We start from the raw sequence: 57,014 nt of genomic DNA on the forward strand, positions 1-57,014 counted from the left end.
TGCCCGTCGACGGTGTTGCGCGTCTGCTCGCTCACACCCCAACTCTAGGGCGGGGGCGTGGAGCTGGGCAGGGGGCACCGGTGTGCCGCCAGCCGGACCGGAGAGCGCGGGTCAGGGGATACGGCGGTGCACGTTCTCCTTCTGGGCGGGGCCGGGGGTGGCGTCGGCGATCCAGGGCCCCTCGGTGGACGCGTCGATCACGCCCTCTTCCAGCCAGGCGTAGGAGCCGTCCAGGACCTCTCGGACAACCTGGTTGTCGAGATCGTCGGTGTTGGTCCACAGCCGCCCGAACAACTCTTCGACGCGGATGCGGGACTGCCGGCAGAACGCGTCGGCCAGCTGATGGGCGGCCTGCCCGTCGGTCCCCTCACGCCGCAGCTTCTCCGCCCGTACGCAGGCCGCGCTCATCGCGAACAGCTCGGCGCCAATGTCCACGATGCGGCCGAGGAAGCCCTGCTTGGTCTCCATCCGGCCCTGCCACCGGGACATGGCGTAGAAGGTGGAGCGGGCCAGTTTGCGTGCCGTGCGCTCCACGTAGCGCAGATGCCCGGCGAGGACGTCGAACTCGGCGTACGTACGCGGCAGCTGGCCGGGGCCCGCGACCAGCTTGGGCAGCCACTTGGCGTAGAAGGTACCGGCGGCGACCGCGGCCTTGCGCTTGTCGGCGAGGGTCTTGTCCGGGTCGATCAGGTCGCCGGCGACCGACAGATGCGCGTCCACGGCCTCGCGGGCGATCAGCAGGTGCATGATCTCCGTCGAGCCCTCGAAGATGCGGTTGATCCGCAGATCGCGCAGCAACTGCTCGGCGGGGACACCGCGTTCGCCGCGCGCCGCGAGGGACTCGGCGGTCTCGAAACCGCGGCCACCGCGGATCTGCACCAGTTCGTCGGCCATCTTCCAGGCCATCTCGCTGCCGAAGAGCTTGGCGAGCGCGGCCTCGATCCGGATGTCGTTGCGGTCCTCGTCGGCCATCTGGGACGACAGGTCGACCACCGCCTCCAGGGCGAACGTCGTCGCCGCGATGAAGGAGATCTTGCTGCCGACGGCCTCGTGCTTCCCGACCGGCCTGCCCCACTGGACGCGCGCCTGCGACCACTCGCGGGCAATCTTCAGACACCACTTGCCGGAGCCGACGCAGGTGGCGGGCAACGACAGCCGGCCGGTGTTGAGGGTGGTCAGCGCGACCTTGAGACCGGCGCCCTCGGGCCCGATCCGGTTGGCGGCCGGGACCCGCACCCGGTGGAAGCGGGTGACGCCGTTCTCGAGGCCGCGCAGCCCCATGAAGGCGTTGCGGTTCTCCACGGTGATGCCCTCGGAGTCGGCCTCGACGACGAAGGCCGTGATGCCGCCCTTGTGACCCTCGGCCCGGCGCGGATCGTCGGCGGCGGGCTCGGGGACGCGCGCCATGACGACCAGGAGGTCGGCGACCACCCCGTTGGTGGTCCACAGCTTCACTCCATCGAGTACGTAATCTCCCCCGCTCTCCGGGACGGCTGTGGTGGCCAGCCGCGCCGGGTCGGAACCGACGTCGGGCTCGGTCAGCAGGAACGCGGAGATGTCGCTGCGCGCACAGCGGGGCAGGAAGGCGTCCTTCTGCTCCTGGCTGCCGAACAGCTTCACCGGCTGCGGAACGCCGATGGACTGGTGCGCGGACAGCAGGGCGCCGACGGCCGGGCTGGCGGAGCTGACCAGCGCGAGCGCCTTGTTGTAGTAGACCTGGGTCAGGCCGAGGCCGCCGTACTCGGTGCCGACCTTCATGCCGAGCGCGCCGAGCTCCTTGAGCCCGCTGAGCACCTCGTCCGGGATGCGGGACTCGCGTTCGATCAGCGCACCGTCGATCTTGGCCTCGGCGAACTCTTGCAACTTCGCCAGGAATTCCTCGCCGCGCGCGACGTCGTCGGCCGCCGGTTCCGGATGCGGGTGGATGAGGTCGAGGCGGAAACGCCCGAGGAAGAGCTCTTTGGCGAAGCTGGGCTTGCGCCAGTCCTTCTCCCGGGCTGCCTCGGCGACTTCGCGTGCTTCACGCTCGGAGACGGTCATCTCGCTCACCTCGAAACGGTGTGGAGGCGGATACGCGGTGCGGGACGGTGACAGCCGACTGACGGCTACCGACGGGTGCTACTCGGTCGTATGTACCCGATTCCTCCGGGGCGTACCAGACGCCGCGCACAGACGCGTTCCGCGTGGCGCCGCTGCCAGTGCGTGCCCGGCGACTCTTGTGCTTCCCTCCCCTGTGCTGAGTAGGGGGTGCCCCTGCCTGGCTCCCGCAGGCTGCGGGTTGCGTCGTGGCTGGGCGCGCAGTTCCCCGCGCCCCTTACGGGGCGCGTCCCCCTGTCCGGCCGCTGCCAGGGGTGACCAGGCCGGTCTCGTAGGCGAGCACAACGGCCTGTGCGCGGCTGCCGATGTCCAGCTTGGCCATCGTGCGGTTGAGGTGCGTCTTGACGGTCGACTCGCTGATCACCAGGGCCTCGGCGATCTCGGCGTTGGACAGCCCGCCCGCCACCAGGCGGAGCACGTCCAGCTCCCGTCCGGTGAGCACGTCGAGCGTCTCGGGCGGCGGGGTAGCGGGGTCGGGCTGCGGGGCGTACGCCTCGATGAGGCGGCGGGTGACGCTCGGCGAGAAGAGGGTGTCCCCCTCCGCGACGGCGGCGATGGCGGCCAGCAGCCGCTGCGGACCGGTGTCCTTGAGCAGGAAGCCGCAGGCCCCGGCGCGCAGCGCCGCGTAGACGTACTCGTCCAGATCGAAGGTGGTCAGCACCAGGATGCGGGGGCGAGGCTCCGGGCTCGCCTCCAGGATCCGCTCGGTCGCGGTGATACCGCTGGTGCCGGGCATCCGGATGTCCATGAGGATGACGTCGGGCCGCTGTTCGGCGGCGAGTTGGACCGCCTCGTCCCCGTCGGACGCCTCGCCGACGACCTCCATGTCCGGTGCGGCACGCAGCAGAGCGGCGACGCCCGCCCTGATGAGCACCTGATCATCGACGACGAGCACCCTGGTCGTCACCGTGTGTTCCCCTCTGCCCGTCAGGCGGGGAGGATCAGCTGCACCTCGAATCCACCGCTCGCCCGTGGCTCGGCGTGCAGCCGGCCCCCGTAGATCCTGGCGCGCTCCCGCATCCCAATCAAGCCGTGCCCGCCCGGAGGGGGCGAGCCGGCACCCGGCGGTACGGGAATCCGCGTACGAGAACCGTCGGCGCCGCCCGCGCTCCCCGCCCGTTCCTTCTCGGCGCCCTTGTCGCGGCCCTTCTCGCCGCCCGCGCCGGTCCGGCCCTCGCCGCCCCCGCTGGTACGGCCGTCGTCGGAGACCGTCACGGTCAGCTGCCGGGGCTCGTAGGCGACGGTGACGGCCGCCTGGGCGGGGTAGGCGTGCTTGAGCACATTGGTGAGCGCTTCCTGGACGACGCGGTAGGCGCACTGGCCGGCGCCGGGCGCGAGGGGGCGGGGCTCGCCGCTGACGGTGAACTGTACGGGCACGCCTGCGCCGCGTACCCGTTCGGCCAGTTCCGGCAGCTGGTCGAGCCCGGGTGCGGGACCGAACTCCGCCTGATCCTCGGTACCCTTGACGAGCTGCGGGCCGCCGTCTCCGGGCCGGTCGCCGCCCTCCACCCGCAACACGGCCAGCAGGCGGCGGAGTTCGGCCAGTGCCTCGCCGGAGGTGTCGGCTATGGTGCCGAGCGCGCCGCGGGCGGTCTGCGGATCGGTGTCGAAGACGTAGCCCGCCAGTCCCGCCTGCACGGATATCACCGACATGTGGTGCGCTACCACGTCGTGCAGCTCGCGGGCGATCCGGACCCGCTCCTCGGCGACGGCACGCCGCTCCGCCCCCGCCCGTTCGCGGCGCAGCTGGCCGGTCAGCCGGGCCAGCTCCACATTGCGCTGCGCCGACTTGCGCGCCAGATAGCCGAAGCCGCAGATGACGCTGGTGTAGAGCACGCTCTGGCCCAGCACGGTGGCCCAGGAGCTCTCCTCGCCCGTCGTCCCCGCGAAGTTCCAGACCGCCGCCAGCAGCAGCGCGCACAGCACCGCCTCACGCAGCGGTCGCATGGACGCGACGGTGTAGAGCGCGAGGAGGGGACCGAGGGTGTTGACGACGGGCCAGTAGTCGAGCGCGACATACACCGTCCATACCGCGAAGACGCCCAGGCTCAGCGCGAACGGGATGCGCCTGCGGGCGACGAGCGGCAGGTTCACCGCGCAGGTCAGCGCCACGCCCAGGCCGTCAAGACCCGACCAGCCCGCCGGGACGCGGTCGTTGCCCAACAGCAGGCTGACGGCAGTGATGGCGAGCGCGATGGCGCTGTCGTACGCCCAGGCCGGCACGCGCTCAGCTCTGTGGCGCAGTCGGGTCCAGACCGTCGTGCTCCGCATCGTCGCAGCGTAGCCATCTGCCGACGGCGCCCTCATCCACCGGACGCGCTGTGTAGCGCGCCCGCCGTCTACCGCTGTGGTACCACTCCGGCGGTCGGCTACCGCAGAAGGACAGCTTCCACTTACCGCCGTACGGTGATGACCGGCGGGCGGGGACGGCGTAACTTCAGTTCTCAGGAAGAGCGCCACGCCCGGGGGACGGGGGGCGGGCCACGGACAGGGGGAAACCGTGGCCGCAGACAACAGCCTCAGGGCGTGGTGCTGTTCGACGCTGCGGAGTGCCCACTGAGCATCAGCACCACAGTGATGAGCAAAAGCAGCAGTGCGAGAGCCGCCACGACGACGGTCAGGGCGCGGCCGATCCGTCGCCGCTGCCACTCCTCGCGAAGGCGCATGGACCCACCTCCCCCGGCCTCCGGGCCGGACCTCCGGCCGCGGATCGCACACGAGTACCTCGGAATCACGTTCCTCAAGGCACTGTAGTGCCGCCGAGCGGCGCGCAGGGGGCGGGGTCATGCCAGGGTTCAGGGGACGACGCGGAAGTGGGTCGTCAGCCTGCCCTCGTCGTCGTGGACGTGGAAGGCGAGCACCGGCGGCAGTTCGTAGTCGATGGGCCCGCCCTCCTCACCCTCCCAGGGCATCTTCAGGGTGGAGACCACGCCGGGTGCCGCCACCAGTGGCAGCCCCGCGAAGGTGGTGACCGCCGGGGTGTGGCTGTGCCCGCACAGCAGCCCCGCCACATTGCCGTACCAGCCGACGACCTCGGCAAGCCGTTCCTCGCCGAACTGCCGGATGGGGTCGACGTACTGGCCGTGCAGCGGGACCGGCGGATGGTGGAAGCACACGAAGGCGGGCTTGTCGCCCGGCGCCCCGGCCAGCGCCTGGTCGAGCCAGGTGAGGGTGGCGTCGTCGAGATAGCCGTGCCCCTTGCCGGGCACGCTGGAGTCGCACATCAGGAACGTGGCACCCAGCAACTGGTGCGCCTGGTTGACCGGCGAGACATCGGAGGCGTCGCCGTTCAGCAGCACGGAGCGGTAGGGGCCGCGTGCGTCGTGGTTGCCGGGGCAGATCAGCGGAAGCACCCCGTGGTCGGCGAAGAGCTTCGTCGCCAGGGTGTATTCGGATTCCTCGCCGTGGTCGGCGATGTCCCCGGTGAGCAGTACGGCGTCGAGTTCGCCGGGCAGACCGGCAAGGTAGGCGAGCACCCGCTCGGTGCGCTCGCGGGCGCGTGCCCCGCCGTCGCCCCGGTCCTGGCCGAGGTGAATATCGCTGAACTGCGCGAAGGCGAACATCTGCTGGTTCCTCGCTTGTCGTGTGGCTCGCTTACCGTCTTGCTCGCTTGTCGTGTGGCTCGCTTGTCGTCTCGCTTGTCGTGTGGCTCGGGCGTACTCTGTCGTCACGTCTCGGGTGGCTGTGCGGGGCCCTGTGGCGCTCCGCCGGGCTCCGCAGGTTCGGCTTCCCCGGGTCGGTTTCCAGGGCCGGCGCCGGGTCACTCCTGCGGATCCGGCGGTCGTACTCAGCTCTTCCAGTGGACGGCGAAGGCGCGTGCCGGGTTGTCCACGAAGAGCCGCCGGGCCGTCTCCGGGCCCAGCTCGCGGGTGACGCGTGGCCGCAGTACGCGGGTCACATACGGCACCCCCGTCTCGGCACGGGCCGTCGCGGTGACCGTGTCCCCGCCCAGCAGCAACTGGTCGCCATAGCCCTGCTCCAACAGGTCGGCCAGACTGTCGAAAAGGCGCCAGTCAGTGGCGTGATGGGTGCGCGAGGGTCCGTCGAAAACGAGCCACGCACCGGAACGTGCCGCCTCGCGCTGCATCCGCACATCCGGGCAGCGCCCCAGATGCCCCAACAGCACGCTGGAGGGCGGCACTTCCTGCTGCTCGCACAGGAAAGCCAGTACGTCCGCCGCGCCGGTGCCCAGTTCCAGGTGCACGGCGATCGGCGCACCGGTGGCATGGTGTGCCTCGGCCGCAGCTGCCATCGTCCGCCGCGCGTAAGGGCCGAGCCCGTGGAAGTCGCCCGCAACCTTGATCAGCCCCGCCCGGGGCTGCTCGCCGCAGACGCCACCGCGTATCCCGCGGGTCAGCTCCTGGACGAACAGCTCCGCCGGATCGGACGGCGGCTCCTCGGTGTAGTGCTGGGCCTGGTGCAGCCCGGTCGCCGCCACGAGCCGGGTGCCTGTGCGCCGGGCGAGTTCCACCAGTGCTCCGGAGTGGCGGCCCAGTCCGTAGGGCGTCCACTGCACGAGGCTTCGACCGCCGTGCTCGGCGAACCCTCGCAACTGCTGCTCGGCGGCGTCGGTGTCCGCCAGTTCTTCGCCGGGCAGCCGGGGGCTGCGCAGGAACAGATGGTCGTGGGCGTCACACACCCCCAGCTCCGGGCCGGGGAGATCGCCCTCGACGGTGCGCACGGCAGGGGCCGCTCCCCCGTCCTCCCGCGTCACGAGGGGGACCCGGGTTCGGCCGCGTGGGCGTCCAGCAGGCGCAGCAGGCCGTCGGTCGCCTCGTGGAACGGTCCGGGGTCCCCGGCGGAGCGGGCGAGCACATAGCCGCCCTGGACGACGGCGACGATCGTCGCAGCCGTACCGGCGGGGTCGAAGGCAGGACCGAACTCGCCGTTCGCCCGCCCCTCCTCGAGCACTTCGGTCAGGCGGGCGCGCAGCCAGTCGAAGGTCTCCCGCAGGTGGGCGCGCAGTGCGGGGTCCGCGATCACGTCCGGGTCCTGGGCGAGTCCGCCGATCCGGCAGCCGCGCAGCACCGAGCGCTCCCGCCCCAGATAGGCACGGACGCGCTCCCGGGCGCTCCCCTCGCGCGAGAGGTCCGCGTCGGCTGTCGCACGCATCTCCTCCGCGCTCTTGCGCACCGCGGCCCGCGCCAGGTCGGGCTTGCCGCCGAAGTGGTGGTACATACTGCCCTGGCCTGCCCCGGCCCGCTGTTGGATGGCCCGGGGGCTCGTGCCCACGTAGCCGCGCTCCCAAAGGAGCTCCTGGGTGGCCTCGATCAGCTTGTGGGCTGTGTCAGTACCGCTCATGCCCTCACTGTACATACCAGTAGGTACATAGATCCAGAAGCTGCGCCGTCCCTCGGAAACGCCGCTGCCGGGCCCCCGACAGCGTGCGCTGTGCGGGAGCCCGGCAGCAGTGTGCGCTCGGGGAAGGGCAGGCGGTGCGGCTCAGAGGTCGAGACCGGTGAGCACCATGACGCGCTCGTAGGTGTAGTCCTCCATCGCGAACCGCACACCCTCCCGGCCCACGCCGGAGTCCTTGACGCCGCCGTAGGGCATCTGGTCGGCACGGTAGGACGGTACGTCGCCGACGACGACACCGCCGACCTCCAGCCCGCGATGTGCACGGAAGGCGGCCTGTACGTCGTGGGTGAACAGACCGGCCTGCAGGCCGTACCTGGATTCGTTGACGGCCGCGAACGCCTCCTGCTCGCCGTTCACCTTCACGAACGACATGACAGGCCCGAAGACCTCCTCGCAGCCGATCTGGGTGTGGGCGGGGACGTTCTCCAGCACCGTCGGCTCCACCGTCGCGCCGTCGCGCTTGCCACCCGTGAGCACCTTGGCGCCGGCCGCGACCGCCTCGCCGATCCAGGACTCGACGCGGCGCGCCGCGTCCTCGCTCACCAGCGGGCCCACATCGGTGGCCTCGTCGGAGGGGTCACCGGTGTTGAGCGCTTCGACAGCCGCCACGACCTTGGGGACCAGCCGGTCGTAGACCGAGGCATCCGCGACGACCCGCTGCACGGAGATGCAGGACTGGCCCGCCTGGTAGTTGGAGAAGGTGGCGATCCGCTGGGCGGCCCAGTCCAGGTCGGCCTCGGAGGAGTAGTCGGCCAGCACCACAGCCGCGCCGTTGCCGCCCAGTTCCAGGGTGACGCGCTTGCGCGGCGCGGAGTCCAGGATGGACCAGCCGACCGGAGCCGAGCCGGTGAAGGAGATGATCGGCAGCCGCTCGTCCTGCACCAGTCCCGGCATCTGGTCGTTCGGCACCGGCAGCACCGACCACGAGCCCGCCGGCAGATCCGTCTCGGCCAGCAGTTCGCCCAGGATCAGCCCGGACAGCGGGGTGGCGGGCGCGGGCTTGAGGATGATCGGGGTGCCGACCGCGAGCGCCGGGGCGACCTTGTGGGCGCACAGGTTGAGGGGGAAGTTGAACGGAGCGATACCCAGGACCGGGCCGTAGGGGAAGCGGCGGGTGAAGGCGAGCCTGCCGGTGCCGCCCGCGTCCGAGTCGAGGCGCTGGGCCTCGCCCCCGTTGAACCGGCGGGCCTCCTCGGTCGCCCAGCGGAAGACGGAGACGCAGCGGCCGACCTCACCGCGCGCCCACTTCATGGGCTTGCCGTTCTCCGCCGAGATCAGCTGGGCGATCTCCTCCGTACGCTCCACGAGGCGGCGCGTGACGTGGTCGAGCGCCGCGGCGCGGACGTGCGCGGGGGTGGCGGAGAACTCGTCGGCGACCGCGGCGGCAGCGGCCACGGCCTCCTCCACCTGCTCGGACGTGGGAATGCTGACGGTGCCGACGTGCCTGCCGTCCCAGGGCGAGGTGACGTCGAGCGTGCTGTCGCCGGTGGCCTCACGGCCGGCGAGCCAGAATGCGTGAGGAGAAGTCGCTGTCGTCACTGCGGATCGCCTTCCGGATGCGGGAGAGTGGCTCGGTTCCAGCGTCCACGTTAGGGCGTCGAGGCCCGCCCGCTTCTTTGCCGGGATGTAGCACTTGCGCGGCGCCGTGTTACGAATTGTCGCTGTACGGCTTGTCCCCGTACGCCCGGGACGCGATTCCTCCGCGGCGTGCTGTCCGCTGCCGCGCCGTGCGTGCCGGGACCTGCCCCGTACTGCCTTGTCCTTCGCGGTCTCAGCTGGTGGCCTTGAGAGCCAGCCACAGCTCCATGCGCACGTCCGGGTCGTCGAGGGAGCGGCCCAGGATCTCCTCCACCCGGCGCATGCGGTATCGCAGCGTGTGACGGTGCACACCGAGCTCGGCGGCGGCAGCGTCCCACTGGCCGTGCCGGGACAGCCAGGCCCGCAGCGAGGCCACCAGGTCGCCCCTGCCGTTCGCGTCGTGCTCCCGCAGGGCACGCAGCAGTCCGTCGGCGAACGCGCGGACGGCGTCGTCGGCCAGCAGCGGCAGTACCGACCCGGCCGCGACATCCTCGTGCTCCACGAGGGCCACTCCGCGCCGTCTGGCGACGGCCAGCGCCTGGTCGGCCTGCTTGAAGGCGACGGCAGCTGCGGACAGCCCCACGGGCGCGGAGACGCCTATCGCCAGCCCCTCCTCGCCGCCCCCACCGGCGCGTCGGCCGGGCTGCGCGGCGGAAGCCGTCGAGCCGAACTCGGCGCACGCGGCCACCGCTGCGCCGCCGTCCGAGGCGAGCACCACCAGCCGCGCCCCGTCGGGCACCACGAGCACCGCCTCACCGTTGCGCGCGGCGGCGGTCTCTATCGCGTCGGCCAGTTCTTCCAACGGCCAGACGATCCGGCCCAGCCGCCCCGTGTCGGAGCCCTCGGCCTGCGGACCGCGGCCCGCGCCGACCACCACACCGGAGGTCGCCGATGCCCCGGAGGTGACAGCTGAGACGGAGGGGACGGTGGCGGACGACTGCGGTGCGGCGGTCTGCGTGGCCGACGACTTCGTGCCCGACGACTGCGGCGACTGCGGCCCGGAGGGCTTCGCAGCGGGCTGCTTCACCGACGACTTGGCGGACGGCTTCCCGGCGGACGGTTTGCCGGACAGCCTCGTCCCGGCGGGCGTCCCGGCCTCCAAGGAAGCCGTGACGGTTGCCGGCCCGCCGTTCGTCGCGGCGAGGTCGGCCAGCCCGCACGGCTCGCCCGCACGGGCCAGATAGCCGCTGCGCGGCTGCGGCGAGGGGCGCGCACCGGCCGCGGCAGGCACCGAGGGCGCCCCGGACGCCTGCGCTGCCTGGGCCGTATGCACTGCCGCGATGCCCTCCTGGGCGAAGCGCGTTGCCGCGGCCGAGGCCGGTTCGGCGACGATCACCCGCATCGGGGCGTCCAGCAGTCCGCCGTAGAGCTGCCCGGCCACGGCACGCGCATGGTCGCCCTCGCCGACGAGCAGCATCTTGAGCACCGCAGCGCCCAGCCGCTGCTCTGCCTCCTGCAGCGCCCGCGAGCGCTCCATGGTGAGGGTCAGCAGGGCGATGGCCGAGTTCACGGCGTACCGCTCGGCCGTACCGAGCGGTGCTGCCGTACCGACCGCCAGCACCGCTTTGGCGCGTCTGCCGCTGCCGATCGACTGGAGTTCGACACGGTCGTCCCCGGCTTCCGCCTCGCTGACCACCGCGCTGGCGGGCGCCGGCCGGTCCCGCAGCCGCTCGGCGTCGCCGACGAAACGTGCCGCCCTGCGCACCGCCCAGGCCGGAGCCGTGGCGACGACCGAGCCGGAGGCGTCGTAGAGCGCGGCCCACCCGTCGACCTGCGAGGCCAGCCGGGCGAGCAGCGCGGAGGGACCCTCACGGGAGAGCGCGGCTCGGGTCATCTCGCGCTGCGCGTCGAACCCGGCGGTCACCGCGCGGTACTGCTCGGCGGCGATGTCCGCGGAGACCGCTTTGCTGATCGCGATGAAGGGGGTGCGTCTGGGGACCTCGAGCAGCGGGAGATCCGCTTCCCGGCAGGCGTCGACGAGGGCCTGCGGCACGCCCTCGTAGTTGACGGCTGACGCGAAACCGAGCCCGGTCACGCCCTTGCTGACCAGCTTCTCCACATAGGCGCGCATCGCCTCGGGGTCGCCCGCGTCCAGCTTGAGGCCCGTGAAGAGGATGAGCTCCCCACCGTCCATGTACGGCGTCGGGTCGGCAAGCTCGCTCGCGTGCGCCCAGCGCACGACGGCGTCCAGCCGGTCGTGCCCGGCGAGCACGGAGAGGCGGAGCGCGGAGTTCTGGACAAGCGCGGCAAGAGTCGGTGGCATAACGCACTTCACGGTACAGCCGTCGGCGCGTATTCGGTCCCTCAGATATCCGGCACCGTTCCGGCGGCCCCTGGGCACGCCGGCCCTGGTGGACCGGCCCCGGCGCACTGCCTCCCGGCACGCCGGCTCTGGGCCCAGGTCACTCCCCCAGCTTTGTCAGGATCGGCGGCGTACGCTCCCCGCGCACCGTGGTGACGGAGAGCACCGCGTGCTCCGGCTGCAGCTCATTGGCCAGATCGGAGGCCGACCAGCGCTCCCGCTGCTCGCTGCGTACGGTCACCGACTCGGCTGTCACATGCTTGCCGGTCGCCAGCCGCCGCACCGCGTGCAGGACACGGGTCACGGGCTCGTCCGAGACCAGCTGCCGGTTGGTGACCGTGCGGGTCTGCACCCACTCGGTGCCCCACACCTCGGCGAACCGCTCGGCGTCCCACGGTGTGACCCCGGCGCACACCATCCGGCAGCCCACGGCACCCAGCAGCGGACCGCGGAGCGGCTCGGGTACGTCGTCCAGCGCCCGCAGCGTCAGCAGTACGCCGGCGTGCACCGAGCGCAGCCGCTGGAGGCCGCGCAGTGCCTGCGGAGTGACGGTCTGGGCGGCGTCGTCCAGCACCAGGCAGGCGAACAGCGACTGGTCCGCGCGCGCGACCGCGCACTCGGTGAACTGCGCCAGAATCAGCCGGGCCAGAATGCGCGACGCCTCCGCGTGGCCCCGCTCCGGAAGATCGATCCGGACCCGCAGCGGATGTTCGAGCGCCCGCAGCGAGAACGGACGCCGCCCCTCCGCCTTGGGGCTGCCCTCCGGCTGGAAGAAATCGGCGAACGCGGGCCTGTCCAGCAGCGCGATCCGGTCCGCCAACAGCGCTGCGACATCCCCCGCCCGCCCGGACTGGCGCTCGAAGGCGTCGAGTTCGCGGAGCTGGCTCTGCTGCCCGTCGGCGCGCAGCGCTTCCCGCAGCGCGTCGAGGGCTCCGGGACCACCGTCCAGCAGCTCGCGCAGCTCGGGAACGGTGGGGAAACGCCCGTGCACCACGGCGAACGGGCCGATCAGCTGGGCCAGCGACGTCGCAGCACGCCGGCTGTCACCCCCTGGCAGCGTCGCCGCCAGGTCCCCCACCAGCGCCTCGGCGAGCATTCCGGCGGCCTCGTCCGGGTCGGTCGTACCGCCGTAGGGGTCCAGATCGTGGGTGGAGCCGGGGTGCCCGAGCCGGATGACGAGGTCGAACGACTCGTCCGGCACGAAGTGCGAGCCCGCCGGGCTCACCGCGATCACGGCTGCCTGCCCGGCCAGCGCCTGGAGACAGAGCGACTCCACCACCGGGCGGGCCAGCTTGCTCGTCTTACCCGTCCCCGGGGGCCCCACAGCCAGCGCCGACGTACCCAGCAGGGAGGGCTCCAGCGCGATGCCCGCGCCCCGGTACTCGTGCGGATTGCGCTCGGAGTCGGCCGCCCTGCCGATACGGACCTGGCGCAGCGACAGATCGTGCCGGGCAGCCCGCACCGGCAGATCCCGGGCGCCCGACGGATGCCCGCACGCCGCCGCGCCTTCCGTGAGGACGCCCGCGACGAACGCCTCCAGCCGCTGCGGCCTCGCCCGCACCACCTGCCACGCCCGGTCGAGCCGGGCATGGTCGACATCCGTCATCCTCCCGGCCTGCAACTCCTCCGCCAGCTTCTCCGCCGCCTCACCCGCGCCCCCGGCGCGCAGCTCCGGCCATTGGACGGGGTCGAGGTGGGGCGGGGGCGCGGGGGTCGGCGCCTGTGCGGGGGCTGCCGCCATCCCGTCCGGCACGAACCCGCCCGACCGCCGGCCGCCGTCGCCCTTCATCCGCGCCCAGACCCGGCGGGCGAGCTCGTCCCAGCGGCCGACGCGGCCGAAGAAGACGATGAGGGCGACAGCGACGAGGGTGTAGTACCCGTAGGCGAGCAGCTTGCGGCCCGAATCGACGGAGTCGGGCGTCATGGCGTAGAGGGGCCAAAGCCAGAACTGCCCCAAATACCCGTTCCACAGCAGCGACCACAACAGCCACCCCATCAGGAACGAGATAAGAGCTCCGCTGACCAGTTGCCGGGCCGGGGTGCGGTCCGGGTCCTCCGGGGGGCGCGGTGTGTAGCCGCAGCGCCAGATGCCCGGGGCGGCCTCCGGGCGGGGCAGCCGCAGCCAGTCGGCCAGCGGCGGGCCGGCCTGGGGAGCGCTCGGCGGCATGGGCGGCGGTGCTGCCTCCACGCCGCGCGCGGCGGGAATGCTGCCGCTCCCGCCGGGCGGTGGCGGCAAGGGGGTGGAGGGCGCGGGCGGCGCCGGGGGGTGGCTGGTGGGGGTGGGGGCAGTGTGGTGCGTGCTGCCTGTGCCCTGCTTCCGGTGGGGAAGCCCCATGTCCATGTGCTGCCTCAGCTCCCTGACGCCCCGACGTGTCGGCCCTGACGGGCCGACACCCTCCTGCACCCAATCTAGCGGCCGACCACGTCAGTTGGCCCGCGGGCGCGTCCGGTCCTCCGGGACGACCGAGAACCGGGGCGTCATGGGGGCGCGTGAGGATGGTGGGAGGGTGGTCACGGGTGGACGTGCCCGGCCGGATGGACACCCCGGCGCCTATATCCGTAGTGGCCAACACGCGGACGGCACTTCTCCGGAGCGGTGCATGTGTCGGCCGCGCGCGTGCCCCTAGCCTGCGAAGTACCAGACCCCCGTTCCTCCCGAGGAGTGCGCTATGACCGGAAAGACAGAACTGTCCGGAGGGCCTGCCCTCCCCCAGGAGCGGCGGGTCGTCACCGCCGTACCCGGGCCCAAGTCGCAGGAGCTGATGGCCCGCAAGCAGGCATCGGTCGCCCACGGCATCGGGACGGTGCTGCCGGTCTTTGCACGGCGGGCCGGCGGCGGCGTCCTGGAGGACGTGGACGGCAACTCGTTCATCGACTTCGGCTCCGGCATCGCCGTCACCTCCGTCGGCAACAGCGCGGAGGCAGTGGTACGCCGGGCGACCGAGCAGCTCAACGACTTCACCCACACCTGTGCGATGGTCGTCCCCTACGAGCCGTACGTGCAGGTCTGTGAGGAGCTGGCCAAGGTCACGCCGGGCGACCACGACAAGAAGAGCGCGCTGTTCAACTCGGGCGCCGAGGCCGTGGAGAACGCCGTCAAGATCGCTCGTGCGCACACCGGCCGCCAGGCGGTCGTGGTCTTCGACCACGGCTACCACGGCCGCACCAACCTGACGATGGCGCTCACCTCCAAGAACATGCCGTACAAGCACAGCTTCGGCCCGTTCGCCCCCGAGGTGTACCGCGTCCCGGTCGCCTACCCCTACCGCTGGCTGACCGGCCCGGAGAACTGCGCCGAGGAGGCCGCGGCCCAGGCGATCGACCAGATCACCAAGCAGATCGGGCCGGACAACGTCGCGGCCATCATCATCGAACCGGTGCTGGGCGAGGGCGGGTTCATCGTCCCGGCCACGGGCTTCCTGCCGCGGATCCAGCAGTTCGCGCGGGACAACGGAATCGTCTTCGTCGCGGACGAGATCCAGTCCGGCTTCTGCCGTACGGGCCAGTGGTTCGCCTGCGAGGACGAGGGCCTCGTCCCGGACCTGATCACCACCGCGAAGGGCATCGCGGGCGGTCTGCCGCTCGCCGCCGTCACCGGCCGGGCCGACATCATGGACTCCGCGCACAGCGGCGGCCTGGGCGGCACCTACGGCGGCAACCCGGTGGCCTGCGCCGCGGCACTCGGCTCCATCGAGACGATGCGTGAGCTGGACCTGCCCGCCAAGGCCCGGCGCATCGAGGAGATCATGAAGCCGCGGCTGGAGCAGCTGGCGGAGAAGTCCGACATCATCGGCGACGTGCGCGGCCGGGGCGCCATGCTCGCCATCGAGCTGGTGAAGCCGGGCGGCAAGGAGCCCAACCCGGAGGCCACCGCGGCGCTCGCCAAGGCGTGCCACCAGCAGGGCCTGCTCGTCCTGACGACCGGCACCTACGGCAACGTCGTGCGCTTCCTGCCGCCGCTGGTGATCGGCGAGGAGCTGCTCAACGAGGGCCTCGACGTCCTGGAAGAGGCCGTCACCGGTCTGTGACCCTCCGAGAGCACGACGGGGCTCCGTCGAGCTCTGTCCACGCGAGTGCGGGCGTTCCGGCGCCCGCACTTTCGCGTTCCGGGGCCTGTAGCGTGGGGTCGCGACACGGGGCGCGCACACCGCCCGAGCGCAGGCCAAGTGGGCGGTGACCAGCATGGGAGCGGTACCGGTGAAGAATGTGTGCGGGGCCGATGTTCGGTACGTAATGCGCCTGTCGGGCCCCCTCAGGCTGCCGTACGGTTTCCTCAGTCGCCGGGAGACACGGAGGGCCACCTCCAGCATCCCGGCCCGAGCCGGTCTCTCCCCAAGACAGGCCCGGTCGTGCCCTCGCGCACGTTCCTCACCGATCGGATAGCCGCTTGTCCCACACCCCCCGGGACCCGCGGAAACCCGGTCGACGCGGCCGCCCCGGAACTGTCCCCCCGGTTCCCGGGCGGCCGGCCACGTCCACGACCGGTTCCGTACGCGTCACCACCCGTTCCGCGCCCACGCTGTGGGCCTGTTTCCTGTGCGGTCTCGTCCTGGCCCTGACCATCTGGCAGGTGCTCGCCCGGGGCACGCTGATCGGCTGGGACGAGGATCTGGGTACGGACATGCGTCGTGCGGCACCGCCGCGGGCCCTCGCCGAGGCGCTGTCGGATCTGGGCAACATGGAGGTTGCCCTGCCGATCCTGGCCGTCGCGATGGCGCTGTCCCTGCTGCGCCGGCGGGGCCGCGGTTGGCGGCCGGTGCTCTGTTACGCGGTGGCGATGGGGCTGATGGCGCCGCTGGTGACGGGCTTGAAGGCGTGGACGGACCGCACCGGCCCGCTGGGCGGCGGGGGTTACTTCCCGTCGGGGCATGCGGCCACCACGGCGGTGGCGCTCGGCGGCGCGCTGCTGCTCCTCTGCGATGGGCTCTCCCGCGCTGCCAGGTCATCGGGGTGGACGCTCGTCGCCGTACTCGTCGCCGGCAACGGGCTCGGCCTGGTGTGGCGGGGATACCACTGGCCGTTGGACGTGGTGGCGGGCTGGTGCCTCGGCGTGCTGCTGCTGTCCGCGGCCCCGGCCGCCGCCACCGCCCTCCGTACGCCCGACGAATGACAGCAGGTCAGCACATCAGCACGTCGGCAGATCGGGTGCTCGGCTGCTCGGCTGCTCGGCTGCTCGGCCGGTCAGTTGCTCGGCTGGTCAGCTGTCGAAGCCCAACCCCACCTTGTCCATCGCCTTCAGCCACAGGTTGCGCCGTCCGGCCTGGGCGTCGGAGCGGGCCAGCGACCATTGGGTGAGGCCGATCCCGGCCCAGCGCACCGGCTCCGGGGGGAACGGGAGCGGTTTCTTGCGCACCATCTCCAGCGCGGTGCGTTCCGTCCGTTCGCCCGCGAGCAGGTCGAGCATGACCTCGGCGCCGAAGCGGCTGGCGCCGACACCCAGCCCGGTGAAGCCGGCCACGTAGCTGACGCGGCCGTCCATGGCGGTGCCGAAGAAGGGGGAGAACCGGGAGCAGGTGTCGATGACGCCGCCCCAGGTGTGGCTGAAGCGGAGCCCCTCCAACTGCGGGAAACAGCGGAAGAAGTGCCGGGCGAGCTTGGCGAAGGTCTCGGGACGCTGGTGGTAGTCCCGGGAGATGCGGCTGCCGTAGTGGTAGAGAACGTCGTAGCCGCCCCACAGAATGCGGTTGTCGGCGGTGATGCGGAAGTAGTGGAAGTGGTTGGCGCTGTCGCTGAGCCCTTGGCGGTTGTGCCAGCCGATCGCGGCCCGCTGCTCCTCGCTGAGCGGCTCCGTCATCAGGGCGTAGTCGTAGACGGGGACGATGTAGGGCCGCACCCGGCGCACCAGGGACGGGAAGGCGTTGGTGCCGAGGGCGATCTGCCGCGCGCGTACCCGGCCGTACGGGGTGGCGACGGCGATCTCGGAGCCGCTGGGGGCCAGCCGGGTGGCCGGGGTGTGCTCGTAGATGCGTACGCCGGCCTGTTCGCAGGCGCGCTTGAGGCCCCAGGCGAGCCGTGCGGGGTTGACCATGGCCACGCCCGTACGGTCCCAGAGCCCGGCCAGAAAGGTCGGGGAGTCGGCTTCGGCGCGCACCGCGTCGCGGTCCAGCAGGGTCAGCCCCTCCCCCACGCCGAGGTCTCGGGCCTGCTGCGCCCACTCCTCCAGTTCGGCCACCTGGTGGGGTTCGGTGGCCACGGCGATCTCACCGGTGCGTTCGAAGTCGCAGTCGATGCCGTAGCGGGCGACGGCTTCCTCGATCGCGTCCAGGTTCCGTAGGCCCAGCCGCTCCAGCTCCGCGAGTTCGTCCGGCCAGCGGGAGAGGCCGTTGCCGAAGCCGTGGGTGAGCGAGGCGGCGCAGAAGCCGCCGTTGCGCCCCGAGGCCGCCCAGCCGACCTCCTCGCCCTCGACCAGCACCACATCGCGCCCGGGATCGCGCTCCTTGGCGACCAGCGCGGTCCACAGTCCGCTGTAGCCGCCTCCTACGACGAGCAGGTCGCAGCTTTCGTCACCGACGAGTGCCGGGCGGGCCGCGGGGCGGTGGTCGGGGTCGTCCAGCCAGAAGGGGCTCGGCCGGGCGTCGGCGAGGGAGCGGAGGGCAGCTTCGGAGGCCACAGCATCGCTCACGGTTATCGGCTCCTTGTTGCACACGGTTGTACGCAGGTGTACGCGGATGTACTCAGGTGTACGCAGATATACGCGGGTGTACGCGGATGGCCGGGGTGAACGCGGGCGTACACGTACGGGGGAACGGCAGCGGCGGGAGACGGGATCCCGCCCGCGCTCACGACTTCTTGCGGCGGTTGGCCGCGATCTGGCCTCCCAGCACGATGGCGAGCGCCAGCACGAACATCGCCGAGCCGATCACATTGACCTGCACCGGCACCCCACGCTGGGCCGCGCCCCAGACGAACATGGGGAAGGTCACCGTCGAGGGGCCCGCGTTGAACTGGGTGATGATGAAGTCGTCGAACGACAGGGCGAAGCTGAGCATGGCGCCGGCGGCTATGCCTGGCGCCGCCAGCGGCAGCGTCACCCGCCAGAACGTCTGGAAGGGCCCGGCGTACAGATCGCGTGCGGCCTCCTCAAGGCGGGGGTCCATGCTCATCACCCGCGCTTTGACGGCGACCACCACAAAGCTCAGACAGAACATGACGTGCGCGATCAGGAGCGTCACGAACCCGAACTGGATGCGCGTGTTGAGGAAGAGCGTGCCGAGCGAGGCGCCCATCACGACCTCGGGCATGGCCATCGGGAGGAAGATCAGCGCGTTGGTGGTGCTCTTGCCCCGGAAGCGGTAGCGGGCCAGCGCGAAGGCCGCGAACGTACCGAACGCCGTGGCGATCAGCGTGGACAGCACCGCGATCCGGAGGCTGAGTCCCAGCGACCCGCACATGTCCGCGACGCCGCAGGGGTCGGTCCAGGCTTCGGTGGAGAACGCGCGCCAGGCGTAGTTGAACCGGCCGGCGGGTTTGTTGAAGGAGAACAGCAGGACGACCAGGTTGGGCACCAGCAGATACGCCAGGGCCAGACACCCCATCAGCACGACGGCGTTCCTGCGCAGCCAGCGCACCGGCGAGCCCAGCGAGCGGGAGCGGGAGGGGGCTTGGGCGGTGGTGGACATCAGACCAGCTCCTCCGTTCCCGCCTTGCGCATATAGACACTGACCATGATCAGAATGAGCGCCATCAGGATGAAGGACATCGCTGCCGCCGTCGGGTAGTCGAGGACGTTGAGGAACTGCTTCTGGATGGCGTTGCCGACCATCTGCTCGTTGGGCGAGCCCAGCAGCTGGGCGTTGATGTAGTCGCCGGACGCCGGGATGAAGGTGAGCAGCGTGCCGGCCACCACGCCGGGCAGCGAGAGCGGGAAGGTCACCTTCCGGAACGTCGTCGAGGGTTTGGCGTACAGGTCGCGGGCGGCCTCGAGCAGCGAGGTGTCGATCCGTTCCAGCGAGCTGTAGAGCGGCAGGATCATGAACGGGAGGAAGTTGTAGGTCAGGCCGCAGACCACCGCCAGCGGGGTGGCCAGCACGCGCTCGTCGCCGGTCAGCCCCAGCCAGCTGGTCACATCGAGGATGTGCAGGGAGCTGAGGACACCGACGACCGGGCCGCCGTCGGAGAGGATCGTCTTCCAGGCCAGGGTGCGGATGAGGAAGCTGGTGAAGAACGGGGCGATCACCATCACCAGGAGCAGGTTGCGCCACCGGCCGGCGCGTACGGCGATCATGTAGGCGAGCGGGTAGCCGATGAGCAGGCACAGCGCCGTCGCGACGGCCGCGTATCCGAACGAGCGGACGAAGTGTTCGCCGTAGGTCCCCAGCGCTTCGGTGTAGTTCGAGAACTGCCAGGTGACGCGGAAGCCCTCCTCCAGCGAGCCGCTCTGCACGGAGGTGGACGCCTGGTAGAAGAGCGGGGCGACGAAGAAGACGGCGAGCCAGAGCCCGGCGGGCAGCAGCAGCCAGTACGGCGTCAGCCTGCGGCGCGCCCGTCCGGCGCCCTGCCCTGTGGCCGCGCCGTCAGGGGACTTCCCCGTGCCGGGAGCCGCGTCGGACGACGCGGGTCCCGAGGGCGAGAGAGGGGCTACGGCTGTCATACGGCCTCCTCGCCCGCCGCCGCGTCCTGGGCCGCGTCCAGCGCGAAGGTGTGCGCGGGCCGCCAGTGCAGTACGACATGGGAGCCGGGCGTGAGCCTGCTGTCGCGCGCCACGTTCTGCTCGTAGACGGTGAGCCCGGTGCCGGTCGGGGTCTCGACGAGGTACTGCCAGGAGACTCCCAGATAGCTGGCGTCCGTGATGCGGCCGGTGAGCCGGTTGTGGTCCTCGGGAACGCCCTGGGGGACAGTGTCCGCGTCGTCGGTGTGGGTGAGGGAGATCTTCTCCGGCCGTACGCCGACCAGCACCTTTGTGCCCGCGTCGACTTCTTCGACGGCGCAGCGGGCGGTCGGCAGCCGCAGGGTGGCCTCGGCGCCCACCACCTGGACCCGCACCTGATCCGTTTCGGCGGCGTCCTGCGCGACCACCTCCGCCTCGATCAGGTTCGAGGTGCCCAGGAAGTTGGCGACGAACGTCGAGCGGGGGTTCTCGTACAGCTCGGCGGGCGGCCCCAGCTGTTCGACGCGCCCGCCGTACATCACCGCGACGCTGTCGGCCATCGTCATGGCTTCTTCCTGGTCGTGGGTGACGTGCACGAAGGTGATGCCGACCTCGGTCTGGATGCGCTTGAGTTCGAGCTGCATCTGGCGGCGCAGCTTGAGGTCGAGGGCGCCCAGCGGCTCGTCGAGGAGGAGCACCTGGGGACGGTTGATCAGCGCGCGGGCGAGGGCGACGCGCTGCTGCTGGCCGCCGGAGAGCTGGCGTGGCTTGCGGCGGGCCATGTCACCCAGCTGGACGAGGTCGAGCATCTCCTCGACCTGCTTGCTCACAGATTTCACCCCGCGGCGGCGCAGCCCGAAGGCGATGTTCTCGGTGACGTCCAGATGCGGGAAGAGCGCGTAGTTCTGGAAGACGGTGTTGACGGGGCGCTTGTGGGGCGGGAGACGAGTGATGTCGTCGTCGCCCAGCAGAATGCTGCCGGAGGTCGGTTCCTCCAGCCCCGCGATCATGCGCAGCGTGGTCGTCTTGCCGCAGCCGGAGGCGCCCAGCAGGGCGAAGAACGAGCCCTCCGGGATGGTGAGATCGAGCGGATGGACGGCGGTGAAGTCGCCGAAGGTCTTACTGATGCCGGAAAGAGTGATGGTCATAGCCGGTCCTCGGGGAGGCGGGGCCGGTCCCACAGTCGAGGGGAGCAGGCCCGGCGGGCAGGGACGCGGGCGGTTCAGGCCCCGATGAGCTTGGAGAACTTCTCCTCGTACCGTGCTTCTTCCTTGGCGCTCATCGGCCGGAAGTTCTTGCCCTTGGCGATCATCCGCTCGTCCGGGAAGATCAGCGGAGCCTCGGCCAGCTCCTTGTCGATCTTCTCCATCTCGGCCTTGGCGCCGGAGACCGGGCAGATGTAGTTGACCCACGCGGCCAGCTCGGCGGCCTCCTTGGGCTGGTAGTAGTAGTCGATCAGCGCCTCGGCGTTGCTGCGGTGCCGGGCCTTGGCGGGTACGAGCAGGTCGTCCGTACCGAAGAGATAGCCGCGCTCGGGGACGGCGAACTCCACATCGGGGTTGTCGAGCTGGAGCTGCACCACGTCACCTGCCCAGGCCAGACAGGCGGCGATGTCGCCGGAGTTGAGCTCGTCCATGTAGTCGTTGCCGCTGAAGCGGCGGAGCTGTTTGCGGTCGACGGCCTTCTGGATGCGGGCGATGGCCGCGTTGAAGTCGTCCTCGGAGAAGCGCTCGGAGTCGATCCCCATGTCGAGCATGGTCAGCCCGATGGTGTCGGTCATCTCTGTCAGCATGGATATCCGGCCCTTGAGGGACTCGTCCTCCAGCAGCTGCGTGACGCTGGTGACCTTCTTCCCCTTGGTGGCCTTCTTGTTGTACGCGACGATGCAGGCCGTGCCCGCCCACGGGTAGCTGTACTGCCGCCCGGGATCGTGCGCCGCGGCGCGGAAGCGGTCCTCGAGATTGGTGACGGCGTGCGGCAGGTTGGCCGGGTCCAGGCGCTGCGCCCAGCCCTGCCGGATGACCCGGCCGGCCATCCAGTCGGACAGGCACACCAGGTCACGGCCGGTGTCCTGGCCTGCTGCGAGCTGGGGCTTGATCTTGCCGTAGAACTCGTTGTTGTCGTTGATGTCCTCGACGTACTTGACCTTGATGCCACTCTCACGTTCGAAGCGGTCGAGCGTGGGGCGCTTCTTCTTGTTCTTCTCGTCGACGTCGATGTAGAGCGGCCAGTTGGCGAAGTTGAGGACCTTCTCCTTGCGGGAGTGGTCGGGGGTGTCCTCGGGGGCCTCGCCGCCCTTGCTGCCTGCCGCGGGCGGGATTCCGCAGGCGGCGAGGGCGGAGCCGGCCGCGGCGAGGGACGCGGCTCGCAGCAGCCTGCGCCGGGACATCGCGGCGCGGCCACTGGTCAGACCGCGTTCCCACGCCTTGGCGACGGGCTCCGGCAGTCCTTCGTACAGGTCCATGGGGGACCGCCTTCCTGGAAGGAGAACGGGGAAGGGGTGCGGGGGGGTGTGGAGAGGGGACGGACGGGGCGCGTGCGCTCAGCGGTCGCGCGCGCCGAAGACCGTGCGGTGCCAGTCCTTGCGCACGACGCCGGTCGTCTCCGACATGACGTGCTTGATCTGCGTGTACTCCTCGAAGGAATAGGCGGACATGTCCTTGCCGTAGCCGGACGCCTTGTAGCCGCCGTGCGGCATCTCGCTGATGATCGGGATGTGGTCGTTGAGCCATACGCACCCGGCCTGGAGCTCCCGCGCGGCGCGTCCGGTGCGGAAGACGGAGCGGCTCCAGGCGGAGGCGGCGAGTCCGTAGGGGGTGTCGTTGGCCAGCGCGATGCCCTCGTCGTCGGTGTCGAAGGGGAGGACGACGAGGACGGGGCCGAAGATCTCCTGCTGGACGACCTCGCTGTCCTGCGGCGCGTCGGTGATGAGCGTCGGCCGGTAGTACGCGCCCTTGGCGAGCTCTCCGCCGGGTGCCTGACCACCGGTGACGACGGTGGCGTAGGAGCGGGCCCGGTCCACGAAGCCCGCCACCCGGTCGCGCTGTGCATGGGAGATCAGCGGCCCCAGGTCCGTCCCGTCCGCGAACGGGTCACCGACGCGCACCCCGTCCATCAGGTCGGAGACGGCCCGCACGAACGCTTCGTAGAGCGGACGCTGGACATAGGCGCGGGTCGCCGCGGTGCAGTCCTGGCCGGTGTTGATGAGCGCGCCCGCGACCGCGCCGTGTGCCGCGGCCTCCAGGTCGGCGTCGTCGAACACCAGGAAGGGTGCCTTGCCGCCCAGTTCGAGGTGGAGGCGCTTGGCGGGCCGGGAAGCGGTGGTGGCGATCTCGGCCACCCGCCTGCCGACGGCGGTGGAGCCGGTGAACGAGGTCATGGCGACGCCTGGGTGGGCGACCAGCGCCTCACCCGCGTCCCGGCCCGCTCCCGTGACGATGTTGATGACGCCGGCCGGGATGCCCGCCTCGTGCGCGGCCTGCGCGAACATCAATGAGGTGAGGGGGGTGAGCTCGGAGGGCTTGAGGACGATGGTGTTGCCGGCCGCCACGGCCGGGAGGATCTTCCAGGCCGCCGTCTGGAGCGGGTAGTTCCATGGGGCGATGGAGCCGATGACGCCGAGCGGTTCGCGGCGGACGGCCGAGGTGTGCTCGCCGCTGTACTCGGCTGCCGCGGCGCCGGTGAGGTGGCGTGCAGCGCCCGCGAAGAAGGCGACGTTGTCGAAGGAGCCGGGCACATCGAACTCGGCGGAGAGCTTGAGCGGCTTGCCGCACTGGAGCGACTCGGCGTACACGAACTCGTCCGTCAGCTCGGTCAGCCGGGCCGCCCAGCGGTGCATGGCCTCGGAGCGCTCGGCGGGGGTGGCACCCGCCCAGCCGGGGAGGGCTTCGTCTGCCGCGCGGACGGCGGTGTCGACGTCGGCGGCGCTCGCCAGCTCGAAGGCGTAGACCTCCTCGCCGGTCGCGGGGTCCACGACCGCGTGCGAGCGGCCCGAGGTGCCGGGCCCGAGCCTGCCCGCGACGTACTGGGCGCCCGCGGCGAACCGTTCGGACACATCGAAGCGCTGGACCATCGGGACTCCTGACCACTACGGCATGCGGCGTGCTGCGGCGGTCTCAGGGCACGGTCGTGCGATTCGGCGCCGTAGCCCAGGCCGCTGTTGACAGCCGATCCTGGCAGGGGTTCGACCATCCAACAAGGGATTCCGTAGTTATCTTTTGATTACGCCACGGAATCGATACCCCGGCGCGGATTTCGCCTCACGATGGGGGAGCCCTGCGCGGCACGACGGAAGATCCCCCGCGCGACACGACGGGCGCACCCTGTGCGGCAAACACGAAGGGCGGCCCTCCCGCACCCGCGGGAGGGCCGCCCTCTGTCAACTGTCGTGCACCGAGGATGGGTTCAGTCGGCCGTCAGCACCGGAACGTGCGAGCTCTGTGCGTTGTAGGAGTCACCACTGCCGCCGCCCGAGCCGCTTCCGGAGTCGTCCGACCAGACCGTCAGACCGAGGATCAGCAACGTGCTGACGATCACCGAAAGCACCAGCCCGACGATGCCGAGGACGAACCCGGCCGTCGCCTGTCCACCGCCGCCCAGCTCCCCACGCTCCACTCCGCGCCGGGCGCTGACGCCCAGGCACAGCGCGACGACGGAGGAGAACACCGCGAGGAAGCTGCCCCAGCAGGTGAGGACCAGCACCACGCTGGCGATGCCCACCACCATGGCCGCCACGGACTTGCCGACCGGCGGAGGCGGCCCCTGCCATCCGTATCCGTACTGCGCGTACGCCCCGGCACCGTAGCCGCCGTAACCGCCGTAACCGGCCTGGCCGCTCTGCGGGCCGTACCCGGGTGGTGGCTGTGCGCCGTAGGAGCGGCCCGGCCCGTCCGGCGCGGGCGGTATCGGGGGCGGTATCTCGTCCCCCGGGCCGTTGCCGTTCCCCCAGCTCGCCTGCCCGGGCGCTCCGGCAGGCGGCAGATGCCCTGCCCCCTTGTCCATCGCGTCCCCTCTCCTCTGCTCCCGTTTCCTCCCGTTCCCTGCCCTTCATGCTATGCGCAGCCCGGGCCCCGCTCCCGGCGGCGGACGCCTACGATGATCCGGACCCGCAACTCAGCCGGAGGCCCTCTTGTCCCACCCTTCCGACCTGGCCGCCTTCATCGCAGGACTGCCCAAGGCCGAGCTGCACGTGCACCACGTCGGCTCCGCCTCACCCCGGATCGTGGCCGAGCTCGCCGGCCGCCATCCGGAGGCAGGGGTACCGACCGACCCCGAAGCACTTGCCGAATACTTCACGTTCACCGACTTCGCGCACTTCATCCAGGTCTATCTGTCGGTGGTGGACCTCATCAGGGACGCCGAGGACGTGCGTCTGCTGACGTACGAGATCGCCCGGGACATGGCGCGGCAGTCGATCCGGTACGCGGAACTGACCGTCACTCCCTACAGCTCCGTGAGCCGCGGCATTCCGGACGGCGCCTTCCTGGAAGCCATCGAGGACGCCCGCCGCGCCGCCGAGCGGGAGCTGGGTGTGGTGCTGCGCTGGACGTTCGACATTCCCGGCGAGGCGGGTCTCGCGGCGGCGGAGGAGACCACCAGGATCGCCACCGAGATGGCACCGGACGGGCTGGTCTCCTTCGGTCTGGGCGGGCCCGAGATCGGGGTGCCCCGGCCGCAGTTCAAGCCGTACTTCGACCGCGCGCTGGCCGCAGGGCTGCACAGCGTTCCGCACGCGGGAGAGACCACGGGCCCGGAGACCATCTGGGACGCGCTCACCTCGCTGCGTGCCGAACGCATCGGCCACGGCACCAGCGCCGTCCGGGACCCCCGGCTGCTGGAGCACCTGGCCGAGCGCGGCATCCCGCTGGAGGTCTGCCCCACCTCGAACATCGCGACCCGGGCCGTGGAGACGCTGGAGGGCCATCCCATCAGCGAGATGGTCAAGGCCGGCGTCCTGGTCACCGTCAACAGCGACGACCCGCCGATGTTCGGCACCGACCTGAACACCGAGTACGGCATCGCGGCCCGGCTGCTGGGCCTGGACGCGCCCGGCGTCGCGACGCTCGCCAGGAACGCGGTGAAGGTCTCCTTCCTGGATGAGGCTGGCAAGGCCCGGCTGTGCGAGGAGATCGACACCTACCTCGCCGACTGGCAGCGCCCCAGGTGACCGGCAGCGCGGCCGGGACGGCAGCATCGCCCGGTCCCCCGCGCGGCAGACCGGCCGCGGTGGCGCACCGGGGCGCGCCCTTCGCCGCGCGTGAGAACACCCTGCCCTCGTTCCGCGCCGCCGTGGCCGCCGGGGCCGATGCCGTGGAGCTGGACGTACGGCTCACCCGGGACGGAGTCCCCGTCGTGCTGCACGACCGGACGCTGGAGCGGCTGTGGGGGCACGACGCCGCCCTCTCCGCGCTCACCCACGAGCGGCTGGCCGCCCTCGCGGAAGGCGTGCCCTCGCTCGCCGACGCGCTGGCCGTCACGCGTTCCGTCCGTACGCTGATCGATCTGCCCGACCCGGCAGCCGCCCGGGCCACGGTCGCGGCGGTGCGGGCTGCGGACGCCGCGGAGCGCGTCTACTACTGCGGCGGCGCGGAGGCGATGCGGCGGGTGCGGGCCGCGGAGCCGGGCGCCGAGGTGGCGCTCACCTGGGAGCGCGCGGCGCCGGTGCGGCCGACCCTGCTCCACGAGCTGCAACCCCGCTGGCTCAACTACGGTTTCGGGCTGCTCACCCCGGAACTGGTCGACCGTGCACACGCCGACGGACGGCTGGTCTCCGCATGGACGGTCGACCGGGTACGCACCATGCGCCGGCTCGCCGCCATGGGCGTCGACGCGCTCACCACCAACCACATCGCCCGGCTGGTGAGCGCCCTGGAGTCGCCGCCCGGCCGCCGGAGTTGGGGCAGGGCTGTTACATGAAGTGGCTTACGGCGGGCATCCGTGAGTGATTGGCTCGTATGAGCTCGTCTACGCACTCGTGAATGGAAACCGCCATGATCATTTTTGGTACCAGCAGCAAGCTGGTGCAGCTGGCCATGCTGAACCTGCTCTGCGGCTTCTGTGGCAACCCCGCCGCGCACGCACTGCGTAAGCGCGTCACGAAGTTCTCGCTCTTCTTCATCCCGCTCTTCCCGATCGCACCTGCGAAGCACTCGCTGCAGTGCACCTTCTGCGGAGCGCAGTCCGAGGTGTCCAAGGAGTCGGCGGAACAGATGCTGGTCCAGGCCCAGGGTCCGGCTCCGGCCGGGCAGCCCGGCCCGGAGCAGGGCATGGGCGGCGTCCCCCAGCAGCCGGGCGCGCAGAGCGGCAACCCCTTCGCGGGCCGGCAGCCGCAGAACCCGTACCAGTCCTGAGGCCGAGGCCGCACGCCGGTACGAGAGGGCCCGCACCGCCGGAAGGCAGGGTGCGGGCCCGATGCGTATGCGGATGCGTACGCACTCTCAGCGAGGGAGTCGGCTCACAGCGCCGTCATCACGTGCTTGACGCGCGTGTAGTCCTCCAGGCCGTACGTCGACAGGTCCTTGCCGTAGCCGGACTTCTTGAAGCCGCCGTGCGGCATCTCGGCGACGAGCGGGATGTGGGTGTTGATCCACACGCAGCCGAAGTCCAGCGCCTTGGACAACCGCATGGCGGTGCCGTGGTTGGTCGTCCACACCGACGACGCCAGCGCGTACTCCACGTCGTTGGCCCACTCGACCGCCTGCGCCTCGTCGGTGAACTTCTGGACGGTGATCACCGGCCCGAAGACCTCGTTCTGGATGATCTCGTCGTCCTGCTTGAGCCCGGAGACGACGGTGGGCGCGTAGAAGTAGCCCTTGTCGCCGACGCGCTCGCCGCCCGCCTCGACCTTGGCGTGTGCCGGGAGGCGGTTGATGAAGCCCTCCACCTTCTCCAGGTGGGTGGGGTTGTTCAGCGGGCCGTAGAAGCAGTCCTCGTCGCTCAGGTCACCGGTCTTGACCTCGGCGGCCGCCTTGGCGAGCGCCTGCACGAACTCCTCGTAGACGCCCTCCTGGACGAGCACCCGGGTGGCCGCCGTGCAGTCCTGCCCGGCGTTGAAGAAGCCGCCGTCCCTGATGCCCTCGACGGCTGCCGGGATGTCGGCGTCGTCGAACACCACGCAGGGGGCCTTGCCGCCCAGCTCCAGGTGGACGCGCTTGAGGTCCTTGGCGCCGCTGGCCGCGACCTCCATACCCGCCCGGACCGACCCGGTGATCGAGGCCATCGCCGGGGTCTTGTGCTCGACGAGCAGCCGGCCGGTGTCCCGGTCGCCGCACACCACGTTGAAGACACCCTTGGGCAGGATCTCGCCCATCACCTCGGCCATGAAGACAGTGGAGGCCGGGGTGGTGTCCGACGGCTTGAGCACAACGGTGTTGCCCGCCGCCAGGGCCGGGGCGAACTTCCACACGGCCATCATGGCCGGGTAGTTCCATGGCGCGACCTGGGCGCACACCCCGATCGGCTCGCGCCGTACGAAGGAGGTCAGGCCCTCCATGTACTCGCCGGCCGACTTGCCGTCCAGCATCCGGGCCGCACCCGCGAAGAAGCGGATCTGGTCGAGCATCATCGGCAGCTCTTCCTGCCGGGTCAGCTCCAGCGGCTTGCCGCAGTTCTCGCACTCGGCGGCCAGCAGCTCGTCGGCGCGTGCCTCCAGGGCATCGGCGATCTTGAGGATGGCCTGCTGCCGGGTGCCGGGCGTGGCGTCCCGCCAGGCGGGGAAGGCGGCCTCGGCCGCAGCCATCGCGGCGTCGACGTCGGCGGCGCCGGACAGCGGTGCCGTGGCGTACGCCTCACCCGTCGCCGGGTTGACCACCTTGGTGGTCCGGCCGTCAGCGGCGTCCCTGAACTCCCCGTCGATGTAGTTGCGCAGTCGACGCAGCTCGGTGGTCACTTCGCACCCCTCCTGCTTCGTTGTCCATTGGGTGAGACTGCCACCCTAACCGGCAGAGCAACGTTTTCGATACGCCTGACGCCGCCGAACAACGGAATCAGTTTTAAGCGAGCCGAATGGCTGCGGATTACATCGCTCAAGGGTTGCGTAACGGAGGATGTCTCATGCACAGTGGCACCCGTGGCTCGCGACTCGAAGAAGACAGCCGGCTCCTCCTCCCTGGACGCCGTGTCCCTGGCAATCATCGAACAGCTCCAGGAGGATGGACGGCGTCCGTACGCCGCCATCGGCAAGGCCGTGGGCCTGTCGGAGGCGGCCGTGCGGCAGCGCGTCCAGAAACTCCAGGAACAGGGCGTCATGCAGATCGTCGCCGTGACCGATCCGCTCACCGTCGGCTTCATGCGCCAGGCGATGCTCGGCGTCACGGTCGACGGTGATGTCGAACCGGTCGCCGACGCGCTCGCCGAGATCGACGAGGTCGACTACGTCGTGATCGCGGCGGGCTCGTTCGACCTGCTGGTCGAGATCGTGTGCCACGACGACGACCATCTCCTCGAACTGATCAACAAACGCATCCGGACCCTGCCGGGCGTGCGGTCGACGGAGAGCTTCGTCTACCTCAAGCTGCGCAAGCAGACCTACACATGGGGAACGCGATAAAAGTGAGCAAGGACAGTCACGCCGGCCAGGGGAGCAAGGACCTCTCCAGCACTGCGAACGACCACCTGTGGATGCACTTCACCCGCATGTCGTCGTACCAGCACGCGCCCGTTCCGACCATCGCCCGCGGCGAGGGCGTCTACATCTACGACACCGACGGCAAGCGCTACCTCGACGGCCTGGCGGGCCTGTTCGTCGTCCAGGCGGGTCACGGCCGCGCCGAGCTGGCCGAGGCCGCCAACAAGCAGGCCCAGGACCTCGCCTTCTTCCCCATCTGGTCCTACGCGCACCCCAAGGCCGTCGAGCTGGCCGAGCGGCTGGCGCACCACGCCCCGGGCGACCTGAACAAGGTCTTCTTCACCACCGGCGGCGGCGAGGCCGTCGAGACGGCGTGGAAGCTGGCCAAGCAGTACCACAAGCTGACCGGCAACCCGCTCAAGCACAAGGTCATCTCCCGGGCCGTCGCCTACCACGGCACCCCGCACGGCGCGCTGTCCATCACCGGCCTGCCCGCCCTCAAGGCTCCCTACGAGCCGCTGGTCCCCGGCGCGCACAAGGTGCCCAACACCAACATCTACCGCGCCCCGATCCACGGCGACGACCCCGAGGCGTTCGGCCGCTGGGCCGCCGACCAGATCGAGCAGCAGATCCTCTTCGAGGGCCCGGAGACCGTCGCCGCAGTCTTCCTGGAGCCCGTGCAGAACGCGGGCGGCTGCTTCCCGCCGCCGCCCGGCTATTTCCAGCGGGTCCGCGAGATCTGCGACCAGTACGACGTACTGCTCGTCTCCGACGAGGTCATCTGCGCCTTCGGCCGGCTGGGCACGATCTTCGCCTGCGACAAGTTCGGCTACGTGCCCGACATCATCACCTGCGCCAAGGGCATGACGTCCGGCTACTCCCCGATCGGCGCCGCGGTCATCTCCGACCGCATCGCCGAGCCGTTCTACAAGGGTGACAACACCTTCCTGCACGGCTACACCTTCGGCGGCCACCCCGTCTCGGCCGCCGTCGCCCTGGCCAACCTCGACATCTTCGAGCGCGAGGGCCTCAACCAGCACGTGCTCGACAACGAGGGCAACTTCTACAGCACCCTTCAGAAGCTGCACGACCTGCCGATCGTCGGCGACGTACGCGGCAACGGCTTCTTCTACGGCATCGAACTCGTCAAGGACAAGGCGACCAAGGAGACGTTCACGGACGAGGAGTCCGAGCGCGTCCTGTACGGCTTCCTGTCCAAGGCGCTGTACGAGAACGGTCTGTACTGCCGCGCCGACGACCGCGGCGACCCGGTGGTCCAGCTCGCCCCGCCGCTGATCTCCGACCAGAAGGTCTTCGACGAGGCCGAGCAGATCCTGCGCTCGGTGCTGACGGAGGCATGGACGAAGCTGTAGGACTCACAGCCCAGCCGCAGACCGGCCCACTCCGGTCGCACACGGCCGCCGCCCGAGGGGCGGGGTCATCGGTTCAGTGACCGATGACCCCGCCCCTCGTTTCGCCCTCCAGAGGGAACGACGGCTCGCGATGTTGAGTGGAGGTGCCCCATGGCCGCCCCGCCGGACGACGTGCTCTGGGCGCGAGGACTGCACTACGCCTATGACGGCTCACCCGCGCTGCAGGGCGTCTCAATGGGTGTCCGAGAGGGCGAGATCGTCGCCGTCACAGGGCCCCGGGGCAGCGGAAAGAGCACACTGCTGCGCTGTCTGTCCGGACAGCTGCTGCCGGAGAAGGGCGAGGTCTGGTTCAACAGTTCCCCTGTGCACACCCTCGGCCGGGCAGCGCGCGAGCGGCTGCGGCTGCACCGCTTCGGCTGGATCGACAGCAGCCCCCGCCTCGTCCCCGAACTGACCGTCTGGGAGAACGCCGCGCTCCCCCTCCTGCTGGACGGCAGCGGCTACCGCGCGGCCCGCAGCGCAGCACGCGCCTGGCTGGAGCGGCTGGATGTCGGCGGCTGCGCGGCCGACCGGCCCGCCGCGCTGCACCAGGCGCAGCGCCAGCGCGTCGCCGTGGCCCGCGCCCTGGTCCACTCCCCCGACGTGGTCTTCGCCGACGAGCCGACGGCACCGCTGCACCAGAGCGACCGTGCCCAGGTGCTGCGGGCGCTCAGCGCGGCCGCCCGCTCGCACGGCATCACCGTTCTGCTGGCCACCCACGACTTCGCGCTCAACCAGGCAGCACGCACCGCCGACGCGACCGGCGCCGCACTCGCCGACCGCATCGTCGAGCTCACCGACGGACGGCGGGCGCGCACCCCCACCCCCGGCGGCCCGGCAGCACAACCCGCAGGACCGGAAGGCACGACAGCGTGCTCACTCTCCGTCTGACCCTCGCGGCGCCGCCCCTGGCGCTGCTGCTCCGGCTGCTGCTCCTGTGCGCCTCGACGGGCATCGGCTTGCTGCTGCTCGCCACGCTCTCCTACGCCCTGGACCATCCCGAGGACCACGCCACTGCCCTGCTGCGGCTGCTATGGTGCACGGTCCCGCTCGCCGTCACCGCACAGCTCGCCGCGGCGCTCGGGCAAGCCGAGCCCCGGGCCGAGGCCCGCTCCGGCCTCGACGCGGCCGGACTGGGCCCCGCCCGACTGCCGCTGCTGGCCGCACGCACCACCGCGGCACCCAGCGTGACGGGCAGCGCGCTGGCGCTGCTCGTGACCGCACGGGGCATCGGTAGTGCCGGCGGCGCCAACGGCTCGGCGCTCGTGCTGGCCCTGCCCGTCCCCTCCGCCGGGCTCCCGCTGCCCGGACAGCCGCTGCCCGCGCCCGCCGCCATCACCCTGCTGAGCACCGTCCCCCTGCTGGCCGCCCTCGCGGCCGCCTGGGGAGCGAGGGCAGCCGTTCCGGGAGCGACGGCAGACCCGGATGAATCCTGGGCCTCCACGGCGTCGAGGGTGTTGCTGCGGGGCTCCCGGACGCGCACCCCGTCCGGCGAGCCGAACGCCGAGCAGCGGGACGGGGCCGGCGTCCCCGGCCGGGCGGGTCTGCTGGGCGGGACCGTACTGGCGGCCGGGGGCCTGCTGCTGGCCGCCGGTGCGGCGCGCTCGGCGGCTGTGGGTGACTCCGCGGTCTCCAGGGGATGGACGGTACGCGCACAGGACCTCGCGGCCTCACCGCTTGCCGCCGGGTGGCTGCTCGCCGCGTTCGGACTGCTGCTGGCCGGTCCCGGTCTGACAGCTCTCAGCGGGCGCCTGCTGGGCTCGGTGCGACCGGGTCCGGTACGGCTTCTGGCGGGGCGCTCATTGGTGCGCGACGCGGCCTTTCTGGGACGGCCACTGGGCGGGCTGAGCGCGGTGGGGGCGGCCCTGGTCGCCCTCGCCCGTGCGCGGCTCTCCGGTGACGGGCCACTCGCCCCCGGCCCCCTGTTGGTGCTGGCGGCCGTGCTGACCGGGTGCTGTATGGCCGGTGCCGTACTGGCAGCGCTCGCCCGGGCCCGGAGCGCCCGCGCCCCGCTGAGGGAGCTGCTGGACCGGATCGGGGCGCCCCGGAAACTGGGGCGGGCCGTGACACTGCTGCGCGCCGCTGTCACGTCAGTGGTGTTCACGGCCCTCGCCATGACGGCCGGCCTGCTCACGGCGCTGCCACCGCACTGAACCTCCACGACTCCCGGCTTCGCTCGTCGGAGCCCCGGGGCGGACGCAGGTCACCCTGGAGGTCGCCGAGGTGCGGGGGTGCGGGGTCCGCTTTTGGTGCTCGGTTCGCCGTCCGTGCCGCCCAGTACGTCCCCGAGTGCGTCCTCCGCGCCGTCGGGAACGTCGTCGGTGCCGTCGGGAACGTCGTCCCCGGGGCCGAGCGCACTGTCCCTGCCGTCCAGCGCTACCACCTCCCGCGGGTCGAAGACGGCGCCCACCTCGGCGCCCACCTCCGGCGCATCCCGCAGTGTGCAGGCGGCCTCCAGGGGCGGTCCCTCGTGCGGGCGCAGCAGCACGGTGACCGTGGAGGCGTCTCCGCCACGGAAGGTCCGGGCCTCCACGGTGCAGCGCAGCCCCTCGTCCGGTGTGCGCAGCAGCACGCCACCTGGGCGTACGAGCAGCAGGATGCTGCCCTGGGGGGTGCCCTGCGGAACGGTGAGCTTTCCCCAGCCGGTGACCGCGGTGTCGCCGTGGACGGTGGCTGCGGTGATGTTGTCGAAGCCCAGGAAGCGAGCCACGAACGGCGAGGCGGGACGCTGCCAGACCTCCAGCGGGGTACCTGTCTGTGCGATACGGCCGCCCTCCATGACCACCACCCGGTCGGCGAGTGCGAACGCCTCCCCGTGGTCGTGCGTGACGGCGAGCACTGTGGTGCCCAGCCGCTGGAAGAGCCCGCGCAGCTCGACGACGAGGCGCTCGCGCAGTCCGCGGTCCAGCTGTCCCAGCGGTTCGTCCAGCATCAGCAGCTTCGGCTCCGGCGCCAGTGCGCGGGCCAGGGCGACCCGCTGCTGTTCGCCGCCGGACAGCGTTGTGACGGCACGCCGACCGGCACCCGGCAGCCCCACCAGCTTCAGCAGTTCGGCGACCCGGCGCTCGGCCTCCGGGCGGCTCGTCCCGTGCATGCGCGGCCCGAAGGCGACGTTCCCCGCGACGTCGCGCTGGGGGAAGAGCTGATGGTCCTGGAACATCAGGCCGACGCCCCGACGGTGCGGCGGCACCCCGGTCTGGTCCCGTCCCGACAGCAGCACCCTGCCCGCGTCGGCCTGTTGCAGCCCGGCGACGACCCGTAGGAGGGTGGATTTCCCGCTTCCGCTGGGCCCGAGCACGCACACCGTCTCATGTGCGGCCACCTCCAGGTCGACCGCGTCCAGCGCGGTCCGCTCGCCGAACCGTACGGTCACACCGTCCAGCCGCAGCATCTACAACTCCCCCTGGCGGTCGGTTCGGACACGCTCCAGCGCGAGCAGTACGCCCGCGCACACGAGCATCAGGATGGTGCTCAGGGCCATCGCCTGGCCGTAGTTGGACTCCCCCGCACGGCCCAGCATGCGTGCTACCGCGACCGGCAGGGTGGGGGTGTCGGGGCGGGCGATGAACACCGTGGCGCCGAACTCGCCCAGCGAGACGGTGAAGGCGAACCCGGCGGCCACCAGCAGCGCCCGCCGCACCAGCGGAAAGTCGACCTCCCGCCAGGCACGCAGCGGTGAGGCGCCCAGCACGGCCGCGGCCTCGCGCAGCCGTACGTCCACGGCACGCAGTACGGGCAGCATGGTGCGGATGACGAACGGCACGCCCACCAGTGCCTGCGCGAGCGGCACCAGGAGCCAACTGGACCGCAGATCGAGCGGGGGCTCGTCCAGTGCGACGAGGAAACCGAAACCGACGGTGACGGCCGAGGTGCCCAGCGGCAGCATCAGCAGCGCGTCGAAACCACGCACCAGCCGGCCCGCGCGCCTCGTCAGCGCAGCGGCTGCCAACCCACCCACCGCCAGGGCGATGACTGTCGCAACAGCCGCGTAGGCCAGTGAGTTGCCGATGGCCGCTACAGGCGCGACCACAAAGGTCGCACTGTCCGGCTGCTGCGCCCCCAGTGCGCGGAAAAAGGTGAGCCCATATCCGTCCGGCCCCTCGAAAGCCCGCTGGATGAGCACCAGGAGCGGCACGACAGTCAGCAGAACGATGACGCCCAGCACAGCACACAGCACCGCCCACTGACCGGCACCTGCCGGGCGCCGCGCAGTGTGCTCCGCGGGGACGAGGCTCAGCGCTGCCTCACGCTTACGCAGTGACCAGGAGTGCACCGCCAACAGCGCAGCCACTGCGGCGAACTGGGTGAGCGTCAGCACGGCCGCCGTCGGCAGGTCCAGCAGGGTGGCGGTCTGCCGGTAGATCTCGACCTCCAGCGTGGCGTAGCGCGGCCCGCCCAGCACCTGGATGACGCCGAAGCTGGTGAAGGTGAACAGGAACACGATCAGCGCGGCAGCTGCCACGGACGGCGCCAGCGCAGGCAGGGTGACCCGCCGCCAGGCGGCGAACCGGCCCGCTCCCAGCACCCGCGCGGCCTCCTCCTGACGCGGGTCGAGCTGGGACCACAGGCCGCCGACAGTTCGCACGACGACCGCGTAGTTGAAGAACACGTGCGCCAGCAGGATCGCCCACACGCTGGTGTCCAGCCGCACCCCGAACCACGCGTGCAGCGCCCCGCCCCGCCCCGCCAGCGCGAGGAAGGCGGAGCCGACCACGACCGTCGGCAGCACGAACGGCACGGTCACCACAGCGCGCAGCAGCCGCTTCCCCGGGAAGTCGAGCCGTGCGAACACATAGGCGCCGGGCAGCGCCAGCGCGAGCGTCAGCGCCGTCGAGGCAGCGGCCTGCCAGAGCGTGAACCAGAGCACCTGGAGGATGTCGGGATCGCTCAGCACCTGTCCGATCCGGCCCAGCTGCCACTGTCCGCCCTCGCGCAGTCCGCGCCCGACGATGGCGGCCACCGGGTAGCCGAAGAAGACCGCGAAGAAGGCCACCGGCCCGGCCATCAGCCCGAGCCGCACCCAGCTGCCGCGACCCCGGCGGGGAGCCGCGGCGTCGTACTCCTTGGCAGCGGCTACTTCACCGTGAGCGAGGTCCACGTCTTGATCCACTGCTCACGGTGTTCGGCGATCTTCTTCGGAGCAACGGTGGCGGGGTCGTCTACGGTCTGGCCGTACTTGGTGAACAGCTCCGGCAGCCGGGCGTCCTCGCGGGCCGGGCTGACGAACATCTTCAGCGGCAGATCCTCCTGGAACCGCTTGCTGAGCAGGAAGTCCAGCAGCGCCTTGCCGCCCTTGGTGTTCTTCGCGCCGCTGAGCAGCCCGGCGTACTCCGTCTGCTGGAAACACGTCCCCTCGGCCACACCCGTCGGCGCCTTCTCGGGCGGGTTCTTGACGCCCATGACCTCCGCGGGCGGACTGGATGCGTAGGAGACGACGAGCGGCTTGTCGCCCTTGCCCTTGCCCTCTCGGGAGCCGGTGAAGCGGTCGTAGTACGCCTGCTCCCAGCTGTTCGCGACTTCCACCCCGTTGGCGCGCAGCTTCTTCCAGTAGCCCTGCCAGCCGTCCTCGCCGGACTGGGCGACGCTCGCCAGCAGGAACGCAAGACCGGGCGAGGAGTTGGCGGCGTCCTCGGTCACCAGGAGGTTCTTGTAACGGGGCTCCGTGAGGTCCTGCAGAGTGCGCGGCGGGTCGAGCTTTTTGTCGGCGAACCATTTGCGGTCGTAGTTGACGCACACGTCGCCGGTGTCGACCGGGGTGACCCGGTGCTTGTCCGGGTCGGCCTGGAGCCGCTCGGGCACCTTGTCGAGCCCCTTGGCCTTGTAGGAGGAGAAGACGCCCTTGTCGAGAGGGCGAGAGAGGAGGGTGTTGTCGACCCCGAAGAAGACGTCGCCCTGGGGGTTGCCCTTGTTGAGCACCGCCTGATTGACGGCGGCCCCCGCGTCACCGCCGCGCAGCACGTCGACCTTGTAGCCGCTCTTCTTCTCGAAGTCCTTGAGGACGGACTTGGAGACGGCGAACGAGTCGTGGGTGACGAGCGTGACGGTCTTGGAGTCCCCGCTGTCACTGCCCGAGCCGCCGCAGGCCGTGGCAAGCAGGGTGAGGGTCAGGACAGCGGTCGTTGCGGCGGCAGCGCGCCGCGCGTGCTTGTTCATCAGTGCATCGACTTCCTACCCGGCATGACCCGGGCGAGGTTCGAGGGTCTGCGGCACGTACGGGGCGTACGGCCGCACTCTCAGCGCTGTGAGCGCTCCCCTGTCGGCTGTTCGGTTTTCGGGGCCGCCTGGGCGGCCCGTTCGAACACTATCAGTCAGGCATTTTCGGCCAGGCGTCAGCGTTCGGTCGCCGCCAGCTGGCCGCACGCACCGTCGATCTCCTGGCCCCGGGTGTCCCGTACGGTCACGGGTACACCGTGCATCTCCAGCGTCCGTACGAACTCCGCCTCGTCCTCGGGCCGGGAGGCCGTCCACTTGGAGCCGGGGGTCGGGTTGAGCGGGATGAGGTTGACATGCACCCGCTTGCCCTTCAGCAGCCTCCCGAGCAGGTCGGCCCGCCATGCCTGATCGTTGATGTCCTTGATCAGCGCGTACTCGATGGAGACCCGACGCCCGGACTTGGCCGCGTACTCCCAGGCCGCGTCCAGTACCTCGCGCACCTTCCAGCGGGTGTTCACGGGGACGAGGGTGTCGCGCAGCTCGTCGTCCGGCGCGTGCAGCGAAAGCGCCAGCCGGCACTTGAAGCCCTCGTCGGCGAAGCGCAGCATCGCCGGCACCAGGCCCACCGTGGAGACGGTGATGCCGCGCTGCGACAGCCCCAGGCCGTCCGGCTCGGGGTCGGTCAGCCGCCGGATGGCGCCCACCACCCGCTTGTAGTTGGCCAGCGGCTCGCCCATGCCCATGAAGACGATGTTGGACAGCCGCGCCGGTCCCCCGGGCACCTCGCCGTCGCGCAGGGCGCGCATGCCGTCCACGATCTGGTGCACGATCTCCGCGGTGGACAGGTTCCGGTCCAGCCCGGCCTGGCCGGTCGCGCAGAACGGGCAGTTCATCCCGCAGCCCGCCTGCGAGCTGATGCACATGGTGACCCGGTCCGGGTACCGCATCAGCACGGACTCCACCAGCGTCCCGTCGTGCAGCCGCCACAGCGTTTTACGGGTGGTGTCGTCGTCACAGCTGATGTGCCGCACCACCTTCATCAGGTCGGGCAGCAGCCCCGCCGCGAGCTTCTCCCGCGCTGCGGCCGGAATGTCGGTCCACTGCTCGGGGTCGTGCGCCAGTCGCGAGAAGTAGTGCTGCGAGAGCTGCTTGGCGCGGAAGGGCTTCTCCCCGATCTCCGCGACCGCCTCCCGGCGCTCCTGGGGGCTGAGGTCGGCAAGGTGACGGGGCGGCTTCTTCGCGCCGCGCGGGGCGACGAACGTGAGTTCTCCGGGTGCAGGCATAACTCAGCCAGTGTCGCAGACGCGCGGACTCCCCCGGCCCCCGCCGGTGGGGCCCCTCCCGGGAGTGCTCAGCCCGCGCCGACGAAGATCACCAGCAGCAGCCAGACCACCGGCGCGGTCGGCAGCAGGGAGTCGAGGCGGTCCATGATGCCGCCGTGTCCGGGCAGCAGGGTGCCCATGTCCTTGATGCCCAGGTCCCGCTTCATCATCGACTCGCCCAGGTCGCCCAGGGTGGCGCTGACCGAGACCGCCAGCCCCAGCAGCAGCCCCTGCCACCAGCTCCCGTCCTCGATCAGGAACTGGGTGCACAGCGCCCCGGCCACCATGGCGAAGGTCACCGCACCGATCAGCCCTTCGCGGGTCTTGCCGGGGCTGATCCGGGGGGCCAGCTTGTGCCGTCCGAAGCGCCAGCCCACCGCGTAGGCACCGGTGTCGCTGACCACGGTGAGGATCAGGAACGTCAGCACCCGCCGCGGTCCGTCGTCCGCGGCCAGCATGAGGGCCACGAAGGTGGCCAGGAAGGGCACGTAGAAGGCGGCGAAAAGGGCCGCTGTCACGTCGCGCAGATAGTCGGCCGCAGGCTGGGTCATCCGCCACGCCAGGACAGCGAGGGCCGTGAGCGCCATGGCCACCCACGCGCCCTCGGTGCCCCGCACGTACCCGGCAATGGTCATGGCCGCACCGCCGAGTGCCAGCGGCACCAGCGGGACGCGGATGTCCTTGCGCTCCCGCAGTCGCGAGGTCAGCTCCCACAGCCCGACCACGACCGCCACCACGATGACGCCAAGGAAGACCGGCTTGTAGAAGAAGAGCGCGGCCAGGATGACCGCGCCGAGCCCGAGCCCGACACCTATCGCGGCGCGCAGGTCCCGCCCCGCGCGCTTCTTGCCCTTCCCTGACGGTGCGGGGGTGGGCGAGGGGGCGGCCGGCTGCCGGGGAGTGTGCTCCGGCCCGTTGTGGCCGTGCGGCTGCGCTGCGCCGGGAGGACCGGCGGGGTCTGTGAAACCGGGATCTTCAGGACGGTGCCGGCCGTCGCGGCCGTCTCCTCCGTCACCGGGACCCCCGGGGTCGGACACAATGGGCATAGGCCGAGTCTGCGACGCATCGCCGCCCATACCGTGCACAGGGACACTCACGTCGTAAGCGGACACCTGACCATCGCCCGGGCGGGGCATCGCCGAAGGGGTGGAGCCCTGGTCGGGAGGGCCCCAGAATCCCGCACTCGGTTGCGGTGCTCCCCAGGATGAGTCGTTCACAGATAGCAGCCTTCGACCTCGGACCTTGAGACGGTGGGCTCAGACTTCGAGCAGCTCGGACTCCTTGTGCTTGAGCAGCTCGTCCACCTGCGCGACGTACTTGGCGGTGGTGTCGTCGAGCTCCTTCTCGCCCCTGCGGCCCTCGTCCTCACCGACCTCGCCGTCCTTGATGGCCTTGTCGATGGTTTCCTTGGCCTTGCGCCGGATGCTGCGAATGGAGATCTTGGCGTCCTCGCCCTTGTTCTTGGCGACCTTGATGTACTCCCGACGGCGCTCCTCGGTCAGCTCGGGGAACGTCACCCGGATGATATGGCCGTCGTTCGACGGGTTGACGCCCAGATCCGAGTCGCGGATGGCCTGTTCGATGTTGCGCAGCGAGCTCTTGTCGAACGGAGTCACCACGGCCATCCGGGGCTCCGGGACGGAGAACGACGCGAGCTGGTTGATCGGCGTCATCGTGCCGTAGTACTCCGCCAAGATCTTGTTGAACATCGCCGGGTGCGCACGGCCGGTGCGGATAGCGGCGAAGTCCTCCTTGGCGACGACGACCGCCTTCTCCATCTTTTCCTCGGCTTCGAGGAGGGTCTCTTCGATCACCACGTGCTCCTGGTTCGATGAATGAGCCTGACTGCTTCATCCGGGGCTGTGAGCTGACGGCCGCGCCGCGGGCCGCCCCGGCCCCCGCGATGCCCTGATTCCTGCACGGTGTCCGACCGACAGGCTGTTGTCCATCCCCGTACCGTGCCGTTCCTGCGCCCCGGTGTTGCCGACGGCACGGCACGAACACAGGCCGGCCGCGCCCGCGAGGCCGTCGGCGGGGCCGGTCAGACCCGGGTGCCCTGGTTGCTCACCAGGGTGCCGATCTTCTCACCCTTGACCGCGCGGGCGATATTGCCTTCGGCAAGCAGCTCGAAAACGAGGATCGGCAGCTTGTTGTCGCGGCAGAGCGTGATCGCGGTCATGTCGGCGACCTTGAGGTCACGGGTGATGACCTCGCCGTACTCCAGGGCGTCGAACTTCACCGCCGCCGGATTGCGGGCCGGGTCGGAGTCGTAGACCCCGTCCACGCCGTTCTTACCCATCAGCATCACCTCGGCGTTGATCTCCAGGGCACGCTGGGCCGCGGTGGTGTCGGTGGAGAAGTACGGCATACCCATACCGGCACCGAAGATGACGACGCGGCCCTTCTCCAGGTGCCGGATGGCACGCAGCGGAATGTACGGCTCGGCGACCTGGCCCATGGTGATGGCGGTCTGGACGCGCGAGTCGATGCCCTCCTTCTCCAGGAAGTCCTGGAGCGCCAGGCAGTTCATCACGGTGCCGAGCATGCCCATGTAGTCGGAGCGGGCCCGGTCCATACCGCGCTGCTGGAGCTCGGCGCCGCGGAAGAAGTTGCCGCCCCCGATGACGACGGCCATCTCGGCACCGTCACGGACGACCGAGGCGATCTCCCGGGCCATCTTGTGCACGACGTCGGGATCGACACCGAGTCCGCCGCCGCCGGCGAACGCCTCGCCGGAGAGCTTCAGCAGGAAGCGCCGGCGCCCGTCACTGTCTTTGCCGGTGTCATTGCAGGTCATGGAGATCTCCTCGTGCACATACGAAAGAGGCCATTGCCGTCGGATCCTCACGGTTCCCTCTGCGGCAATGGCCTCCTCGTCACAACTGCCCTGTGCCCGACCTTATCGGGCCCGCGCCGGTTCTGTGCGCGGTGCTCGGTGTGCTCCACCTCTGAGCGAACAGAACCGGCCTGCGGGATGCGTCAGGAACGGGCCCCTCAGGCGCCGACGCGGAAGCGGGCGAAGCGCTTCAGCGAGACACCGGCCTCCTCCAGGACCTTCTGCACGGACTTCTTGTTGTCCTTGGCGAAGGGCTGGTCGAGGAGGGTGTTCTCCTTGAAGAAACCGTTGACCCGACCCTCGATGATCTTGGGCAGGGCCTGCTCCGGCTTGCCCTCCTCGCGGGCGGTCTCCTCGGCGATGCGGCGCTCGTTGGCGACCGTCTCCTCCGGGATGTCCTCGCGGGTCAGGTAGGCCGGGGCGAAGGCGGCGATGTGCTGCGCGACGTCCTTGGCGACCTCTTCGTTCGCCGCGTCCAGCTCGACCAGCACACCGACCTGCGGGGGCAGGTCCGGGCTGGTGCGGTGCAGGTAGCAGCCGACGTACGCGCCGGAGAACTGCGCGAAGCGGTCCAGCACGATCTTCTCGCCGAGGCTGGCGTTGGCCTCGTCGACGTACGCCTGGACGGTCTTGCCGGACTCGATCTCGGAGGCGAGCAGGGCGTCGATGTCGGCCGGGGAAGTGGCCTCGACGTGCTGGGCGATGGCCTCGGCGACGGCGAGGAACTTCTCGCCCTTGGCGACGAAGTCGGTCTCGCACTTCAGCTCGACCAGCACACCGGCGGTGCTGTCGTCGGCGATGCGGGCGATGACCGCGCCGTTCTCGGCCGTACGGCTCTCGCGCTTGGCGACGCCCTTCTGGCCCTTGACGCGGAGGATCTCCACGGCCTTGTCGACGTTGCCCTCGGCCTCGTCCAGCGCCTTCTTGCAGTCCATCATGCCGGCGCCGGTCAGCTCCCGGAGCTTCTTGACGTCGGCGGCGGTGTAGTTCGCCATGGTCTGTGAATCTCTTCTCGGAAAGTCGATGAGGTTGGATCGGAGTCACGCGGACCGGCTCAGCTCACGGCTGGACGGCGGGGGCACCCGGCCCCCGCCGTCTCACCGTGAACCTGTGGGGCCCACGTGATCCACGTGGCCCGTGGGTCAGCCCTGCTCGGCGGGGGCCGCCGCCTGCTCGCCCTCGCCGGCCGGCTGGGCCTCAGCGGCGGGCTGAGCCTCGGCCTCGGCCTCGGCGGGCTTCTCGCCCTCGGCGGACTTCTCGGCCTCGGCAGCCGGCTTCTCGGCGGCCTTCTCGCCCTCCAGGAGGTCGCGCTCCCACTCAGCCAGCGGCTCACCGGCGGCCTTCTCGCCCTTGCCCTCACCGGCGCCGCCCGACGAGCGGGCGATGAGGCCCTCGGCCACGGCGTCGGCGATCACGCGGGTCAGCAGGGTGACGGAGCGGATCGCGTCGTCGTTGCCCGGGATCTTGTAGTCGACCTCGTCGGGGTCGCAGTTGGTGTCGAGGATCGCCACCACCGGAATGTTGAGCTTGCGCGCCTCGCCGACGGCGATGTGCTCCTTCTTGGTGTCCACGATCCAGACGGCGCTGGGCACCTTCTGCATCTCGCGGATACCGCCGAGGGTCTTCTCCAGCTTGGCCTTCTCACGGGAGAGGACCAGCAGTTCCTTCTTGGTGAGGCCGGAGGCGGCCACGTCCTCGAAGTCGATCTGCTCCAGCTCCTTGAGGCGCTGCAGCCGCTTGTAGACCGTCGAGAAGTTGGTCAGCATGCCGCCGAGCCAGCGCTGGTTCACGTAGGGCATGCCCACGCGGGTGGCCTGCTCGGCGATGGCCTCCTGGGCCTGCTTCTTGGTGCCGACGAACATGATGGAGCCGCCGTGCGCGACGGTCTCCTTGACGAACTCGTAGGCGCGGTCGATGTACGACAGCGACTGGAGCAGGTCGATGATGTAAATGCCGTTGCGCTCGGTGAAGATGAAGCGCTTCATCTTCGGGTTCCAGCGGCGGGTCTGGTGCCCGAAGTGGACGCCGCTCTCCAGCAGCTCCCGCATCGTGACGACGGCCATGGCCGTTCTCCTTGAGTTACTCGGTTGTCGTCAGCGGAGGCCCGGACGGCCCCCGCTTGCCTGACGCCCCTGGCGCGCCGCCCGGAAAGTCCGGCTGGGGACTGTTCCTGGGACCGAGATGCGCGGCCACCGGGTGAGGGTGGCGGGACGTGCGAAGTCAGCCCGGTCACCCGGGCCGCACCAGCAGTGTACGGGACCGGGGAGGGGCGCCGCGCCCGGCGGGGGCCGGAGGCATGCCGGGAACCGGGAGCGTGGAGCCGGGTTCCGCGAACGGCCCCGGGTCCCTCGCGCGGGTGACGGCGTTGTCCACAACTGGGCAGTTGCCCACAGATCCTGGCCAAGATCCCCTCGGGACGGCAAACCGCGCCACCGTTCTCCGCATGGAACAGCACAGGCCCCCGGACGCCGGGGCGACCTTCGGCCCCCGCTCCTCCCGGCGGCAGCCCCCACAACGGCACGAGGCGCTGCGGCCCACCCCCGGACGTGGATCGATGTTCCGGGCCCCGGGAGGTGGCGCGGTACGTCGGACCGCCAGACGCGGAGCGACGTGTCGCACCGCCGGGCACGGAGCGGTACGGCCCCCGGGAGGCGAGGCGGCACGTCAGGCGGCCGGGCACGGAGTGGTGCGCCGGCCTCCTGGATACGGCGCTGTACGTCGAGCCGCCGGGCATGGCGCAGTGCCTCGCACCGCCGGACGCGGAGCGGTGCGTCAGACCCCGGGGCGCGGAGCGGTGCGTCAGACCCCGGGGCGTGGAGCGGTACGCCGGACCGCCCGATGCGCGGCGGTGCTGGTCGCGGCGCTGCTGGCGGTGCTGGGCGGATTGCTGCCGAGGGGAGGGACTGCCCTGTTCGGCGCGGCCTGGGCCATGGAACCTCCCGCACCCGATGATCTCCTCACGCCCGCGGGTGCGGGAGCCGACCACGACCTCGCGACGGGGCGCCGCGCGACCGAGGGCGCCGACGGCGGGCGCCCCACGGCCGGACGGACCTGGCCGGTCGAGGGGGCGGACGGCGCGCTACGGCCGTGGGTGTCCAGGGGCTGGGACCCGCCGCCCGAGCCGTGGGCGGCAGGCCATCGCGGGGTCGACCTCGCGGCTCAGCCGGGTCGGCCGGTGCGCGCTGTGGCCGACGGCCGGGTGTCGTTCGCGGGACGGGTAGCTGGGCACGCGGTGGTGTCCATCGAGCTCACGGGCACGGGTCGGCCGCCTCTGCGGACGACGTATCAGCCGGTACGGCCCTCCGTACATAAGGGAGACCGGGTGCGGGCGGGCGAGCGGGTGGGCACCGTCCTGCGCGGTCGGCACTGCCCGCACACCTGTCTGCACTGGGGGCTGCTGCGCGGAGAGCGCTATCTCGACCCGCTCTCGCTCCTGCCCGCCGCGCTCCTGGGCGGCCACTCCCGGCTGCTCCCGGTCCGCGGGGTTCCGGTGCCGGGCAGCCGGCACAAGGGAGTCGCAGTGGAGTTGCGGCCGACGGCCTCGCACGCCGCCGCGAGCGGGGGAGACAGCAGCGGACCGGAGGGGTGGCTCCCGGCCGGTGCCCTCGCACTGGGTGCGGTCTGGGCACACCGGCGACTGCGGCCCGCTTCGGCGGCCGTCAGCCCCGGACGCCGTTCAGCGCCATGGAGACGGCGGCTTCGGCGATCTGCTCCGGATCCTCGGCGGCCCCGAGCTCGATACGGCGCACACCCGCGTCCACGACGCCCTGGAGCAGCATCGCGGCGAGCCGGGGCTGGGCGTGGCCGAGCTCGCCGAGCGCCTCGACGACCATGGAGATCAGCCCGCCGTGTGCGGCGCGGATCCGCTCGCGGGCCCCCGCGTCCAGCTCACCGGCGGAGATCGCGACGACAGCACGGTGCCGGCGGTCCCCCACCAGGGCGAGCTGCCTGCGGACGTACGCCTCGACCTTGCCCTCCGGCGTGGCAGCCGCCCGCATCGCGGACTCGACCTCGGCGGCCCACACCGGGAAGTCGACAGCGCACAGCTCTTCGACGACTGCGGCACGGGAGCGGAAGTACTCGTAGACGGAGGAGCGCGCGAGGCCGGTGCGCTGGGCGAGAGCGGGGAAGGTCAGTGCTTCCGTACCGCCCTCGGACAGCAGCGACCTGGCGGCGTCCAGCAGGGCCGCGCGCTGCATGGTCCGGTGCTCGGCCACGGAGGCCGCTCGAATCCTGGGCACGCCTCTAGCTTACGGAGGGGAGGTCGAGGGTTGCACGCGTCCGGTGCGACCGGCTCGGTCAGCGGCCCGCGTCGGCCAGCTTGGCGCGGAGTTGCAGAACCGATTTGGTGTGGATCTGGCTGACCCTGCTCTCGGTGACGCCGAGCACCTGGCCGATCTCGGCGAGGGTGAGACCTTCGTAGTAGTAGAGCGTGACGACGGTTTTCTCCCGCTCGGGCAGGGTGTTGATGGCGCGGGCGAGCAGCTGGCGCAGTTCGCGGTCCTCGGCAACCTCGACCGGGTTGTCGGCCGCGGTGTCCTCCAGGGTGTCCACCAGGCTGAGCCGGTCGCCGCCGTCGCCGCCGACGTGCAGCAGCTCTTCCAGCGCCACGACGTTGGCCAGCGACAACTGGCTGAAGACGCCGTGCAGTTCCTCCGTCTCGATGCCCATCTCTTCGGCGACCTCCGCCTCGGAAGGACTGCGGCGCAGCCTGGCCTCGAGGGTGGCGTAGGCGCGCTCCACAGCGCGGGCCTTCTGCCGTACCGAGCGGGGGATCCAGTCCAGGGCCCGCAGTTCGTCGATCATCGCGCCCCGGATGCGCGTGATGGCGTACGTCTCGAACTTGATGGACCGGGAGGGGTCGAACTTCTCGATGGCGTCGATGAGTCCGAAGACTCCGGAGGAGACGAAGTCGGCCTGCTCGACATTGGACGGCAGCCCGACACTCACCCTGCCCGCGACGTACTTGACCAGCGGCGAGTAGTGCAGGATGAGCTGTTCGCGCAGCCTGCTGTCCGCCGTGGCCTTGTAGGACCGCCAGAGTTCATCCAGCGAGCTGGGCGCAGTCCTGGGCGTGTCGTCGTCGACCACGGTGCGTGCGGCTGCGGTGGCCGCTGCGGCTGTGCGGTCGGGCCCGGAGGTGTGCTGAGGCATACGTCGCCTTGAGCCGTTCTGCTGGGTAGTGGTGGTCTGTGGGTATGCGGAGTCGTGCGTCTCATTGCGAGATTAAGTGAGCGTAGCGTGACCGCAACGTCGCAGTGTGCGACGTATTGTGCTTTCTCCTCTGCGCTGGCGTGCTCCTTTCCGCGGTGGCTCGGCAGGGCCGGAAGCGGACGCGGCGCGGATGACCGGGCACGGGGCCAGGGTGCGGTGCCCTGCGGGGCCCGTGCCGCCCCGGCGAGCGCGCACAGCTCAGCCTTTCACCCGATAGCCCCAGGTCAAGGACCGCATCATCACCCGATGGAGTGCCCCTTACTGCGCGAGGTCAACTGCCAGCGGTTGCCGTCGCGTTCGACGAAGCCGAGAGCGCGCAGCTCGTGAAGGCGGGCGAGGGCTTCGCCCGGTGGGACGCCCGCCGAGCACGCGATACGGGCGGGGTCGCTCGCCCCGCGGCCGGGCAGCGCATCCAGTACCCGCGCCGCGGCGGGGCTCAACGCGTCGCGCGGCACCGTGGGTCCGCGCCGCTCTGGGGCCAGTTCGCCCATCATGCCCACCTGCTCGATCACTTCGGCGGCGTCGGTGACCACGGTGGCCTCGCCGCGCAGGAGTTGGTGCACGCCCTGGGAGAGCCCGGAGGTGACCGGGCCTGGCATCCCCATCAGATGCCGTCCCAGCCTGAGGGCGCGGCGGGCTGTGACCAGCGCCCCGCTGCGCAGGGCCGCCTCCACCACAACGGTTCCCCGGGTGAGGGCGGCGATCACCCGGTTGCGCAGCACAAACCTGCTGCGGGTCGGATGGTCCCCGGGCGGCAGCTCGGCGACCAGCAGCCCACGCTCACCCAGTACGCGGATCAGCTGCTGGTTGCCCGGCGGGTAGGCGACATCGGCCCCGCACGCCAGCACACCGACAGTGGGGCCCCGTGCGGCCAGGGCACCCCGGTGCGCGGCGGCGTCGATGCCGTAGGCCGCGCCGGACACCACCGTCCAGCCCCGTTCGGCGAGCTCGGCGCCCAGCACGGTCGCGCAGTGTGCGCCGTATTCGGTGCAGGCCCGAGCGCCGACGACGGCCACCGAGCGCAGCGCCCACAGCCGCAGCACCGGCGTGCCCCGCACCCACAGACCGAACGGTCTGGCATCCCCCAAGTCGTCGAGCTGGCACGGCCATTCGGCATCTCCTGGGCAGACGAAGCGGCCACCGCTCGCGGCGATCGCGTCCAGGTCCGCCTGCGGCCGTGCGTGGGCGGCCCGCAGCCGCAGACCCGCCCACCGCCGCTCACCGGCCCCGGTGAGCGGCGGTCCGGTCCCGCATGCCGCCTCCACCACCTCGCACGCCCCGTATGCGGCGATCCACCGCCCGACGAGCTCGTCGCCCGGCTCGGCGATCCGGGTAAGAGCCGCCCGCGCGAGGCGCTCGGGCTCGCCCTGTCCCCGCTCAGCCGCGACCGAGCCCGGCTCCGTCCCGACTGGCTCCGGTTCCGCCCAGGCCGGCCTTCGCTCCGTCCCGACCGGCCCCGGCTCCGGTGGCGGTTCCTGCGCCGTGGCCTCCCGGGGAGTTGGAACAGCCCGCCGTGTGCGCCCCTCCTGTGGCCGTCCCCGGCGCTGCACGTCAGGTTCGGGGCGTCCGGCAGCGCGGCTCCGCGGTTCCCCGGCCGTTCGCCGGCGCCCGGAGGCGGTCCTTGCGCCCTCCGGGCCGGGGTGCGGGACAGCCGGTCGCAGGTGCTCGGCCGTCATGCGGGGATCTCCGGCATCAGATCGCCCCGGCAGATGCCGGTCCGCAGCCCCAGCGCGAAGTTGACGTCCTCGCGCGTGGGCCTGGAATGCCCCGCGAGGTCGGCGACCGTCCAGGCGACCCGCAGCACCCGGTCCAGGCCGCGTGCGGTGAGCAGACCGCGTTCCAGGACGTCCTCGGCCTCGGTGAGCGCTCCGGGGAGCGCGGGGTGCCGGGTGCGCAGTTGGTGGCCGGGGATCTCGCTGTTGGTCTTCCACGGTGTGTCCGCATACCGCGCCGCGGCGCGCTCCCTGGCCTCCAGCACCCGGGCAGCCACCACGGCGGAGGACTCCGCCCGTCCGTCCATGGCTGCCAGTTCGGAGCGGGCGAGCGGTTCCACGCTGACGCGGAGGTCGACGCGGTCCAGCAGGGGCCCAGACAGCCGCGCCCGGTAGCGGCGCACCGAGGCGGGTCGGCACTCGCACCCGCCTCCGTCGCTGCCGTGCCGCCCGCACGGACACGGGTTCGCGGCCAGCGCGAGGAGGAACCGAGCGGGCATCCGCATCATCCCCGCGGCCCGCGCCACGACGACGTACCCCGACTCAAGCGGCTGCCGCATGGCATCCAGGACCTGGGCGCCACACTCCGCGGCTTCGTCCAGAAAAAGAACGCCGTTATGAGCGAGGGAGACGGCACCGGGGCGGGGCACACCGGAGCCGCCACCGACGAGCGCCGCCATCGTGGCTGAATGGTGGGGCGCGCAGTACGGCGGCCGGTCGACGAGCGGCTGGCCCGGAGGCAGCGCGCCCGCGACCGAGTGCACTGCCGTCACCTCCAGCGACTCCTTCCTGCTGAGCGGGGGCAACAGCCCCGGCAGTCGTTCGGCGAGCATTGTCTTTCCCGCCCCGGGCGGCCCCTTGAAATAGATGTGGTGCCGACCGGCCGCGGAGATCTCCAGAGCGCGACGCGCATGGTGTTGTCCGGCCACATCGGCGAGGTCGACCGGGCGTTCCTCACCCAGCAGTCCGGTCAGGCCGGGCGCCGCGGCGGGCAGCCCGGCGAGCCCGGCGTGGACGGTGCCGGGCAGACCCTCGTCGCTGCGGTCGGGCTCCTCGGGCACCGGCTCGTCGGTCAGCACCGCGATGAGCTGGCGCAAGCTGCGTACTCCCAGCACGGAGACGTCCGGGACCAGCGCCGCTTCCGCCGCCGTCTGCTCCGGGACGACCACCTGCCGGTATCCTGCGTCAGCAGCCGCCAGGACGGCCGGGAGGACACCGCGCACCGGCAACACCCGGCCGTCCAGCCCCAGTTCGCCGATCATCACCACCCCGGCAATCTCCCGCGGATCGACGCGTTCGGCAGCGGCGAGCACCGCGCAGGCGACCGCGATGTCGAACCCGCTGCCGCCCTTGGGCACCGAGGCGGGACTGAGGCCGACGGTGAGTTTCTTCTGCGGCCAGGGCACGCCGGAGTTCACCACCGCGGCCCGCACCCGGTCCCGGCTCTCCGTCAGGCTCTTGTCGGGCAGCCCGACGAGGGTGAAGGCGGCGACGCCCGGCTCCAGATCGGCCTGGACCTCGACCGGGACGCCCTCGACCCCGACGAGCGCGACCGCACACGTGCGGGCGAACCCCATCAGCCGACCCCCCGTACGTGCTGCACAGCGGGCGCACCCCGGTCCGGCAGGACGATGCCGACGAGATCGATGCGCACCCCGCCGGTCGGCGGACGTCCATAGCGGGCGACCCAGCACTCGCTGAGCCAGCGCGCCGCCAGCCGCCGCAACCTGGCCGTCTTCGCGGGCGGCAGGCCCTCCATGGGGTGCTGGAACGGGGCGGCCCTGCGGGCTTTTACCTCGCAGATCACGACAGCGTCCGCGTCCCGCGCGATGATGTCGATCTCGCCCTCGGCACAGCGCCAGTTCCGTTCGAGGATCGCCATGCCCGCTTCGCGCAGCCGCCGCGCCGCCAGGTCCTCTCCGTACCGCCCCAGGGCGCCCTTCGCGCAGCCAGGGGGCGACGGCCGTCGTCGCTCCGCGCCGCTCCTCCGGGCGCCCCGCCGGCCCGTGCCCCGGTGTCCGCTGCTCCGCGGCTCCGTGCCGGGACGTCCGCCGCCCCGCCGCTCCGTGCCGGGACGTCCGCCGCCCCGCGCATCGCTCGTATTCATACGGCACCACCTCCGACACCGACTGTGGCGGCACCGGAGGCGGCTCAGGGATCTTGCGTGTTTTCTGTGGAGAACCCGGCAGTTGTGGACAACTCCGTCACCCGCCCGAGTGAGGTTCTGCGGCAGCGGGAACCAGCAACGGGCACCCCGACGGCGAGGTCGGCGGAGCGGCTCGGCTCAGCCCTTGAAGTCCGAGTCCTCCGGCAGGTCGAGCTCGCTCTTGTTGAGCTCCTCGATATTCACGTCCTTGAACGTGAGCACCCGTACCTGTTTGACGAACCGGGCCGGCCTGTACATGTCCCAGACCCAGGCATCGGCCATCGACACCTCGAAGAAAACCTCGCCCTGAACCGAGTGGACCTGCATCTCGTAGTCATTGGTGAGATAGAAACGCCGGTCGGTCTCGATCACGTATTTGAACAGCCCGACGACATCTCTGTACTCCCTGTAGAGCTTGAGCTCCATCTCGGTCTCGTACTTTTCGAGGTCCTCGGCGCTCATGGCATGTTCCCCTTCAGCCGTGCGTCCCCCCATTGTGCGTCACCCCGGGCGGCGTCGGGCCGAAGTTGCGCGGCGCCGCGCGAGCGGCCCGTACGCGGCACCGCCCAGCACCAGGACGGCACCCACGACCACGGCGGTCACCGCCAGCGGGAGCGGTCCGCGAGCCGAGGTGCCGCCGGGCATGTCAGCGAACCCGCTCGCCTCCGGCAGCATGCCGAAAGCGCTGGTGGGCCAGGCTATGGCGTCGACCCGGGCCTGGACCGCGGAACGCGGCACGGCACCGTGGTCGGCGTCCTCCAGGTGCACCCGGGAGTCGAGGGACGCCTCCCTGTTGTCCCCCAGCAGGAAGAGCTTGCCCTTGGGTATACGAGTGGCGTCGAAGGGGCGCTGCGAATCGCGGCCGTGGGAGCGCAGGTAGGGCTCGTCGACGGGCTTCCCGTTGACCTTGAGCCGACCGTCCCGGTCGCAGCACGCCACCTTGTCACCGCCGACCCCCACGACCCGCTTGACCATGGGCACCGCGCCCCACACCGAGTCCTGGAAGACGACGACATCGCCGCGCCGCACCTCGTTGCCGTCCACGCGCTCGGCCAGCACCCGGGCACCGGACTTCACGGTCGGGTCCATGGAGTCGGTGGGCACCGTGTACGGCTGGTAGAGCACGGCACCCCAGACGAAGCCGCCGAGGAAGAGCACACACCCGAGGGCCACGGCCACTGAGGACAATCGGTTGCCCAGGCGGCTGCGGCCCTCGTCGGTACGTTCTGCCATGCTCACTTCCGCACTCCCGGGTCTTTCGCAGCGGCCTCGCGCCGGCCTGCGCCGGCACCGACCGCTGACCCTACCGGGCGGTACGGGAAGCCGTCAGCCCTCGGAAGACGCTGAGCTCCGGTATGACGCCGGGCCCTGGCCGGACGCGGACCGCGCCCCCTGCGCGGGCCGCGCCTTGAGGTGCAGCCGCCTGCGCCGCCACAGCACCAGCGGGACGGCGCCCGCCAGCCCGAGCGCGCCCGGTGCGGCGCTCAGCGCGCGCGACTGCACGCCCTGCTCGTCGAAGGTCTCCGGCACCGGCAGCGAACCCCAGCGGTTGATCGGCCACGCCTTGACGATGGCCCTGCCCACCACCTGCTTCTCCGGGACGAAGCCGTCACCGGGCTGGTTCTGGTGGTAGCGGGAGTCGAGGGAGTCCTGGCGGTGGTCGCCCATCACCCACAGCTTGCCCTCGGGGACCTTCACCGGGCCGAACGGCTTGTCGTCGCAAGGGGTGTTGCCCGGGAAGAGGTACGAGGACTCGTCCAGCGCCGTGCCGTTGACGCGGACCTGGCCGCCCTTCTTGCACTCGACGGTGTCCCCGCCGACCGCGATGACCCGCTTGATCAGGTCCTTCTCGTTGGCGGACGGCATCAGACCGATGAAGCTCAGCGCGGTCTGGATGAAGTTCTCCTCCACCTGTGCCTCGGGGAGCCAGCCGCCCGGGTCGTGGAAGACGACGACCTCACCGCGCTCCGGGGTGGACCCGAACCACGGCGTCAACTTGTCGACCAGCACCCGGTCGCCGCGCTGGAGCGTGTTCTGCATCGAATCGGAGGGGATGGAGAACGCCTGCACCAGGAAGGTCTTGATGATCAGGGCGAGGATCAGCGCGATGCCGATGAGCATCGGCAGTTCCTTCCAGAACGCGCGCTGTTTCTTCACCGGCTTCTTCTCCCGCAGATCCTCGGCTCCTCCGTCCGGGTCCGGCACCTCGTGGCCCGGTTTCGGATCGGAGCTCCACGGGCCGTCCCCATTAGCACCGGAGCTCGCTGCCGTCCCGTCAGTATCGGCGGTCACACTGTCACTCTCTCTTTCCACGGCCGGTGGTCCTGCGTCGCCCGCTCTGCCGTCCGTTCCAGGACGTTCGTCCTCCGGGTACCCGGAACCGGACCGTGTGCCGACCGCCAAGTCCCCCACATCCACTCCTCACACTGCGCACTCGCCTGTTCCGCAATCGGGACAGGCCCACCACTCCCATAACGAGCGGAAGTTCCGCGAAGAACGGGAGTTGCGCCACTCGATTGTCCTGGTGCACGGATGCGGGGGCGGCCACGCCCGCGGGATCAGGCACCGAGGAAAAGGTCTCCGGCTCCTCGAGCCGCCTCCAATGGTCGAACGGCCAGGCAATGACGATTGCCCTGCCAACGATCCGGTCCTCCCCGATCGTTCCCCGGTCCGGTTCCTTGAGGTGATAGCGGGAGTCGGCGGAGTCGGACCGGTGATCGCCCATCACGAACACGCGTCCCACAGGGACGTTCACTTTGAACTTCATCTGGGAAGGTTTGTTGCCCGGATGGAGGTACGGCTCGTTCAACGGTGTGCCGTTCACGGTGATGCGGCCCTGCTTGTCGCAGCAGCGCACCGTGTCACCGCCGACGCCGACGACCCGCTTGATCAGGTCCTGCTCGTCGTCAGAGGGCAGCAGCCCGATGAACGTCAGGAACTCCTTGCCCTGCTTGATCCCGGCCGGCGCGTCCTTGGTGTCCTTCTTCTCGTTCTCCAGCCAGCCGCCCGGGTCCTCGAAGACGACCACGTCTCCGCGATGCGGCTTGGAGCCGAACCAAGGGGTGAGCTTGTCCACCAGCACCCGGTCGCCGACCCGGATGGTCTGCTCCATCGAGCCGGACGGAATCACGAACGCCTGGACAAGGAAGGTCTTCAGCAGCCACGCGATCAGCAGGGCGACACCGATCAGTATCGGAATCTCCTTGGTCGCGGAGAGTCTGCGGCGACGCTTGATCCGCTTGGCGGCCCGCCTGCGGTCGGCCCTGCCCTGCCCGGGACGGCGCAGCGGCGACTCCTCCCCCGCGGCTCCTGCGGCCTCCCCGGCGTCCATGGCTCCCGCAGCCGGCTGACCGGTCAGGTCCGGACCGCCGGGAGGCGCGGAGGGCACGCGGGCCTCGGGGCGAACACGGGCCCCGGGTGGAACACCGGCCTCGGGGGGCACACCGGGCCGTGGCGGAGCGCCGGTTGGGGGCGGCCCGACGGTCTCGGGCGGCGGATAGGGCTGGGGGTTGCTGTACCAGTACGGCTCGGAATAGTCGTACGGCTCCGTATAGGGATACGGGGCGCCCTGGGAGCCGGCCTCCCCGGCAGGGCCGTACGCGCCCGGTCCAGGCGCTCCGTATCCGGGGTCGCCGTATCCGGAATCTCCGTATCCGGAGTCTCCGTGTCCGGGATCGCCGTAGCCGGGGTCCCCTGAAGCCCCGTATCCGTAGTGGCCGGGAGAGTGCTCGGGGTCAGCCATGGCCGCCGCCCGCGCCCGCAGGCACCGCCCCGATGCGGCCCAGTGGCCAGCCGATCCAGTCGGCGCGCCCGATCACCCGCTCCACGGGAACGGTGCCGCCACCAGGGTCGCCGAGGTGGTCACGGGAGTCGCTGGACTGGGAACGGTGATCGCCCATCACCCACAGGCGCCCCTCCGGAACCCGGATGTCGAAGGGCACGGCGGAAGGGGCGTTGCCGGGGTGCAGATAGTCCTCGTCCACGGGCCGGCTGTTCACCTCGATCCTCCCCCGTCTGTCACAGCAGCGCACCCGGTCGCCGCCGACTCCGATCACGCGCTTCACATAGTCGGTCTCGGAGGGCCGCACCAGTCCGGTCGCCGCGCCGGCCTTGTGCAGTGCGGTCGTCACCGGGTTCGCGTCGGGGTCGGCTTCCCCCGAGAAGGAGTCGGTGCCGTCGAAGACCACGACCTCCCCGCGCCGCGGACCGTCGCCGAAGCGGTAGGCCAGCTTGTTCACCAGCACCCGGTCCCCGACGCGCAGGGTCGGGTCCATCGAGGAACTCGGGATCAGAAAAGGCTGCACGATGAACGCGCTCGTCAGCAAGAGCACCGCCAGTACGGACCCCACTGACAGGCCCAGACGCACGGAGCGCGACCTGCTCTTCCTTCCCTGGTCGGGAACGGAAGAACGGTCGCGCTCCGGTTCGTCGTGCTGTTCCTCGGTCTCCATCGAGCGGAAGCCTAACCGGCCCGCCGGGCGCCGAGGACGCGAGCTCAGCTCTCGCGCTTCTCCTTGATCTTGGCGGCCTTGCCGCGCAGGTCGCGCAGGTAGTACAGCTTGGCGCGGCGGACGTCACCGCGGGTCACGACCTCGATCTTCTCGACGATCGGGGTGTGCACCGGGAAGGTGCGCTCGACGCCGACGCTGAAGCTGACCTTGCGGACCGTGAAGGTCTCACGGACGCCCGAGCCCTGGCGGCGGATGCAGACGCCCTTGAACTGCTGGACGCGGGAGCGGTTGCCCTCGATGACGCGGACGTGCACGTTGATCGTGTCGCCGGGGCGGAAGGCCGGTACGTCCTTGCGCAGGGATGCGGAGTCGACGCTGTCGAGAAGGTTGGACATGTCCGTCTGCTTTCCTCGCTGATGCCACAGGTCATCAACGGAATCGTGGTGGTGATCCATGGAGCCGCCACTCTCGGCGGGCGTCGGTCCCCCTGTGGCAGGGTCGCGCGCCGGAGGTGAGGCAGCAGCCCATTCTTCCACGGCTCCCTGCGCAGCCCAAATCGGCCGCCTGTTCCGCACAGGCGTACCGCCCGCCTCTCGGCCTGCGGCCTAATCCGTCTCCCCGTGTTCCGGCTGCCAGCGCCCGTCCGTGCCCTGTCGCCAGCCCAGCTCCTCCAGGGTGGCCCGGTCGTGCTTGTCGAAGGCTTCCGGGTCGCAGCGTTCGATCAGGTCGGGCCGGTTGGCCACCGTCCGGGCGAACGCCTGGTCGCGGCGCCAGCGGGCGATCCTGCCGTGGTGGCCGCTCAGCAGCACCTCCGGGATGCCACGGTCGCGCCACTCGGGCGGCTTGGTGTAGACGGGGCCCTCCAGCAGGTTGGCCATGGTGCCGGGCGCGAACGAGTCGTCCTGGTGCGAGGCGGCATTGCCGAGCACACCGGGCAGCAGCCGGGCGATCGCCTCGACCATGACGAGGACGGGCGCCTCCCCGCCGGCGAGTACGTAGTCACCGATGGAGACCTCCCGTACGTCGAGCCGGTCCGCGTACTCCTCGATGACCCGGCGGTCGATGCCCTCGTAGCGGGCCGGGGTGAACACCAGCCACGGCTTGTCAGCGAGTTCCACGGCCAGCTCCTGGGTGAAGGGCCGACCGCTGGGAGTGGGGACGACGAGCACGGGCGGGCCCTGACCGGGCTCGCCCGTGGCCAGGACCTCGTCGAGCGCCTCCCCCCAGGGCTCGGGCTTCATGACCATGCCGGGGCCGCCGCCGTAGGGGGTGTCGTCGACGGTGTGGTGCCGGTCGTACGTCCAGTCCCGCAGATCGTGGACGCGGACATCCAGTACGCCGCGCGCACGGGCCTTGCCGACCAGCGAGACGTTCAGCGGCTCCAGGTACTCGGGAAAGATCGTGACGACGTCGAGCCTCACCGCGCGCTCTCCTGACCGGGGCTTTCTCCGCCGCCTTCGCCCTCCGCGGTCTCCTCCGCCTCCTCAGCCCCGGCTGTCTCCGAGGGCTGCGCCGTCTCTGCCGTCTCCTCGCCGAGCAGGCCGTGCGGCGGGTCGACGACAGCGCGCTGGGCTTCCAGGTCGACCTCCGGGACGATCTCGTGGACGAACGGGATCAGGACCTCGCCGCCGTCCTCCCGCCGTACGACGAGCAGATCCTGGGCCGGCAGGTGCGCCACGCTCTCGATCCGGCCGACGACCGTTCCGTCCCCCGTGACGACCTCCAGGTCCTCCAGCTGGTGGTCGTAGAACTCCTCCGGATCCTCGGGGCGCTCGTCCGGATCGATCTCGGCAATGAGCAGGGTGTTGCGCAGGGCCTCGGCGGCGGTCCGGTCACCGACGCCCTCGAAGCGCAGCAGCAGCCGTCCGCTGTGCACCCGGCCGGAGGCGATGGTCAGCGGACCGGCGGTGGCCGGGTCGGTGGCCAGCACGGCGCCGGGGGCGAGCCGCAGTTCGGGCTCGTCGGTCCTGACCTCGACGGTGACCTCGCCCTTGATGCCGTGGGCGCGGCCGATCCGCGCGACGACTAGCTGCACTGTGCTTCTCCGTGCTCGGTTCCGTGCTCGGTGGGTGTCTGTGGTTTCGGTGGTTTCGGTGGTGTGGACGGCGGTGCGGTGGTGCGGGCGGTGCCGGTGGGAGTGCGAGCGCGACAACGGGCCGGGGACGGCTTGACTGCCGTCCCCGGCCCGTGCCGGTGCTGCATGCTGCGCTTCAGCGGACCTGGTCCACGTCGACGAGGTCGACGCGGACACCCCGGCCGCCGAGCGCTCCCACGACGGTGC

General features: G+C 71.0%; 51 protein-coding genes and 1 pseudogene (2 of these 52 cut by a window edge). 10 read left to right on the top strand and 42 right to left on the bottom strand.

What is annotated here, in order from left to right; translation table 11 throughout:
- The 11 genes from ACTWQF_RS00220 to ACTWQF_RS00270 form a co-directional block, all read right to left on the bottom strand.
- Window positions 1–35: the 5' end (the start) of a hypothetical protein gene (locus tag ACTWQF_RS00220; RefSeq protein WP_443275915.1), read on the bottom strand. Its footprint begins 2,155 nt before the window's first position; the window shows 35 of its 2,190 coding nt (coding positions 1–35); it begins with the start codon at window positions 33–35; the stop codon falls past the left edge of the window.
- 76 nt (window positions 36–111) lie between these two features.
- Entirely contained in the window at window positions 112–2,040 is a 1,929-nt protein-coding gene (locus ACTWQF_RS00225) for an acyl-CoA dehydrogenase family protein (RefSeq protein ID WP_443277500.1), read from the bottom strand.
- Window positions 2,041–2,314: 274 nt separating this feature from the next.
- Complete coding sequence (locus ACTWQF_RS00230; protein ID WP_443275916.1) at window positions 2,315–3,004, bottom strand: response regulator; 690 nt, start codon at window positions 3,002–3,004, stop codon at window positions 2,315–2,317.
- Window positions 3,005–3,024: 20 nt separating this feature from the next.
- On the bottom strand, window positions 3,025–4,368 hold the full coding sequence (locus ACTWQF_RS00235; protein ID WP_443275918.1) for a sensor histidine kinase: 1,344 nt from the start codon (window positions 4,366–4,368) through the stop codon (window positions 3,025–3,027).
- A gap of 248 nt (window positions 4,369–4,616) precedes the next feature.
- Entirely contained in the window at window positions 4,617–4,763 is a 147-nt protein-coding gene (locus ACTWQF_RS00240; protein ID WP_443275920.1) for a hypothetical protein, read from the bottom strand.
- A 129-nt stretch (window positions 4,764–4,892) separates the two neighbouring features.
- Entirely contained in the window at window positions 4,893–5,660 is a 768-nt protein-coding gene (locus tag ACTWQF_RS00245; protein ID WP_443275922.1) for a metallophosphoesterase, read from the bottom strand.
- A gap of 224 nt (window positions 5,661–5,884) precedes the next feature.
- On the bottom strand, window positions 5,885–6,778 hold the full coding sequence (locus ACTWQF_RS00250; protein WP_443275924.1) for a phosphotriesterase family protein: 894 nt from the start codon (window positions 6,776–6,778) through the stop codon (window positions 5,885–5,887).
- A gap of 29 nt (window positions 6,779–6,807) precedes the next feature.
- Window positions 6,808–7,398, bottom strand: coding sequence for a TetR/AcrR family transcriptional regulator (locus ACTWQF_RS00255; protein ID WP_443275926.1), 591 nt, complete (start codon window positions 7,396–7,398; stop codon window positions 6,808–6,810).
- Window positions 7,399–7,539: 141 nt separating this feature from the next.
- A complete protein-coding gene (locus ACTWQF_RS00260) occupies window positions 7,540–8,994 on the bottom strand; it encodes an aldehyde dehydrogenase family protein (protein ID WP_443275928.1) in 1,455 nt (484 codons plus the stop codon).
- Window positions 8,995–9,226: 232 nt separating this feature from the next.
- Window positions 9,227–11,296, bottom strand: coding sequence for a PucR family transcriptional regulator ligand-binding domain-containing protein (locus ACTWQF_RS00265; protein ID WP_443275929.1), 2,070 nt, complete (start codon window positions 11,294–11,296; stop codon window positions 9,227–9,229).
- 139 nt (window positions 11,297–11,435) lie between these two features.
- Window positions 11,436–13,676: an ATP-binding protein gene (locus tag ACTWQF_RS00270; RefSeq protein ID WP_443275930.1), complete on the bottom strand. Its 2,241-nt coding sequence runs from the start codon at window positions 13,674–13,676 to the stop codon at window positions 11,436–11,438.
- A 328-nt stretch (window positions 13,677–14,004) separates the two neighbouring features.
- Here ACTWQF_RS00270 and gabT point away from each other — a divergent pair, with 328 nt between their 5' ends.
- Both gabT and ACTWQF_RS00280 read left to right on the top strand, forming a co-directional pair.
- Window positions 14,005–15,363, top strand: coding sequence for a 4-aminobutyrate--2-oxoglutarate transaminase (gabT, locus tag ACTWQF_RS00275; protein WP_443275931.1), 1,359 nt, complete (start codon window positions 14,005–14,007; stop codon window positions 15,361–15,363).
- A gap of 359 nt (window positions 15,364–15,722) precedes the next feature.
- A complete protein-coding gene (locus ACTWQF_RS00280; RefSeq protein WP_443275932.1) occupies window positions 15,723–16,445 on the top strand; it encodes a phosphatase PAP2 family protein in 723 nt (240 codons plus the stop codon).
- Window positions 16,446–16,532: 87 nt separating this feature from the next.
- On the opposite strand, the gene ACTWQF_RS00285 is transcribed toward ACTWQF_RS00280, so the two are convergent.
- The 7 genes from ACTWQF_RS00285 to ACTWQF_RS00315 all read right to left on the bottom strand — a co-directional run bounded on the left by ACTWQF_RS00285 (window position 16,533) and on the right by ACTWQF_RS00315 (window position 24,923).
- Window positions 16,533–17,957, bottom strand: coding sequence for an NAD(P)/FAD-dependent oxidoreductase (locus ACTWQF_RS00285; RefSeq protein WP_443275934.1), 1,425 nt, complete (start codon window positions 17,955–17,957; stop codon window positions 16,533–16,535).
- A 157-nt stretch (window positions 17,958–18,114) separates the two neighbouring features.
- The gene (locus ACTWQF_RS00290; protein WP_443275935.1) at window positions 18,115–18,954 is read right to left on the bottom strand and encodes an ABC transporter permease; all 840 of its coding nucleotides are present in this window, start codon (window positions 18,952–18,954) and stop codon (window positions 18,115–18,117) included.
- Entirely contained in the window at window positions 18,954–19,925 is a 972-nt protein-coding gene (locus tag ACTWQF_RS00295) for an ABC transporter permease (RefSeq protein WP_443275937.1), read from the bottom strand. Before ACTWQF_RS00295 ends, ACTWQF_RS00290 begins: the two co-directional genes overlap by 1 nt.
- Window positions 19,922–21,070 carry an ABC transporter ATP-binding protein gene (locus tag ACTWQF_RS00300; RefSeq protein WP_443275940.1) on the bottom strand — a complete coding sequence of 383 codons (1,149 nt, stop codon included), beginning with the start codon at window positions 21,068–21,070 and terminating at the stop codon, window positions 19,922–19,924. Before ACTWQF_RS00300 ends, ACTWQF_RS00295 begins: the two co-directional genes overlap by 4 nt.
- Before the next feature lie 74 nt (window positions 21,071–21,144).
- Window positions 21,145–22,386 carry a polyamine ABC transporter substrate-binding protein gene (locus tag ACTWQF_RS00305; RefSeq protein WP_443275942.1) on the bottom strand — a complete coding sequence of 414 codons (1,242 nt, stop codon included), beginning with the start codon at window positions 22,384–22,386 and terminating at the stop codon, window positions 21,145–21,147.
- Window positions 22,387–22,464: 78 nt separating this feature from the next.
- Window positions 22,465–23,994, bottom strand: a complete 1,530-nt coding sequence (locus ACTWQF_RS00310) for a gamma-aminobutyraldehyde dehydrogenase (protein WP_443275944.1) — start codon at window positions 23,992–23,994, stop codon at window positions 22,465–22,467.
- Between the two features lie 332 nt (window positions 23,995–24,326).
- Entirely contained in the window at window positions 24,327–24,923 is a 597-nt protein-coding gene (locus ACTWQF_RS00315; protein ID WP_443275946.1) for a DUF4190 domain-containing protein, read from the bottom strand.
- Window positions 24,924–25,050: 127 nt separating this feature from the next.
- Between ACTWQF_RS00315 and ACTWQF_RS00320 the strand changes: the two genes are divergently transcribed.
- The 3 genes from ACTWQF_RS00320 (at window position 25,051) to ACTWQF_RS00330 (ending at window position 27,271) form a co-directional block, all read left to right on the top strand.
- Window positions 25,051–26,088, top strand: a complete 1,038-nt coding sequence (locus ACTWQF_RS00320; RefSeq protein ID WP_443275947.1) for an adenosine deaminase — start codon at window positions 25,051–25,053, stop codon at window positions 26,086–26,088.
- A complete protein-coding gene (locus tag ACTWQF_RS00325) occupies window positions 26,085–26,837 on the top strand; it encodes a glycerophosphodiester phosphodiesterase (RefSeq protein WP_443275948.1) in 753 nt (250 codons plus the stop codon). The genes ACTWQF_RS00320 and ACTWQF_RS00325 overlap by 4 nt, the downstream gene beginning before the upstream one ends.
- 74 nt (window positions 26,838–26,911) lie before the next feature.
- Complete coding sequence (locus ACTWQF_RS00330; RefSeq protein WP_443275950.1) at window positions 26,912–27,271, top strand: zinc-ribbon domain-containing protein; 360 nt, start codon at window positions 26,912–26,914, stop codon at window positions 27,269–27,271.
- A gap of 104 nt (window positions 27,272–27,375) precedes the next feature.
- Here ACTWQF_RS00330 and ACTWQF_RS00335 read toward each other — a convergent pair whose 3' ends face one another.
- Entirely contained in the window at window positions 27,376–28,809 is a 1,434-nt protein-coding gene (locus tag ACTWQF_RS00335) for a gamma-aminobutyraldehyde dehydrogenase (protein WP_443275952.1), read from the bottom strand.
- A gap of 171 nt (window positions 28,810–28,980) precedes the next feature.
- On the opposite strand from ACTWQF_RS00335, the gene ACTWQF_RS00340 reads away from it, so the two are divergent.
- The 4 genes from ACTWQF_RS00340 (at window position 28,981) to ACTWQF_RS00355 (ending at window position 33,052) form a co-directional block, all read left to right on the top strand.
- On the top strand, window positions 28,981–29,469 hold the full coding sequence (locus ACTWQF_RS00340) for an Lrp/AsnC family transcriptional regulator (RefSeq protein WP_099884642.1): 489 nt from the start codon (window positions 28,981–28,983) through the stop codon (window positions 29,467–29,469).
- Window positions 29,454–30,860, top strand: coding sequence for an aspartate aminotransferase family protein (locus ACTWQF_RS00345; RefSeq protein ID WP_443275954.1), 1,407 nt, complete (start codon window positions 29,454–29,456; stop codon window positions 30,858–30,860). The genes ACTWQF_RS00340 and ACTWQF_RS00345 overlap by 16 nt, the downstream gene beginning before the upstream one ends.
- Before the next feature lie 150 nt (window positions 30,861–31,010).
- Entirely contained in the window at window positions 31,011–31,790 is a 780-nt protein-coding gene (locus ACTWQF_RS00350; RefSeq protein WP_443275956.1) for an ABC transporter ATP-binding protein, read from the top strand.
- Window positions 31,772–33,052 carry a hypothetical protein gene (locus tag ACTWQF_RS00355; protein WP_443275957.1) on the top strand — a complete coding sequence of 427 codons (1,281 nt, stop codon included), beginning with the start codon at window positions 31,772–31,774 and terminating at the stop codon, window positions 33,050–33,052. The genes ACTWQF_RS00350 and ACTWQF_RS00355 overlap by 19 nt, the downstream gene beginning before the upstream one ends.
- A gap of 50 nt (window positions 33,053–33,102) precedes the next feature.
- Here ACTWQF_RS00355 and ACTWQF_RS00360 read toward each other — a convergent pair whose 3' ends face one another.
- The 9 genes from ACTWQF_RS00360 to rpsB form a co-directional block, all read right to left on the bottom strand.
- Complete coding sequence (locus ACTWQF_RS00360) at window positions 33,103–34,290, bottom strand: ABC transporter ATP-binding protein (RefSeq protein ID WP_443275959.1); 1,188 nt, start codon at window positions 34,288–34,290, stop codon at window positions 33,103–33,105.
- Window positions 34,291–35,997 carry an ABC transporter permease gene (locus ACTWQF_RS00365; protein WP_443275960.1) on the bottom strand — a complete coding sequence of 569 codons (1,707 nt, stop codon included), beginning with the start codon at window positions 35,995–35,997 and terminating at the stop codon, window positions 34,291–34,293.
- Window positions 35,973–37,052: a thiamine ABC transporter substrate-binding protein gene (locus ACTWQF_RS00370; protein ID WP_443275962.1), complete on the bottom strand. Its 1,080-nt coding sequence runs from the start codon at window positions 37,050–37,052 to the stop codon at window positions 35,973–35,975. The genes ACTWQF_RS00365 and ACTWQF_RS00370 overlap by 25 nt, the downstream gene beginning before the upstream one ends.
- A 176-nt stretch (window positions 37,053–37,228) precedes the next feature.
- Entirely contained in the window at window positions 37,229–38,335 is a 1,107-nt protein-coding gene (gene rlmN, locus ACTWQF_RS00375; protein WP_443275964.1) for a 23S rRNA (adenine(2503)-C(2))-methyltransferase RlmN, read from the bottom strand.
- A gap of 68 nt (window positions 38,336–38,403) precedes the next feature.
- Window positions 38,404–39,591 (bottom strand): phosphatidate cytidylyltransferase, encoded by a 1,188-nt coding sequence (locus ACTWQF_RS00380; RefSeq protein WP_443275966.1) that lies wholly within the window; start codon window positions 39,589–39,591, stop codon window positions 38,404–38,406.
- Window positions 39,592–39,630: 39 nt separating this feature from the next.
- Complete coding sequence (frr, locus tag ACTWQF_RS00385) at window positions 39,631–40,188, bottom strand: ribosome recycling factor (protein ID WP_443244922.1); 558 nt, start codon at window positions 40,186–40,188, stop codon at window positions 39,631–39,633.
- A 227-nt stretch (window positions 40,189–40,415) separates the two neighbouring features.
- The gene (pyrH, locus tag ACTWQF_RS00390; RefSeq protein ID WP_443244923.1) at window positions 40,416–41,171 is read right to left on the bottom strand and encodes a UMP kinase; all 756 of its coding nucleotides are present in this window, start codon (window positions 41,169–41,171) and stop codon (window positions 40,416–40,418) included.
- Between the two features lie 197 nt (window positions 41,172–41,368).
- Window positions 41,369–42,205 (bottom strand): translation elongation factor Ts, encoded by an 837-nt coding sequence (tsf, locus tag ACTWQF_RS00395; protein ID WP_443275968.1) that lies wholly within the window; start codon window positions 42,203–42,205, stop codon window positions 41,369–41,371.
- 147 nt (window positions 42,206–42,352) lie between these two features.
- Complete coding sequence (rpsB, locus tag ACTWQF_RS00400; protein WP_443275969.1) at window positions 42,353–43,273, bottom strand: 30S ribosomal protein S2; 921 nt, start codon at window positions 43,271–43,273, stop codon at window positions 42,353–42,355.
- An 866-nt stretch (window positions 43,274–44,139) separates the two neighbouring features.
- Between rpsB and ACTWQF_RS00405 the strand changes: the two are divergent.
- A pseudogene (locus ACTWQF_RS00405) lies at window positions 44,140–44,574 on the top strand (peptidoglycan DD-metalloendopeptidase family protein); the annotation flags it as partial.
- A gap of 295 nt (window positions 44,575–44,869) precedes the next feature.
- Here the strand turns inward: ACTWQF_RS00405 and ACTWQF_RS00410 are convergent.
- From ACTWQF_RS00410 to ACTWQF_RS00475, 14 genes are all read right to left on the bottom strand, one after another.
- On the bottom strand, window positions 44,870–45,409 hold the full coding sequence (locus ACTWQF_RS00410; RefSeq protein ID WP_443277501.1) for a TetR/AcrR family transcriptional regulator: 540 nt from the start codon (window positions 45,407–45,409) through the stop codon (window positions 44,870–44,872).
- 100 nt (window positions 45,410–45,509) lie between these two features.
- The gene (whiG, locus tag ACTWQF_RS00415; RefSeq protein WP_443275970.1) at window positions 45,510–46,364 is read right to left on the bottom strand and encodes an RNA polymerase sigma factor WhiG; all 855 of its coding nucleotides are present in this window, start codon (window positions 46,362–46,364) and stop codon (window positions 45,510–45,512) included.
- 299 nt (window positions 46,365–46,663) lie between these two features.
- The gene (gene dprA, locus ACTWQF_RS00420) at window positions 46,664–47,692 is read right to left on the bottom strand and encodes a DNA-processing protein DprA (RefSeq protein ID WP_443275972.1); all 1,029 of its coding nucleotides are present in this window, start codon (window positions 47,690–47,692) and stop codon (window positions 46,664–46,666) included.
- A 404-nt stretch (window positions 47,693–48,096) separates the two neighbouring features.
- Window positions 48,097–49,713, bottom strand: coding sequence for a YifB family Mg chelatase-like AAA ATPase (locus ACTWQF_RS00425; protein WP_443275974.1), 1,617 nt, complete (start codon window positions 49,711–49,713; stop codon window positions 48,097–48,099).
- On the bottom strand, window positions 49,713–50,069 hold the full coding sequence (locus ACTWQF_RS00430) for a YraN family protein (RefSeq protein WP_443277502.1): 357 nt from the start codon (window positions 50,067–50,069) through the stop codon (window positions 49,713–49,715). Before ACTWQF_RS00430 ends, ACTWQF_RS00425 begins: the two co-directional genes overlap by 1 nt.
- A 351-nt stretch (window positions 50,070–50,420) precedes the next feature.
- Window positions 50,421–50,744, bottom strand: coding sequence for a DUF2469 domain-containing protein (locus ACTWQF_RS00435; RefSeq protein WP_114015897.1), 324 nt, complete (start codon window positions 50,742–50,744; stop codon window positions 50,421–50,423).
- A 39-nt stretch (window positions 50,745–50,783) separates the two neighbouring features.
- On the bottom strand, window positions 50,784–51,515 hold the full coding sequence (gene lepB, locus ACTWQF_RS00440) for a signal peptidase I (protein WP_443275975.1): 732 nt from the start codon (window positions 51,513–51,515) through the stop codon (window positions 50,784–50,786).
- Window positions 51,516–51,608: 93 nt separating this feature from the next.
- The gene (gene lepB, locus ACTWQF_RS00445) at window positions 51,609–52,685 is read right to left on the bottom strand and encodes a signal peptidase I (protein WP_443277503.1); all 1,077 of its coding nucleotides are present in this window, start codon (window positions 52,683–52,685) and stop codon (window positions 51,609–51,611) included.
- Complete coding sequence (gene lepB, locus ACTWQF_RS00450; protein WP_443277504.1) at window positions 52,579–53,613, bottom strand: signal peptidase I; 1,035 nt, start codon at window positions 53,611–53,613, stop codon at window positions 52,579–52,581. The genes lepB (ACTWQF_RS00445) and lepB (ACTWQF_RS00450) overlap by 107 nt, the downstream gene beginning before the upstream one ends.
- Before the next feature lie 403 nt (window positions 53,614–54,016).
- A complete protein-coding gene (gene lepB, locus ACTWQF_RS00455) occupies window positions 54,017–54,733 on the bottom strand; it encodes a signal peptidase I (RefSeq protein WP_443275977.1) in 717 nt (238 codons plus the stop codon).
- A 44-nt stretch (window positions 54,734–54,777) separates the two neighbouring features.
- Window positions 54,778–55,128 (bottom strand): 50S ribosomal protein L19, encoded by a 351-nt coding sequence (rplS, locus tag ACTWQF_RS00460; protein ID WP_443275979.1) that lies wholly within the window; start codon window positions 55,126–55,128, stop codon window positions 54,778–54,780.
- A gap of 210 nt (window positions 55,129–55,338) precedes the next feature.
- Window positions 55,339–56,154, bottom strand: coding sequence for a tRNA (guanosine(37)-N1)-methyltransferase TrmD (trmD, locus tag ACTWQF_RS00465; protein WP_443275981.1), 816 nt, complete (start codon window positions 56,152–56,154; stop codon window positions 55,339–55,341).
- Window positions 56,151–56,768 (bottom strand): ribosome maturation factor RimM, encoded by a 618-nt coding sequence (gene rimM / locus ACTWQF_RS00470; protein WP_443275983.1) that lies wholly within the window; start codon window positions 56,766–56,768, stop codon window positions 56,151–56,153. The genes trmD and rimM overlap by 4 nt, the downstream gene beginning before the upstream one ends.
- Window positions 56,769–56,943: 175 nt before the next feature.
- Window positions 56,944–57,014 carry the final stretch of an RNA-binding protein gene (locus tag ACTWQF_RS00475; protein ID WP_209237778.1) on the bottom strand. The gene runs 169 nt beyond the window's last position, so only the last 71 of its 240 coding nucleotides appear in the window; the start codon falls outside the window, past its right edge — the gene reads right to left on this strand; the stop codon is at window positions 56,944–56,946.

The sequence above is a fragment of the Streptomyces sp. 8N114 genome, from assembly GCF_052245835.1.
In the GTDB taxonomy this organism is placed as follows: Bacteria; Actinomycetota; Actinomycetes; order Streptomycetales; family Streptomycetaceae; genus Streptomyces.

Excerpts from the sequence above, each read along its gene's own strand:
- pyrH (WP_443244923.1), bottom strand. The coding sequence starts at position 41,171 with ATGACCTGCAATGACACCGGCAAAGACAGTGACGGGCGCCGGCGCTTC.
- ACTWQF_RS00300 (WP_443275940.1), bottom strand. The coding sequence starts at position 21,070 with ATGACCATCACTCTTTCCGGCATCAGTAAGACCTTCGGCGACTTCACC.
- ACTWQF_RS00310 (WP_443275944.1), bottom strand. The coding sequence starts at position 23,994 with ATGGTCCAGCGCTTCGATGTGTCCGAACGGTTCGCCGCGGGCGCCCAG.
- ACTWQF_RS00350 (WP_443275956.1), top strand. The coding sequence starts at position 31,011 with ATGGCCGCCCCGCCGGACGACGTGCTCTGGGCGCGAGGACTGCACTAC.
- tsf (WP_443275968.1), bottom strand. The coding sequence starts at position 42,205 with ATGGCGAACTACACCGCCGCCGACGTCAAGAAGCTCCGGGAGCTGACC.
- ACTWQF_RS00270 (WP_443275930.1), bottom strand. The coding sequence starts at position 13,676 with ATGGACATGGGGCTTCCCCACCGGAAGCAGGGCACAGGCAGCACGCAC.
- rlmN (WP_443275964.1), bottom strand. The coding sequence starts at position 38,335 with ATGCCTGCACCCGGAGAACTCACGTTCGTCGCCCCGCGCGGCGCGAAG.
- ACTWQF_RS00265 (WP_443275929.1), bottom strand. The coding sequence starts at position 11,296 with ATGCCACCGACTCTTGCCGCGCTTGTCCAGAACTCCGCGCTCCGCCTC.
- ACTWQF_RS00255 (WP_443275926.1), bottom strand. The coding sequence starts at position 7,398 with ATGAGCGGTACTGACACAGCCCACAAGCTGATCGAGGCCACCCAGGAG.
- ACTWQF_RS00360 (WP_443275959.1), bottom strand. The coding sequence starts at position 34,290 with ATGCTGCGGCTGGACGGTGTGACCGTACGGTTCGGCGAGCGGACCGCG.
- lepB (WP_443275977.1), bottom strand. The coding sequence starts at position 54,733 with ATGGAGACCGAGGAACAGCACGACGAACCGGAGCGCGACCGTTCTTCC.
- lepB (WP_443277504.1), bottom strand. The coding sequence starts at position 53,613 with ATGGACGCCGGGGAGGCCGCAGGAGCCGCGGGGGAGGAGTCGCCGCTG.
- ACTWQF_RS00245 (WP_443275922.1), bottom strand. The coding sequence starts at position 5,660 with ATGTTCGCCTTCGCGCAGTTCAGCGATATTCACCTCGGCCAGGACCGG.
- whiG (WP_443275970.1), bottom strand. The coding sequence starts at position 46,364 with ATGCCTCAGCACACCTCCGGGCCCGACCGCACAGCCGCAGCGGCCACC.
- ACTWQF_RS00435 (WP_114015897.1), bottom strand. The coding sequence starts at position 50,744 with ATGAGCGCCGAGGACCTCGAAAAGTACGAGACCGAGATGGAGCTCAAG.
- ACTWQF_RS00235 (WP_443275918.1), bottom strand. The coding sequence starts at position 4,368 with ATGCGGAGCACGACGGTCTGGACCCGACTGCGCCACAGAGCTGAGCGC.
- ACTWQF_RS00330 (WP_443275950.1), top strand. The coding sequence starts at position 26,912 with ATGATCATTTTTGGTACCAGCAGCAAGCTGGTGCAGCTGGCCATGCTG.
- ACTWQF_RS00370 (WP_443275962.1), bottom strand. The coding sequence starts at position 37,052 with ATGAACAAGCACGCGCGGCGCGCTGCCGCCGCAACGACCGCTGTCCTG.
- ACTWQF_RS00410 (WP_443277501.1), bottom strand. The coding sequence starts at position 45,409 with ATGCAGCGCGCGGCCCTGCTGGACGCCGCCAGGTCGCTGCTGTCCGAG.
- ACTWQF_RS00240 (WP_443275920.1), bottom strand. The coding sequence starts at position 4,763 with ATGCGCCTTCGCGAGGAGTGGCAGCGGCGACGGATCGGCCGCGCCCTG.
- gabT (WP_443275931.1), top strand. The coding sequence starts at position 14,005 with ATGACCGGAAAGACAGAACTGTCCGGAGGGCCTGCCCTCCCCCAGGAG.
- ACTWQF_RS00290 (WP_443275935.1), bottom strand. The coding sequence starts at position 18,954 with ATGTCCACCACCGCCCAAGCCCCCTCCCGCTCCCGCTCGCTGGGCTCG.
- lepB (WP_443275975.1), bottom strand. The coding sequence starts at position 51,515 with ATGGCAGAACGTACCGACGAGGGCCGCAGCCGCCTGGGCAACCGATTG.
- ACTWQF_RS00225 (WP_443277500.1), bottom strand. The coding sequence starts at position 2,040 with ATGACCGTCTCCGAGCGTGAAGCACGCGAAGTCGCCGAGGCAGCCCGG.
- ACTWQF_RS00305 (WP_443275942.1), bottom strand. The coding sequence starts at position 22,386 with ATGGACCTGTACGAAGGACTGCCGGAGCCCGTCGCCAAGGCGTGGGAA.
- ACTWQF_RS00345 (WP_443275954.1), top strand. The coding sequence starts at position 29,454 with ATGGGGAACGCGATAAAAGTGAGCAAGGACAGTCACGCCGGCCAGGGG.
- ACTWQF_RS00425 (WP_443275974.1), bottom strand. The coding sequence starts at position 49,713 with ATGGGGTTCGCCCGCACGTGTGCGGTCGCGCTCGTCGGGGTCGAGGGC.
- ACTWQF_RS00315 (WP_443275946.1), bottom strand. The coding sequence starts at position 24,923 with ATGGACAAGGGGGCAGGGCATCTGCCGCCTGCCGGAGCGCCCGGGCAG.
- rpsB (WP_443275969.1), bottom strand. The coding sequence starts at position 43,273 with ATGGCCGTCGTCACGATGCGGGAGCTGCTGGAGAGCGGCGTCCACTTC.
- rplS (WP_443275979.1), bottom strand. The coding sequence starts at position 55,128 with ATGTCCAACCTTCTCGACAGCGTCGACTCCGCATCCCTGCGCAAGGAC.
- ACTWQF_RS00295 (WP_443275937.1), bottom strand. The coding sequence starts at position 19,925 with ATGACAGCCGTAGCCCCTCTCTCGCCCTCGGGACCCGCGTCGTCCGAC.